Origin of the sequence: Janthinobacterium sp. AD80 (assembly GCF_002878455.1) — a bacterium.
Classification (GTDB): domain Bacteria; phylum Pseudomonadota; class Gammaproteobacteria; order Burkholderiales; family Burkholderiaceae_D; genus Janthinobacterium.
The window spans coordinates 57,115-102,660 of record NZ_NRDQ01000002.1 but is presented as its reverse complement, the minus strand read 5'-3'; the positions used below and the strand labels follow the sequence as shown (position 1 = coordinate 102,660).

The following is a 45,546-nucleotide window of genomic DNA, read 5'->3' as shown; positions in this document are numbered from 1 at the left end:
GAAGAGGTGGCCGAGAAGCGCAACCGTACTAAAGTACGGTGAGCATCGCACACCTATACCGACGCGCAGCAGGCTGGGGCAGGTGTCCGCTAACAACAACCACCACGCTTGCCGGCGCCGCCATAGCGGGCTTCCTGCCGTTCGCGGAAGAACTCTTCATACGTCATCATCGGCTCGCCGGGATGGGTCACTTCCCGGTGCGCCACGTAGGTGTCGTACTCGGGCAAGCCGCACATCAGCCGCATGCTTTGCCCCAGATACCGTCCCGCCTTGATGATTTCGTCGATCATCATTGCACCGTGGGCAAGGCCTGGAACGGCGTTTCCTTGGTGCTTGGCTTGCTGTCGGCGCGCGCCTTCAAGATGGTGCGGATGCCGAAGAACAGCACGCTGACGACGACGATCACGAAGAAGCCTGCCAGGCCGGCGTCCAGGTAATCGTTGAAGATGATCTGCTGCATCTGCGCCACGGACTTGGCCGGTGCCAGCAAGGTGCCTTCATCGAGTGCCGCCGAGTATTTCTTGGCGTGCGCCAGGAAGCCGACGCGCGGGTTGGCGTCGAAAATCTTTTGCCAGCCGGCCGTCAGGGTGCACAGCAGCAGCCAGATCGTTGGCAGGATCGTCACCCACGCATACTGGCCGCGCTTCATCTTGAACAGCACGCAGGTGCCGAGGATCAGCGCGATGGCCGCCAGCATCTGGTTGGCGATGCCGAACAGCGGCCACAGGGTATTGATGCCGCCCAGCGGATCGACCACGCCCTGGTACAGGAAGTAGCCCCAGGCCGCCACGCACAGGCCCGTGGCCAGCAGGTTGGCGATGACGTTTTCCGTCTGTTTCAGCGCTGGCACGAAGCTGCCCAGCAAGTCTTGCAGCATGAAGCGGCCCGCACGCGTGCCCGCATCGACGGCCGTCAGGATGAACAGCGCTTCGAACAGGATGGCGAAGTGGTACCAGAAGGCCATCATGGCCTTGCCGCCGATGGCGCCGGAGAGGATCTGCGCCATGCCGACGGCCAGGGTCGGTGCGCCGCCGGCGCGCGAGATGATGCTGTGCTCGCCAACGTCCTTGGCCGTCTGCGTCAGCATTTCCGGCGTGACATAGAAGCCCCACTGCGAGATGGCTTGCGCAGCCGATTCCGCCGTCGTGCCGATCAGGGCGGCCGGGCTGTTCATGGCGAAATAGATGCCAGGTTCGATGGTCGAGGCGGCCACCAGGGCCATGATGGCGACGAACGATTCCATCAGCATGGCGCCGTAGCCGATGAAGCGGGCATGGCTTTCGTTTTCAATCATCTTCGGCGTGGTGCCCGAGGAAATCAGCGCGTGGAAGCCGGAGACGGCGCCGCAAGCGATGGTGATGAACAGGAAGGGGAACAGATTGCCCGACCAGACGGGGCCCGTGCCATCGATGAACTTGGTCATGGCCGGCATTTTCAGGTAGGGCGCGACGACGATGATGCCGATGGCCAGGCCGAGAATCGTGCCGATTTTCAGGAACGTCGACAGGTAGTCGCGCGGCGCCAGCAGCAGCCACACGGGCAGCACGGACGCGATGAAGCCGTAGCCGATCAGCATCCACGTCAGTTCCGTGCCCGTAAATGTGAACATCGGGCCGAGCACCGCGTGTTCCTGCACGTACTGGCCGCCGATGATGGCCAGCATCAGCAGGACAAAGCCGATGATGGAAATTTCGCCGATACGCCCGACGCGGATGAAGCGCGAATACACGCCCATGAACAGGGCGATGGGGATCGTCGCCATCACTGTAAAGCTGCCCCATGGGGAGCCGGTCAGCGCCTTGACGACGATCAATGCCAGCACGGCCAGGATGATGACCATGATCATGAAGCAGCCGAGCAAGGCAATCATGCCGGGAATTTCGCCCAGCTCAGCCTTGATCAGGTCGCCCAGCGAGCGGCCATCGCGGCGCATGGAAATGAACAGCACGATAAAGTCCTGCACGGCGCCGGCAAATACCACGCCCGCCAAAATCCACAGCATGCCGGGCAGATAGCCCATCTGTGCAGCCAGCACGGGGCCGACCAGGGGACCGGCACCGGCAATCGCCGCGAAATGGTGGCCGAACAGCACGTATTTATTCGTCGGCACGTGGTCCAGGCCATCGTTGTGCTTGAAGGCCGGCGTCATGCGGCGCGGGTCCAGGCTCAGCACCTTGTCGGCGATGAACAGGCTGTAGAAGCGGTAAGCGATCAGGTAGACGCAGATGGCGGCGATGACGATCCAGATCGCGCTGATCGGTTCGCCACGTTGCAGGGCGACAACGCCCAGGGACCCGGCGCCAGCCAGCGCAAGCGCTGCCCAGCCGAGCTGTTTGAAAATGCGGTTCATGCTTCCTCCAGAGATTTGACGGGCGCTGTGCCGTGCGATGATGTGTGCCGCGGAGCCTGGTCGTCGCCAGTTTGGGTGCCACTCTTGGGGGTGTCCGCAGCTTATGGCTAGTATTCAGGAACCGTATAATCGTGGCAAGCGCAGCACTACGCAGTAACGCTCAGTATTACTACGCAGATCAAACAATGCGCCGCGACGTAAAATCACGCATTTCCACCATATCGACGCTGCCGGAGCGCCAGGCCATGAAACTCAGACAGAAAGTCATCTTCCTGGCCCTCACGCCGCTGATCCTGGCCCTGTGCGCCATCGCCTTTGCCGTGCGGCACCAGGCGAATACCCTGGCCGAGCAGCAGCGCGCCACCATCCAGCAAGCGTACCTGGCCAGCAAGGAAGCCGAACTCAAGCATTACGTGACCCTGGCCAGCCATTCCATCGCGTCCCTGTACCAGTCGGGGCGCAAGGATGCCGCCACGCAAGAAGAAGCCAAGCGCATCCTCGCCTCGCTCAGTTATGGCGACGATGGCTATTTCTTCATCTACGATTTGCAGGGCCGGTCGCTGATGCATCCGCGCCAGCCTGAGCTGGTGGGGCAGAACCTGTGGGAATTGCGCGATGCCGAAGGCAATCTGACCATCCAGCGCCTGATGCAGCGGGCGCGGAGCGGCGGCGGCTTCGAGCGCTACAACTGGATCAAGCCGTCGACGAATAAATCCGCACCGAAACTTGGCTATGTGATCCTGATGCAGGAGTGGGGCTGGATGATGGGCACCGGCATCTATATGGATGACGTCGATCAGGCGCTGGCGCAGGTCGATGCGCAGCAGTCGCGCAACATCCGCTCGACCATGGAATTGATCGCCGGCATCGCCATCCTCGGCTCGCTGCTGGTGGCCGCCTGCGGCCTGGTGCTGAACCTGCGCGAATTGAAGGTGGCCGATGCCAAGCTGAAAGTGCTGGCGCAGCGCGTGGTGGAGTCGCAGGAGGAAGAGCGGGCGCGGCTGTCGCGCGATTTGCATGACGGCATCAGCCAGTGGCTGGTATCGATCAAATTGCAGATCGAGGCGGGCATCGCGCGCCTGGGCGGCAACGCCGAGCAGAAAGAGAAAGCCCCGGCCACCTTCGAGCGCGCCGCCGAGCAGCTCAACAAGGTGCTGGGCGAAGTGCGGCGCATCTCGCACAACTTGCGCCCGGCCATCCTCGACGACCTGGGCCTGGCCGCCGCGCTCGACCATCTGGTGCATGAATTTAACGACAGCAGCAGCGCGCAAGCCAGTTTCACGGCCAGTCCGGCCACGGCGGGCGAAGGCTTGCCCGACATGGTGAATACCGTGCTGTTCCGCATCGCCCAGGAAGCGCTGACCAACAGCGAACGCCATGCGCACGCCAGCGCCGTCGAGGTCAGCCTGCACGAGGCGGGCAAGGCGGTGGAATTGCGCATCCAGGATAACGGCGGCGGCTTTGACTTCGACGGCATCGCCCTGCATCCGCAGCGCGGCATCGGCCTGCGCAACATGACGGAACGCATGGAAGCCATCGGCGGCAGCCTGCACATCACGTCTTCGCCGGCCGGCACCTTGGTGCTGGCACGGCTCGGCCTTCCTTCCACACATTAATGCACAGACAGAGAAGCACACAGAACCATGAGTGACATGATCAGAATTTTGCTGGTGGACGACCACCCCCTCGTGCGCGACGGCTTGCGCGCGCGCCTGGAAGCGGTGGCGCATTTCGACGTCGTGGCCGAGGCGGGCGGTGCCGATGAAGCGCTGGCCGCGGCGCGCGACCACCAGGTGGACCTGGTGCTGATGGACATCAACATGCGCGGCACCAACGGCATCGAAGCGACCGCGCTGTTCAAGCAGGCGTTTCCGCAAATCGCCGTGCTGATCCTGTCCATGCATGACAAGCTCGAATATGTTTCGCAAGCCATCGCGGCCGGTGCGCGCGGCTATGTGCTCAAGGATGCGCCGGGCAAAGATATCGTCTTTGCCATCGACACCGTGATGTCGGGCGGCATCTATTACAGCGCGGCGCTGGCGCGGCAACTGTCGCGCCCGCAGGTCCACGATTCCTTCCTCACCACGCGCGAGCAGCAAGTGCTGCAGCACATCGCGGCGGGCCAGTCGAACAAGCAGATCGCCCGCGACCTGGACCTGAGCGTGCGCACCGTGGAGACGCACCGTCTGAACATCAAGCGCAAGCTGGGCATCGAAGGGCAGGCCGAATTGATCAAGTACGCGGTCGAGCACGCCCATGGCGGCGGCACCTGAACGGTGCTGGCAGGACACGGTATTTTCCGCAAACCCGCATGGCAGGCGGGTCTCACGGGGGAATGTTTTTTTTGAACATTTATTGCCAAAATTAAACTGTTTCGTGGGTGAGATTCAGATAGAATGATTCTTCGCTGTCGAAATGGCATCCCTGCCGGGCCAGGGTTGCCAATGCTGGTCAGTTTATTTACTATGGCGCCCTACCCACACTGAGATACCGATGTCAGCGTCTGAATCAAACCTGTTTCCTTTGGTGGGATTACAAGCAGTTGCCAATGCTCATAACGAGTGGGTGGCTGTCACCTTGCATGTAGCACAGCCATCGACGGCACCGTTGCTGACGGCGCTGGCCGCTGCAGATGCGTATGCCTTCCTGGCGCCGCTCGACTGCATCATTCCCCTGGCCGACCCGCATGGCGTGGACGAGGCCGTACTGGCGCAACTGGCGCCGCGACGCACCATCTTCCGTTTGCCGGCGCATTTTGCCAGCGACAAGCAGATCCAGAAAAAATCCCAGCAATGGCGCGACGCCGGCTACCGCATCCTCCTCGACGGGCCAGGCGCCGGTCCCGTGGCGGCGGCGCAGGTCGAGGCGCGCGCACTGGCCATCGACGCGGCGGGAGAACTGCCGGGCCTGCATCAATTGCTGCCCTTGCCCGGTCCCCACCTGGCCTACAACATCGGCGACGCCCAGCGTCTGGCTTCGCTGCAGGAGCTGGGCGTGAGCTGGTTTGCCGGCGACTACGCGCTGCAGCATGCGCGCCAGCAAAGCGAGCCGGAAGACGCCACCTCGCGCAAGCGCCTGCTGGCGCTGCTGGGCTTGCTGGCCCGCGATGCCGACGCGCATGAACTGGAAGTGCCGCTCAAGCAAGACCCGGCCCTCAGTTACCACCTCTTGAAATTGGTCAACTCGGCCGCCTTTGGCTTCACGGCGCCGATTACCGGCTTCAGCCAGGCCATCACCCTGCTGGGCCGCCGCCAGTTGCAGCGCTGGCTGCAACTGCTGCTGTACGCGCGCCAGCAAGACGACGGCAAGATCCACGCGCTGCTGCCGCTGGCGGCCGTGCGCGCGGCACAGATGGAAGCGCTGTGCCAGCTGCGCGGCGGCGACCGCGACGCGCAGGACCTGGCTTTCATGGCCGGCGTGTTTTCCCTGCTGGACCTCCTGCTGGGCATGCCGATGGAAGAGATCATCGCCACCCTGAACCTGGCGCCCGCCGTCAGCGCTGCCTTGCTGGAGCGCAGCGGCGAGCTGGGCACCCTGCTGGCGCTGGTCGAAAGCGCGGCGCCGCCGCCCGACAGCTTGCGCCACGCCGGCATCGATGGAGAAACCTATTGGCGCAGCCTGCTACAGGCGTACCAGTGGGCCATCCAGGTCAGCCGGAATCTGTAGCATGGCCGTGCTGCCGGTGTCGGATTTCCTCAGTGATAGCGCCGCCCTGTGCGACGCCGTCGTGCGCTTGCGCGGTCCCGCGCTGATGGCCGAGCTGGGCCGCATCGCCAGCGCCGTCATGGCCAGCCCGTATTGCCAGTTCCTGCCGTCCGGCAACGCCGACGCCATCACGCCGCCCACGCCGTTTCCGAACGACACGCCCGCCTTGCTGCAGGAAGTCAGTTTCGATGGGCATTGCTACGGCCATTATGCCGTGGCCGGCCGCATTGCCTACAACGACGCCGACCGCCGCCACCTGGCCAGCCTGGCATCGCTGACGGCGGGCGTGCTGCAAGTGCATGCGCTGGCGCAGCGCTCGACCCATGCTTACGCGCAAGTCGAAGCCTTGCTGGCGCAGCAGACGCAAATTCTCGACCAGCTGCACGAATCCGTGCTGACGATGGACTTGACCGGTTACATCACCAGCTGGAACAAGGGCGCCGAACGGCTGTTCGGCTACACCTCGGTGGAAGCCGTGGGCCGCAACATTTTGTTCCTCTACGACGACGAGGACACGGGTTTCCACGATGCCTTCCTGGAGCAGGGCGGGCGTTTGATGGAGGTGCGGCGCCGCAAGAAGTCAGGCGAGATCTTCTGGGCCAGCCTGTCCCTCTCGCCGCTGCAGGACATGGACGACAAGCCTATCGGACTGATCGCCTATCTGACGGACATTACCGAGCGCAAGCTGGCCGAAGAGCGTTTGCACCACCTGGCCTATTATGACCCGCTGACCAGCCTGCCCAACCGCACCCTGCTGGCCAAGCTGGTGGACCAGGCCCTCTCCGTGGCGCAGCGCAGCAAGATGCTCGGCTGCGTGCTGTTCATCGACCTGAACCGTTTTAAACTGATCAACGATACCCTGGGCCGGCGCATCGGCGACGAGCTGCTGCGGCAGGTCTCCTTGCGTTTCCGCCAGGTACTGCGCGACCAGGACCTGGTGGCGCGCCTGGGTGGCGACGAGTTCGCCGTCGGCCTGTTCGACATCGGCCAGCATTTTGAGGCGAGCATGGTTTCGCAGAAACTGCTCGCCTCCCTGGTGGAACCGTTCCTGATCGAAGGCCACGACCTGCGCGTGGGCGCCAGCATTGGCATCAGTGTGTATCCGCAAGACGGGCAGGACGCGGAAACCCTGCTGCGCCTGGCCGACATCGCCATGTACCGTGCCAAGCAGGACAGTGGTGGCGAAGCGGAAAGCGTGGCTTTCTACAGCCAGGACATGAATCTGGGCATGCAGGCGCGCATGCGTCTGGAAACGGGCTTGCGCCAGGCCCTGTCCGAGCAGCAGCTGATGCTGCACTACCAGCCGAAATACGCGCTGGCAAGCGGACGCATCATCGGCGCCGAAGCGCTGGTGCGCTGGCACCATCCGCAGCACGGCATGATCCCGCCCGCCGAATTCATTCCCCTGGCCGAATCGACGGGTCTGGTGGTGCAAGTGGGCGAATGGGTGCTGGAAGCGGCCTGTGCCCAAGCGCAAGCGTGGAAACAGGCCGGCCTGCCGCCGATCCGCCTGGCCGTGAACGTCTCTGCACGCGAATTCACCTCGGCCTTGCCCGCCAGGGTGGCGGCAACCCTGGCCCGCTACGGCCTGGAAGCGGACTGGCTGGAACTGGAAATCACGGAAAGCACCCTGATGCACAACATCGAGCGCGTGATCGGCATCATGGACCGCATCACGGCCCTGGGCGTGGCCCTGTCGCTCGACGACTTCGGCACCGGCTATTCCAGCCTGTCTTACCTGAAACGCTTCCCCATCGATACATTAAAGATCGACCGATCATTTACCACCGGCATCCCCACCGACGCCAGCGACTGCGCCATCGCCAGCACCATCATCAGCATCGCCCAGCAACTGCACCACAAAGTGATCGCCGAAGGCGTGGAAACGGCCGAGCAGCTGGCCTTCCTGAAAAGCTCGGGCTGCGACGAAGTGCAAGGCTACCTGTTCTCGCGCCCGCTGCCGGCGGGAGAGTTCGAACGGGCCTTGCGGGCGAATTGGGGCGTGTAACGTTGGCATGCCAGCGCGTGTGCAGAACTCGCAGGCGAATCGCCGGAGGGGGCGTACCGGGCGCGTACGCCCCCAGAGCTTGCTTTTCGGACTTTAATGTGCGGCACCGACCACTCGCCATTGGTAAGCCCCCGACCTTTATGTATAATGCTGCCATCTGGAAGCGTGGCCGAGTGGTTGAAGGCACTAGTCTTGAAAACTAGCGACGGGTTAAACTGTTCGTGAGTTCGAATCTCACCGCTTCCGCCAAGTACATAAAAAATTCGTGAGTATACTCAACCTATATTCCACCGAATTTCATTGAAAATCAACGACTTAGCTTGATTTTTGTCCCGCCGAGTCACAGATTCGGTGATATCCAAAAACGCTCTCGCAGAATGATGCGTAGGCTAAATTGTAGGTATGATGCGGTTTTTCTCAAAACCGTACCTACAGGATATCGCATGGCCATCAATACCCTTACCGACGCAGACTGCCGGCGCGCAACGCCGAATGACGGCAAGCTGCGCAAGCTCTTCGATGGCCACGGCCTGATGCTGGCAGTCCTGCCAAGCGGCAACAAGGTTTGGCGCATGGCCTATCGCAACGACCAGGGCAAGCAACAAACTGCCGTCATCGGCCCGTATCCCCTGATCGGCCTCAAGGAAGCGCGCGAGCGCCGGGACGTTTTGCGGTTGAAACTGATCGACGGGGAAGACCTCAAGCCCAAGCGCAAGACAAGTAACCCATCGATTACCCTTGATGCCGCCATCGATACCTACTGGGCCGGGCGCACGGACATCAGCGCCGGCTACAAGGCAAATGCACTGCGCGCGCTGGCCATGTACGTCTCGCCGACGCTGGGCGCGAAAACGGTTCGTGAAATTACCAAGGAAGACTTGATGGCCGCGCTGCGCCCGATGGATGCCGCCGGCCTGTCCGTGTACGTCCGGCGCGTGCGCATGTGGGTGGGACAGGTTCTTGACTGGGCCATCCAGCACGGCCACTGCGAAGAGAACCCTGCATCGAACATCAATTCGAAGGTCGCCTTTTCCCGCAAGCCGCGCGAAGGGTTCGCCGCCCTGACATTGGCCGAGGTGCATCCGTTCATGGAGCGCCTGGGCCTGGAAGATGAAATTCAGTCTGTGCTGGCCTGCAGGCTGCTGGCGTTGACGTGGACGCGCACGGACGAGCTGCGGCGCATGACCTGGGCGGAAGTGGAGGGCGATGTCTGGAGGATACCGGGCAAGCGCATGAAGAAGGGCCGCGAGCACCTTGTGCCGCTGTCTTCCCAGGCGCTGGAACTGCTGGCTGAAATGAAGCTGCGTTCGCGGGGCAGCATCTACGTGTTCCCGAATGACCGGGGCGGCATCCGCCCCATGAGTGAAAACGCGATTCTCTACCTCATTCACCGTATCGGCTTCAAAGGCAAGATGACGGGCCACGGCTGGCGCAAGGTCGGTTCCACCTGGGCCAACGAGCACGAGTACAACTCGGACCACGTCGAGGTGCAGCTCGCGCACAAGGACGGCGGCGTGCGCGGGGTCTACAACTCAGCGGAGTACCTGAAGCAGCGGCGCGTTATGCTTCAGGCCTTCGCTGACTGGCTGTTAAAGCAGCCTGATTCCAGCGGCTTGGAGCGTTGACAGGCGCCATCCTAGAGTGCGCTGGGTGATGGAAACGTCCGCTGGCGGCAGCTTGTTTTCCTTGACCCATCTGCGCAGCGTCTCCGAAGTGACGCCCAGCATTTTGTATAAGTCCTGGCGGTAAATAATTCGGTCTTCGTTCATTATTTGATTCCTTTCGTGGTGGGGTTTTTCTTGCGCTGGGCTGGTTCTGTATGGCCGGTTTTGCTTTGCACCGCCAAGGCGAATGCTTCGGCCTCGGTGTGGTGCGGTACTTCGACGCCAGGCTTGCGGTAGTCGCGCAGCCGGCAGAATTCTCTGTATTGATCCGGTGTTGTCATGTGCACTGTCAGCTTTCTTTTAATCCATGCATGCGCATTGAATTGCTTCGTCATTTTCGTGACCAAAAACATCGACCTGGCTCTTTGCGAATTCGGCCATGCGTCCATAGCTGGGCCGATCATTTCTAAAGCGACTGCCGTTACCGCTTGTGATGGTTTCGGCTCTTAACTCGCACTGCGCCCACCAGACTGCCCTGGACGGTCGGGCCGAGATGAGGCTCAATACACGCCGTGCTTTCTTTAAAAAACACAGATCGCAATTTCCTTCTGGCGTCTCGCCGTTGACGCTTATCAGACGCAGGTCAAACTCGCTGGCGCGCCAGAAGTCGCCCACGATTGCCCGTGTCACGCCTGCGGCGGCGCTGGGCATACAAACCACTTCGTCAGGCGTCTCCGGTGATGGGCGTTGTCTAAACTTTGCAACGCGTGCCGGTTCGTCTGCACGGATACCAATGAAGGTATCCCACTCGGTCCAGCCCAGCGAACGCAAGTATCTATGCATGGTGCGCGTCTTCATTTCTGAGCTGCAGTATCTGGCCACCCGGTTTGGCAAAACACCGTCACGGTCCGCGATAACGGCCGTGAATGGCTCACCATTTCGGCTGGCCGTTTCATAGTCGACTACAGCGAATGTTTGACCAGGGCGGTATTCCAGCCAAATAACGGTAACGCCCCAGTACAGGCCGATTTCGCGTACAAACCGAAGGGTCAATTCCTCTTCCTTACCGGTATTGCAGAACAGAACCACGGCGCATGCCGGAATTCCGCCGTTTTCGTTGAGTATCATTTTCAGCATATGGGCCGATGTTCGGCCTCCGCTCAAATTGATGCATGTGGGCGCTTCGATCAGGTATGGGCTTTTCATTGTGCTTCGTCCGGATCATTGATTGCAGATGCTATTGCGCCCAGCGGCACGGCGCGGAACATGCCTGGCCACTGGTGGTCCAGCTCCACCCAGGCGTGCAGCTCGCCATTGCCCACGTCACGGCGCAGGTCGTTGACGGTGCCGGCCTGGTAGCCTTCGTCGGTATCGAATGTCACACGGTCGCCCAGGGCGATTTGCCGCGGTGAATCGGTCAGGGTGGTTAGCATTGCGGTGCTCCTTTCAGTTTGGCGGTAACGCCGCACACGCCGTAGCGGTCGATGGCGGCGTCGATCACGTCGCCGCTGGATGCGGCAACCTCAAAAAATTCAAAGCGTTCGGTTTGCGTGCGAACGATCACGGCATAGGTGCTCATGTGCCATTTCCTTCATGGGGTGGGTTGTCGTGGACGATCAGCCGGGGATACGGGCAGGCGTTGACGGCCGCCCAGGCGGCAATGACCGCTGTTTTTGCCTCGTCGGGCAGATCGGGCACGGGCGCCGCCGGCGGCGTGGCCGGGGCAGGGCGGTCGGGGTGCGTACAGTTATTTACACGAGTCCGAGGAACGGCAACCCCAACAGCCACCCCGCGCCCGCCTGTGGCCTGTACCGGCGTCCACGTATGGCGCACGGACTTGAAGACCACGCCAATGAGGTCGCTGCAGCGCACGCCGTAGGGCGTGGTGCGCAGCGTTTCGCCGTAGCGGCCGATGACGGTCTTTTCGTCCGTGGCCAGGGTGACGACCAGTTCCTTGCGCGGCACCAGGGCACCGCCTTGGGCGCGCAGGTACTCGGCCCAGCAAGCGCGCTTCTCGCCGTCGATCTTTTGCACGGCGTCCCAGGCGCGGCGCATGGCGGCCGGCGCCTCGTTGAGCATGCTTTCCTCGATGCGGCGCAGTTCGCGCCAGACGGTGACGGGTGCGCCGCCCCATTGCTGGAATTGACGGATGCCCCAGCATGCAGCCCAGGACTCCACGCGCGCCGATGGTGTCAGCTCGACATCGCCTTCGGTGTCGGCCGTGACGAGATAGCCTTCTTTCGTCTTGTGCTCGGCCACGCCGTCGATGTTCTTGGCCACATATTTGGCGATGTAGCCGGCGGCGCTGCCCTTGGCCCAGTCGATGCGTTTCACGTCCAGGCGGCGCGTGAAGGCGCCCGGTTCGCCACGGTCCACGCGCCAGGCGTAGCGCTTCATGATGCGGATGGCGCGGCCTGCCACGTCCCGCAGGTGGGCCGTCTTGTATTTCGCGGTCGGGCGCACGAACAGCAGCAGATGCCAATGCGGGCAGCCGTCGTGATGCGGTTCGGCGATGCGGAAGCCGTACAGGCCGATACCCCGGCGCGCCAGCGCGGAGCGGCACAGCGATGTCATCTTGCCCAAGTAGGCATTCGCTTCGCGTGGCGTCGAGCCGTCGAACTTGTCGTTCGGTTTTCCGCTGTGCTGCATGGCGTGAAAGCGCGATGGGCACGTCCAGGTGATGAAAATACCCTGGTCGCCGCACTCGCGGGCGATCTGCTCAAAGCCGTTGATGCGCAACATCAGCTCGCCGCGCCGGATGGCTTTATTCGCGGTGGTTTTCTCGGCCAGTTCGGCGATGCTGAATTGCTGGCCATTCTCGTTCTGCACCAGCGTGGCGGCCAGCGCTGCCGCGTTGCGCCGGTTCTGCGCTAGACGCGACAGCACGGCGTCGTTGCTGGCGTAGGGTTCGGCGCGATAGTTGACATAGCCCAGGCGGATATTGCCGGCTTCAAAGGCGCGCTTGACGCGCTTGCGCAGTTGGCGGCGCCACCAGCGGGCGTCCACCAGACGGGCGATGGTGTCGGCCAGTGCGTCGAACTCGGGCAGCTCGATGCCATACGAGGCGCATTCGTCTTCCATGATCTGCAGGGCGTGCGTGTCGGACACGGCCATCCATAGCATTTTGGTCACGCCGGCCGCTGCGCGCTCGGCGGTGGCCACGATGTCGGCGTCGCTTTGCGACAGGTCGACGCCGGCCGGCACGTACAGGTCGGCGAACTCGCGCACAAAGCTGGTGGCGATGGACTCATAGATTTTGTACCAGGACGACCAGGCCATCTTGGCCATGGCGGCCGTGATGACGCGGTTGCGCCACTTGTAGGGAATGCGGGCCAGCTCGGGCGCGAACTGCGCGGATCGCAAAAAAGCTTCGTGGCGTTGCGGGGCAGGCAGCAGGATTTGTTTAGATTGCATTCAACAGTCTTTCGTACACACGGATAGCGGCAGAGGTAGCGGCGCGCAGTTCGATGCGCTCTTCCTCGGTAAATGAATGGATGGGCGATTCCCAGCGGTCGGCGTCCAGGCCGGCGGCGATCAGCACGGAGCGGCGCGCGCCGCGCGGCGACAATCCCCACGCTTGGGCCATGAAGGGCGCCAGGTTGCGCGGCTTGATGCTGCGCAGCTGGGCCTTGGCTTCAGCGATGGCGGCCAGCGCATGCCCGGCGCCTGGTGGCGTCGGCATGTCCTTGTCGCGCGCGGCCAGAATTTCGGCGGCAGGCTGGAAGGACAGGTGATTGTCGATAAGGGACGCCGGCATGGTTCAGTCCTTGATGAAGCCAATGGCCCGCAGCACGCCGGGTGCAATGACGATCAGGAGCGACAGCAGCCAGATGCCGCAGGTTTGGGCCAGGCGCCGCATTAGCGTGCCCCTGGCTTGAGAAAATGTTCTGCCCAGTACGGGAGCGTGTGCGATGCGCCGCAGCAGTGGCGGGAACCCGCTTCGTTGGCGAAAATGTAGTTCACCTCAATGGGCAGCTTGCCGACCAGGGCGCGTTGCTTGGCTGGCGCGAAAAAGCCATCACGCTCCAGTGCCTGCGCATCGCTGACGATGAAGGTCAGATTGGCAGCGCCGTAGGCGTGATAGGTCTTGGCAATCTCATGGATGCGGGCGGTTAGCGCCGCGATGCCGATGCCCGCGCTGGGTTGCAGCAGAAAACACGTTGGCGCCACGGGGACAATACAATTTTGCAAGGTCGGGCGGATCGTGCGTGATGCCATGGATTGGTCGGCATGACTGGCGGCGCGCAGCGTGTTTTCCATCGGTTTTCCTTATTTCAGGTTGAACGAATCCCGCACGCTCAAAAGGGAGCGCAGCAGGGCACAGCAAAAGAGGGGAGTTACTGCGGCCGGGTTACGGCGGCGCGCGGAGCGGGATAGTCATCAGCAGCCCGCAGTCAGGTCGAGGGCCAGCTGGCTGGTGGCCGCCGTGCGCGCATGCTGGGACATCGGGATGCGGATATCGGGCTTGGGCATGGCGGACAGCGATAGGGTGCGCAGCACTTCCAGGCCTGCCACGAAAGAGTGCCCGCAGTCCGGGTTCTGGCACATGTAGGTGATTTCCTTGAACATGGCGGACATCATGCGGCTCTTGACGGCGCGGACGGTGTATTCGCAATGCGGGCAGGGCAGGCCGATGACTCTCATTTCAGCTTTCTTTCCACTTGGTACAGGGCGCGACCGCGACCTGTCATGTTTTTCGACTGTATGCGTAAGCGCGACTTGACGAGCCATTCAGCCGCCTGATCGATACTTGCCAGCCCCTGGCGTTGTCGCACGAGTTCCAGCACCGCGCGCTCTTCGTCATTGAGGTTAATTTGATGATCTGGCATTTTCTGTAACTTTAGAGTTGCTCAAAAGTGACTCGGTTTAAACGCTGCGACGCTGTACGCTGTCAATCGTGGCGTCATCCAGGGCGATCACGGCCAAGGCTTCACGCATCACGATCTGGCGCACCAGCACCGCAAGCTCTTCGCCCTGGTAGTTGGCGATCGAGGAAACGAGCTGGTGCTCGTAATCGTCCAGGCGCAGCATGACGCGGTGGCTGCGGATACGTTTTGCATCGGGGTACATGACGTTGTCCTTAGTGAATGGATTTGGAAGCGAGTTCACGCTTGTAATCGGCGAGGCCGCGAAGGATCAGGAAACGGAGGAACCAGGCACGGGAGCGCTCAAGTTTCTCCGCGTAGCCTTCGACTTCGTCTACCTCGCCAGACGTGAGACGAACGCCAAGAGGCTTAGTCGTGACGCCCTTGGCAGTGCGCCTCGCTATGGATACGTTTTTCATAATGTTATGATCTGTAATCGGTATGGTATGGCATAACTATAGCTCTCAAATGAGAGCATTGTAAAGAAAAATTTGAGCGCAAATGAGATCAATTGGTGAAATACTAAAAGAAGAGCGTCAGCGGTTGGGCATGAATCAAGAAGATTTTGCTGCCGTCGGCGGGCTGAAGCGACGCGCACAAACTCTGTATGAACAAGACGAGCGTGCCCCGGATGCGCTTTACTTACGAGCGTTGGCTGGGATCGGGGTCGATGTCCACTACATACTTACGGGTGAGAGATTGCAATCAGCCGTTACCTCTGATGAGCGAGAATTGTTGGATGGCTATAGAAGTATGGACGTTCGAGGGAAAGCAGGCGTACTTGGGATGATTAGCGGCATGCGCTCGCCAACGCCCCCAGCATCCCAAGCAGGGAATGCCCCACACGTTGAAACTCACGGCAAGATTGGGCAAAATTTCGTGGGAAATATCATTGGGCCGCAGACTTTTAATGTGGCCGGCAGCGGACGAAAAAAGGAAAAATAGTCTGCTAATGATTCACCTTCTTATGCTTATTGTAATTGCTGCTTGTTTTGTCTGCATACTACGCATACCGATCTGATGCGTGAAGGTGTCGTAAAGTCAACGTCTGAGCAACTTCGGCTGGATTCGGCCAAAAGCAGTCATAACTTTTTTATGGGAATAGTCGGGTATGAATGATGCTGAAACGAAACTTATTGCCAATGCGCTGTACGAAATACGTTTGCTCTTAAGTTCATACTTGGGAAGCGAAAATGACGCTGCAACTCACTTGCGCGTTGCGGCTCATCTTGCGTATGCCTTGCACAACGAAGCCTTAGCGTTAGCAGCAGGGACTGGCTTCGACGTGAATGGTGCGCTGAGAAAAGTGGCGGCAATCGACCGTATCGTTGGTAGCGAAGATGGCCAGCGTCTCGCTCAATCGTGGGCTACGGGAACGAGGGACAATACATAGCTTCAGGGAGCACTACGTTGCAGGTTTTGAGTGACCGCTTCGGGGCGGAACCTGATAACGACGGCAACCGGCCAAGAGCGGACGGTGAACCAATCTTGTTAATCGAAAAGAAGGGAGATATGTTCTTAATCTCAATTAAGTTTAATTTCTTTGTGCTTGGGGTCGCGATTGTATGCGCCGCGTGCACTGGAAAGACTGGAACACCTGAGGATGCACTTTTCGCTAAGGAAGCGCTTATTCGCTATCAGATGACGCACAATTATGCTGCGACGAAAGATGATGTTGATATCTTCTGTGTTGAGATTTCAAACGTTTTCGACAGGAGGTCGTCAAGTAAAATGGATCCGCCGGCCATACTGATTGAGCGGCTTAACGATGGACGTCGAAAAGTCCGAAAGGGATCTGACTGTGCCTACGATGAAGATAGTGGTGTTTTTGAAAAAAGTTCGAACAGCCCTGCATTAATACTAGTGGTGGGTGAGCACTCATGGGACTCTGCGACAAGTATGACCATAACAGGTGGGTATTATGAAGGATCGTTAAGTGCGTCTGGCAGCACGTACCAGTTAGAAAAACGCGACGATAAATGGGAGGTTACCAAGGATGAATTGGGATGGATCTCGTAAGGCCATGCGGCACTTGGCCAGCAACTGCAGGTCCGTTTTAGGGAGAACCTGCCAACGACGGCAACCGGCTAAAACCAGCCGTTCGACTTGCTAAAGAAGTTGATGCGCCTTGTACTACGAGAAGTTAAAAGTAGGAAATTTTACGGGAATTATGAGATGGAAAGATATGAACTCCATTCGCCTTGGCGGCGCCGCTTTGAGTGGTTTAGGAAGTGGGTGACAATTGTTTCTTGTTTGGTTGTAGCGTTTCTTTTCTGGGGTTTACTAGCCGCTGGATTAGCCAGGTATTTTTCCAAGGTTTCTGAGGAAGGTGCTCTACTGTATGTTGGCCTTCCAACTGGGTTAGTGGTTCTCGCTATTCTGTGGGCTAAACTTCCAAAATTGACACGTGCACTGGGTTTCGATCACCATTTACAATAGCCTTGTGACGGCAGCAACCGGCCACAAGCGGACACTGAACAAAATAGGGTTTATAGACGTGGATACGGCCAATGATTAGTTTGGTAGTGCAGATAGAGCGCGTTGTTGACGACCACTTTCCGGTATGGGTAGGATGCGTGCTTACCGATGCTGACGGCCTGCGACATGAATTCGTCGAAAAAGCACCCGTCATAAGAACTGGGGAACGAATGTCCGGGAGCCATTACCCCCGCCCCGGGCACATCAGCTGCGTCATTGAAGAGGAATGGGTTAATGAACTGGGACGAAGCCTGGTGCGCGTGAACACTGAGAAGCCTTGGTCCATAGCGTCGGTAGCTGGAGAGACCAAGTTCACGGTGTTTAAAGAACAAATCTTTCCGGGTTAAGTTTGGGCCGCGAACGGCCAGAAGCAGACATTGCCACGACGTCATCTTTGCTAAAAGAGGGAGTATGATGGCCTTATCACATTGATCGTTTTGATAAGTTATGCCAGTGTATTTTAATCTCGGTCACGGCGCCAAGCCGCTAGACCATGCGGAAAATTATCCGTGGCCTTTTGACGTTGATATTTGTTTCGAGGCGGTTCGACATCCTATTGCGTTTAGCGAAGGAGTGGGGTTTGGCTCGGCCGGTTGCATGGTAGCCGCGACTGAGGCCTTGGAGCAAAAGTGGCGCGAACACTTTGAAATTACGAAGTCGATATGGCTGATTCCGTATATAGAGAATCTAGCGCAAGGCATACCTCTACCCCGTGATGAGATTTTGAGTCGCTTCAAAGAGTATAGCGGCAAGGAACCCGAGAGCTATGAGTCAAAATTCCCCTGACGGCCACAAGCGGTCACTCGCGCGAGCAAGAAAAAATGGAAAATAAAATAATGCTCTTGCGGAAGATTCAATCAGCTATTCAGCAGATTCAGCCTCTGGCAGCGAAAGGCTGGCCGCCTGGGCAATCTATCCTACGACAACTAGGCTGGTGCGAGGGATTTGCATCTGGATGTCCTACCGACCCATCGCTAGGGCCGCTGTCCATGGGATTGATTGCCACTCGCGAACTCGACATGTACGGCGACAAGCCCGATCTCGCCTTGTTAATCAACGATATCCAAGACGCTGTGAATTCACTTGATCCGTCTACTTCGGTAGTTCTATGACCGCTTTGGGTCGGAAGCAGTCGCACATGAAGTCAGCAACCGGCCAAGAGCGGACACTTTCCACAGGGTAGGGACCGCTACTTTGTCGCCCAACGAATAAAGACTCTTCGCCGAAACGCCAAATAAGAGGGGTGAATGAAGGAAATACGCAGACAGAATTTCGTTTATACCTTGGTGGAAGACGACCAAGGGCGATACTTCTTTGAGTTGGTCGTGCCTGCACCAATGTGCGCATGGGCAATCTATGTGCTTAAGGTTAGAGCGTCGTCGTTTCAAAAATGGATGATAAGAATCAAACCCGACTTGGCCGACCGTATAGCAGAGCGTTTGATTTGTCAGGAGAAAGTGCGTCAGATTGAACGTTTCTAAGCGTCTGCTTTGGGGCGAAAGCAGTCGTTGAGTGCGGATAAATGCGGCATATTTATACCGCATTTCCGCCGGCTGCAGCTTGCGTAGGCTTCCGAGGTTCCTCGCTGTTCTCCCTGATGATGTCGCGCACCTCCTCGATACGCTTCCACGCATGCAGTGCCGCCCGCTTGGCGGCCTGCTTGCTCTTGTAAAGATGCTCCAATGTCTTGAGCGTGCCCGTGGCCCCGGCCTGCTCCTGCCCCGTCTTTTTCTTCTTCGCCGCCACGTCCTGCCACTTGGCCACCACGCCCGTGATGCCTTCATCCGGGTCTTTCTCGTCCTCGCGCTCCGCCTCCACCGCTTCCGTTTTCGTTTCAAACTCCACGCGTGTGGTAAAGCCGCTGCCACCCAGACTGTGCGTGACCTTGACCGATAGCCATTCGGTGGCGTCGATCTCGGGCTTGAAGCCCTGCACGGTGACGGGCGATTGCGGGAACACGGCCGGGTTGCCCAGGGCCATGCTCATTTCGAAGGTGGCCAGGCCACGCAGGATGCGTTGCCATTCGGCCACGGCCGCTGCGCGCGCGTCGGTTTCGTTGGCAAAGGTGGTGCGCAGGCGCTTGCTGTTGCCGGGCACGCCGGCCACGACGCTGCGGCGGCGCGCGTAGCGCTCGTCGTGCCAGAAGGCGCGTACGCCCGTGTAGGCGTCGCTTTCGGCGCTGTGGTAGCGGTGGCCGTCGCCCAGCGCGCGTGTGATGGGAATCACGGGCAGCGCCTTGCCGCTGGCGGTGCGGCTCTGGTTGATGGGGATGAAAAGCAATGTGTCGTTCTTAACGGTGGCCACCGCGTCATATTTCCTGCCCAGCCGGCGCAGGAAGGCCGCATCGCTCTCGTGGGTCTGGTCGATGTGCTCGATGGCGGTGTCGCGTAGGCGCGCCGACACGCCCGACGCCAGCTCGTTGCGAAAGGCGATGGCCTCGATGATGGCGCCCAGGGTGGTCTTGTGGAAGCTGTGTTCCTGCTGCTGTTTGAAGGTGTCGATCAGGTTAGCCGACCTGGCGCGCAGGGTGATGGTGTCGGGCGCGCCGCTGTGCTCCACCTCGTCCACGGTGAACTTGCCCATGTCTACCAGGCCGGTGGCTTGCCAGCCCAGCGCCAGGGCGATCTGCGCGCCGCGCGGCGGCAGGGCCAGCTTGCCGTCGCTGTCGTCCAGGGAAATGTCGAGCTGGTCGCTCTCGTCGCCACGGCACAGGGTCAAGGTTAGATTGATTAGCCGCGGTGAGACGATGGCCGTCAAATCCTTGTCCTCGATGCTGACCTTGAAGGCGGGGATATGCTCGCTCATTTGAACTTGTCCGCCGCGCTGCCGATGGCGCCGCTGATGCTGCCGCCGATCTTGTCTTTCATCTCGCTGACCACGCCGCCGTATTTCGAGGTGATGCCGCCGACGACATTGCCGACCACGCTTCCCACGGCATTCTTGGCCGCGCCGGCAATGCTGCTGGTCATGCCGTCGATACTGAGCATGTTTTTCAGGTCGCCGATGTCGCCCAGGCCAAGCATGGCCAGCACGCCGTCGTCGTCGCGCTTGAGCGCAATCGAGAACTCGACACGCCGCGCGCCGCCGCTGCCGTCCAGGATGGTGCGCCCCTCGGTCATGCTGGTGATGCGGTACGAGCCGAGAATGCGGCCCGTGCCCTGGATCAGAATCCACGATTTACCGGTGTCGGCCATCATGCGCAGGGCGTCGAGCGAATACAGGGAGCCGGTCAGTTCCGGCGCCACCCAGCCCGACAGGGTAATCGTGTCGTCGCCCGGCCCCACGTACTGGTGCGCGTCGCGCAGGCCCACGCGGGCCGTGCTAGCGTGCTTCCATTCCGTTTGCCGCTGCAGCTCGTGATAGGCTAGCGTCGGCAGGCTGAACACGAACATTCCTAAAATCATCATCACGGTGGTTATTCCTTCTTAATCGTGGTCGCGCAAGGACGAGCGGATGCGTGCCGCCTTTTCCTGGTCGCGCTGTTCCATGGCGGCGTACACAGCGCGGGCGATGGCCTGCGGATCGGTGCCGGTTTGCGCCTGGATAGTGATTTCGATCTTGTCGCCCTGAATCGTCATGCCGGCGCCAATGCCGCCCTGGGCCAGCGGCGCGCGCGTGTCGAAGGCGCTGGCGGGCAGGGCGGTGGCCGTGCCGATGGCGATGCCGGCGCCCAATTGCGTCAGGCGCTGCGCCAGTCCGGATACCGTGGCAATCGGCGCGCCCTCGCTGCGGTCTAAGCCCACGGCCAGGCCCTGCATGGTGTAGTCGCCGAGCTGGGCAAACACGCGACTTGGGCTGTGGATGCCCAGCTTTTCCTTGAACCAGGCAATGGTGCTGGAACCGGCATTGCTGATGGCATCCTTGACGGCCCCCATGGAACCGGTGATGCCGTTGACCAGGCCGCGCAGGATGTTGGCGCCAAACTCGGTGAACTGCGCCGGCAGTTTGATGCCGAACCAGCTCATGACGCCGGCGAATGCCTGGTAGAACACTCCGACGGGCGACCAGTTGATAATCAGGGCGCTGACGCCGTTCAGGCCGCCGGCACACGTGGCCCTGATCTGTGCCCACACGCCGGTAAAGAAGGTCTTGACCGGCTCCCAGCATTGATAGATGACGTTCAAGGTGCTGGTGATGCCGCTGGCCATGCTGTGCAGCAGGCCGCTGCCGAAGTCGCTGAACCTGGCGGGCAAGGCAATGCCGAACCAGCCCAGCACGCCGGCGAAGGCACGATAGAACAGGCCCAGCGGCGACCAGTTGGCGATCAGCGTGCTGACGCCGCCGATGCCGCCGGTAAAGGCAGTCTTGACGTGCGACCAGATGCCGCTGAAAAACGCCTTGATCGGTTCCCAGTATTTATAGATCAGGTAGGCGGCGCCGGCGATGGCCGTCACGGCCAGACCAATCGGGTTGAGCATCAGGGCGCGGCCCAGCCACAGCACGGCGCGGCCTGCCCACAGGAAGGCGCCGCCCAGGCCGCGCAGGATGGGCGTAAGCACGCCGCCCGTCACGCCCATCTTGGCGAACATGACGTGCAGCATGGCATACGGGCCGATCATGGCGGCAATGCCCAGCATCAGCGGCCCCAGCACCAGCAGCAGGCCGGCCAGCACGGCAAAGGCCGTAATCATGATCTTGGCCACGGTCGGGTTGCGTTCCATGAAGCCATTCAGGCGCTGCACGGCGGTAATCGCCATCTCCAGCCCCTGTGCGTACAGCGGCAGGATTTTCTCGCCCATGGTGAGCTTGAGGTTGGCTAATTTTGACTGCGCTTCCAGTTCCTTGCCTGCGGCTGTGTCTCGGCCCAACTTGTCGAGCTGGCCGATATTCGCGGCGCCCCGGTTGAGCTTTTCGTTTTTGTGGATCTGCGCGCGCTGCAAGTACATCTGCGAATACAGGTTCGACGCCGTGCGATTGGAAAAAATGCTGCCGATGGCATCGAGCACCTGCTTCTTTTCCGTGATGCCCTTCTTGGCCAGTTGTGGCAACAGCACCTTTTCCAGCCATTCGAACTGGTTCTCACGGAACAGCTCGGCGCCCAGCAGCGCGCCAGGGTCGAGGAACGAGACTTGCCCCGCCTTGTCGTGCTTGACCTTGCTCTTGTCGCCGATCAGGCCGAACTCTTCCAGCTTCCGCGCCGAGCGCTTCGTCGTGCGGCCCTGGTACAAGTTCTGGTAGGCGCTCATGAGTGACGTGCCGACGCGGTTGCCGCTCATTTCCTGCACCAGCGGTTCCATCTGGTAGTAAAACGCATCGTCTTTCAGCCCCTTGGCCGCGATGCCGCCCGTCTTGATCATGTTCAGCCATTCGTTCGGGCCGACGCGCCCGCCCGTGGCGGTGATGACCTGCTGCACGATGTTGGCCTGGGCTTCAAACTTTTCCTTGCTCTCCAGGCCCCCGCGCAGCTCGATGACCTTGAGCATGTCCATGAACTTGCGTTCGTTGTCGGCGCCCTCGGCCTCGCCAAAGAAGGCGTGATTGGCAAACTTCATCTTGGCCAGGGTAGGGGCGACCATTTCCGCGTGATGCACATCGGCAAAGGCGCTCATGCCATCGCGCATGAGTTGCAGATTGTCTAGCTGGCTGGTACCGTAGGTTTTCATGTTGCGTGCGAAGGCGACGGCCTCGGCCGATACTTTATCGCCCAGGCCCAGGGCGTTGACGCGGCCCACTTCCGTTTGATAGTGCTTGGCCTCGTTCAGTCCCTTGACGACAGGCGCGCCGATGACGGCGCCCGTGGCGGTCGCGCCGGTGCCGGCCATGGCCAGATTGCCCGCCTTGCTGCGCAGCTTGTCGGCGTGCTGGGTGGCGTTGGTGACGCGCTGTTGCTTGGCGGCGGAGGCGGCCAGGCGTTTTTGTTGCGAAGCCAGCTCAACGTTCGTCAGCTGGATACTGTTTTTTAACCACTCCTGCGCCTTGCCCAGTTGGCGCGTATCGATGCCTGCGTCCTTGAGGCTGGTGCGCAGGACGCGGAATTGCTGGCTTTGTTCCCGGCCTTTTAGCGTCAAGGCCTGCGTGACTTTGACTGCCGCGTTAAATTCGCGCGTCAGGGCACGCGTGGGCGTCGTGGTCTGCTTCATTTTCGCAGCAAGATCATTCAGTTTGTCTTGCGCTTCCTTGAGCTTGGTGCGCGTCGCATTGATACCGCTATGCAGTTCGCGGAATTTCCCCAGGTTTCTCTGCTGGGTGTTCAGCTCGCGCAAGCGGTCGCTGGTCGCCTTCAGCGCCTTGGCCGTGTCGCTGGAACCGCCCATGATTTTTTTCAGCGGGCCGGTGATTTTGTCCAGCGCTGCAAACACTACCTGTAACTTCAAATCCCGACCAGCCATCTATTCCGCTCCGCTTCGCTGCCGGGCGCGTTCGCGCCAGGCCATCAGTTCATCTATCGTAAAACCGTCCATCGCTGCCGGCGTCCAGTGAAAGACGCCGGCAATGTCGGCCATGGCGTCTTCTACTTCGCCGGGGATACCGAAAGGCGATCGGCTTTGCTCGCCAAAAAACCGGCAACCTCGGCGCCCACGGCCAGCAGGTCGGCCGGGTCCATGTTGGCGATGTCGTGCGCCGTCAAGGTCGGCTCGGTGATGCGCGGCAACACGATCTGCAGGGCCGACACGTTCAGGTTGGCCAGCTCGATCAGGGAAATGCCGCGCAGGGCGCCCGCCTTGGGCTTGCGCACGGTCAGCGACGTGATGAAGCCGTCGCCGCGTTTGATTGGCTCGTCCAGCTCGATGACGGCTTGATTGTTGTTTTCGGTGTTCATGGTGTTGTCCTTGTGTGTGGGTAGTGAATAAAAAAGGGATTACAGACCGCTGGCCTTGCGGATGGCGGCATTCGTGTCGACGCCGCCGATGTTCTCGATGCCGCTCATGAAGTCCAGTTCGATGACCGTGGCGCCGTCGATCATCAGCTTGTAGTAGCTGCAGGCCATGGTGTATTTGTGCGTGGTGTCGTCGCCCATCTTGGCGCCGCCCATGTCGATTTCCTTGTAGCGGCCCCGCACGACAACCTCGACGGCAGCGACGTTGCCGTCTTCGTCGTTCTGGTAAGCGCCGGCAAAGCGCAGCATCACGGCACCGTGCGCATGCGCGCCGTATTGCTTCAAGGCTTCGGCAATCAGGCCGCCAGCGCTCCATTCCAGCGACAGCGCCTCATTGCCGAAGTCGACGGACACCGGGCCGCTCATGCCGCCGGCGCGGTACTCTTCCATCTTGCGGCTCAGCTTGGGCAAGGTGATTTCGGGCACCATACCCATGAACAGCACGCCGTTTTGAAATACGTTGAATTGTTTAAGCTTGTGGGGCATACCCATAGTTTTCTCCAGTAGTCAGGGGCGCCCGCGCGAGGCGGGCGGTAGCAAATCGTTTAGCCAGTGATGCGCGAGGCGAAGTCGGCCAGGTAGCGGTCGGTGATGCGTTGCTGGAAGCGCAGGTTTTCCAGCGGCGGCACGGGCGTGTAGTCGTAATCGATGGCCAGCTTGCCGTCTTTCAGCCCTGTTTTGTCGTTGTACTGTTCGTCGTACCAAGCCTGGCCATCGATGATGTAGCTCTGCAATTTCAAGTCGCGGAACTTGGCATTGATGCTTTCCAGCAGATCGCGCACCAGGGACGGATGCAAGGGCACATCGACATAGGCGAAGTGCGCCTCGGCGATGGTGTCGGCCAGTACCTGGGCCGTGCGCGTGTAGCTTTCGAAATAGAAGAAGCCGCCCGGCGCCTCGCAGGTGCGCGAACCCCAGAAGCGGTAACCGCCCATGTTGATCAGGGTGGTCACTTCCTTGGCGTTGAGCACGCCGGCGTCGGTGGCCGGGTCTTGCAGGTCGAAAAACACGTCCTTGCTGATGCCGGTGGGACCGTTGACGACCACGTTGGACAGGGTCTTGTGCCAGCCCGTTTCCTCGTCGATCTTGGCGCGCAGGCCCATGGCGTAAGCCACGGCGGAAATACTGGCTTCCTCGTCGATGGCGGTGTTCCAGTCGACAAAATCGGGCCAGATGATCATGACCTCGCGCTGGCCGAACTGGCCGCGATAGGTGGTGGCCGCCGTGACGGTGGCGCAGCCGTAGGCCGACGCATACACGAAGGCGCGCAGCCGCTGCGCCACGCTGGCCAGGGCATTGGTGACGGCCTGGGTGTCCAGCCCCGGCGCGCCCAGGATGCGCGGCTTCACGCCCAGCTTACTTTGCGCTGCCAGCAGCGCCTTGGCGCCCAGGTACTTGCCATCCGGCGACACGCCGCCCACCACATTGGTGGTGGTTTCCGCTTCCGTCTCGCCTTCGGCCACGCGCACCACGATGGTCAGGGGCTTGGTCTGCGCGGCGATGGCCTGCAGGCTGCGGTACAGGGTGCCCGTCTTGCCGGCCTTGCCCATGACGGCCAGCACATTGGTGACGAGCACGGGCGTGTCGAGCGGGAAGGCTGCCGGGTCGGCGTCGTCGGCCGTGGCGATCAGGCCCAGCACGGCGGTGGATACGGTGCGGATGGGGCGCGAACCCTCGTTGATTTCAATGACGCGCACGCCATGGTGGTAGTCGGTGGCCATGTGGCTCTCCTGGTGAGTGGTGAATGTCGGGGGTGTTATTGGATGCTGCCGGCATCATCGAAGGCGCGCCGCGCCTCGTCGGACAGGGTGGCGGCGATGCGCACGAATTCGGCGCTGACGGCCGCCTGCAGCGTTGCCATATCCTGCGCGGCGGCGACCGTCGGGCAGATGGTGATGTCGAGCAGACAGGCGCGCGCCGCCGTGATGGCGCGCACCGTGTCCGCGTCGCCATTGGCCATGGCGGCAAAGCCGATGCCGGCCAGCCGGTTGAGGATGGCGTCACGGCGCGCGCGAACGGTATCGAGATAGAGGGCACACACTTGGCTATAGGGAATGGCTGGCGGCGGCGTGGTGCGCAGCGTGCCTTTCACAAACTTGAACGATCCGCCCGACGCGCGGACGGTATGGGCAGCCAGGTGGTCCGCCTCGGATACCTCAAACACATCGGACGGGATGTCCTGGTACTCGATGTTAACGGGGTAAAAAAAACCTGTGCTCGGTGAATATCTGACGGGCATGATTAGTTTCCAATCGCAAAATAGGATGGGGTGATGGCGCCGGAAAGCGCATTCCCGCTGTAGGTGTACAGGCGGCAACCCGTTCTGGTCTTCATGCCGACGTTGATGTTGATGGGTGCGCCGGACCCGCTTCCGTCTTGTCCTTCATATGCCGGGTAGACGTGAAAGCACATGGTCGGAAACGGAATCGGAAAGATCACGTCGACATAGCCGGATGCCGGTGTCTGCGCTCCGCCGCCCAGCTGCAAAATCATGCCGCCGGGTAGTTGCTGGTAGCCGCTCGACGACAGCATTGCCGCAAAGTCGGCATTGCGCCCCAGCTCGGCGGTCGATTCGATGACTTGCCAAGCTTTTGGCCCGGTCGCCATGAGGGTCAGGAATTGCCCAGGCTTGATGGTGATGCTCGGCACGCTGCCGACATCAAATCCAATGTTCACGCCTGGCGCGGCAAGAATGGTGCCGTTATGGAGAAGACCGAGGAACTTGACGCACTTGCCGGAATTATTGGGAATGCCAAGCAATACAGGGTCGGGGATAGTGATGGCCTTGCCCGCAGAAGGAAAGTACAGGGCGCAGCCAATATCCTCGGCGGTGAGCGTGCGGCTTTCAGTGACCTCGGTATAGCGCACCATGTTTCCTTGCGCCTGCTGCACAAAATCGGCATTGACCAGTTTTTTCGACGCGTCAAACTTGGCCAGCGTCTTCACCTCCTTTAGGCTGTATTGCGGGTGCGGGTCCAGGTCGGCCAGGTGCTGGGCCATCAGCGTGTCGCTGTAGGCGCGGACAACGATGTCCTGGTCATCGACATACTTGCGCGTGGCCAGGATGATGGCCGGATCGATTTTCAGCTCGATGGCGGCCGTGCTGGCGACGATCAGCACCACGCGCACCACTTGCGTGCGCGCGCTGCCCTCGGCCATCACAGGCTTGTAGCTGGGCGGGCAGTTGGCCACCGCGCACAGGTCGCCCGCCTCGTCGTAGATGCCGATTTCGCGTATCCACCAGCCGCCCACGTTCTCGGGCAAGACTTGCTCGACGATGATCTGGCTGGCGTTGGCCGGATCGATGGCCAGTTGGTTCAGGTCGGCCCGGCGCGTCTCGCGCACCAGCGCCTTTTGCGTGCGGTCGGGAGTTGGAAGGGCGCCGTTACCGTCGCCCACGCCCATTTTTTTCAGTTTCAGGGTTTGGCCCAGGGCGATGGCGTTCGCTAGCTTGGCTTCGCCTACCTGCGTCAGAATGGCAAAATATGTGCTCATGGATAGATGGTCATCGTGTCAATGGTATGGGATGCGCCGCTTTGTAACAGCGTGCCGCGCACTTCGATTTCTTCGGCGATCCACGGATAGACCGTCATCGCATCGCCGTGATATGCGGCCAGGCCGATCTGCACCTGGTCACGGGTTTCCAGATACAGCGCCAGGCCAGTCAAATGCCGGCTGACGGGCTTGGCGTCGGCAATCAGGCGTTCCATTTCCTGGAACATGGCGTCCGTGATGCCCGTGTCGAGCACGCCTACATCAAGGCGGAAAGTGCCCGGCACGCCCGGCGGCGTGGTCTGCCACCATTCGGTGATGCGGATCAGATAGCCCAGGGACTCGACCACGCGGCGCACGGCGGCAATCGTGCCCTTGTGCTTGTGGATGAAATAGGACGCCTTGATGGTGCCGCGCTTGATCGATTCGGGCCAGGCGTCGTCCCAGCGGTCGACGGAACAGGCCCAGGCCAGAAACGGCAGCAGATTGACGGGGCAGCGGTCGGCGTTCCACAGGTCGCGCAGCGGCACGGGCACGTTGACCAGCTCGGCGCAGGCCACGGCAATGGCGCGCTCCAGCGCCGAGGTGTTTGGCGGCAGGGTCGGCACGATGCTATTCATCGAGCACCACCACATTCAAGTTGATGGCGGTGCAGCGCGCGGCCTGGGTGGCGTCCAGCTCGATGTCCGCCGCCGGACTGGTCAAGACGACCTTGCGCACGCCCTCGACGTGGACGGCAGCGCTGCAGGCGGAACGGTAAATGCTGTGGCCCAGCGGGCGGCGCGGCTGCGACACGCGCGCGGCGTTGGCGCGCGCGGCGTCCAGCAAGATCGGCACTTCCGGGCCGACGCCAATAAACAGGGTGGCCTCGATCTGGTAGTCGATGACCTGGGCGGCCTGCACCGTCAGGCGGTCGCCAAGGGGGCGCACTTCCTCGGCGTTGAGCGCACGCGCCACGGTGCCCAAGAGCGCGGCATCGGCAATGCCGGTGGCGTTGTTGGCCAGCACCGTGACGATGACGTGCGCCGGCGCCGGGCTGGTGGCGCTCGCGTCCTTGACCTGGCCATCGCTACTCCGTGCATGGAATTCATACGACGCTTTCGGGCCGGCCACGGACAGGCCGTCCGGCGCTTCCTGGATGCGCAGGCGATAGGCGTCGTTGTCTTCCATGACAGCGGCCACGGGCGGCATGGCGTTGGGATTGGCGGGCGTGATGACCAGGCGCGCCACGGTAACGTTGGCGCCCAACTGGTCCAGGTCGCCGTCGAGGGCGAACGCCAGCATGACGGCCTTGCCCGCCTCGTTGACGCGGTTGCGCAGGATGGTTTCCTGATACGCGTTTTCTTCCAGCAGCTTGGTGGCTGGTTCCGATTCCAGGGCCAACAGGGCCGTGACGGCTTCGCGCTCGGCTTCCGGCAGCAGGCTGACCAGGTGGGCTTTGCGGGTGGCCAGGATGGCTTCGAAGTCCAGCACCTCGACCACGCTGGGTGCCGGTAACTGGGTCAGGTCGATGGGCGTGCTCATACGACGCCGCCTTGCTTGACGGGCACGGACAGGGTGATGCCCTGGCCATTCGCCGTACCATCGAGCAGCAGCGCGATGGCGCCGTCCGTGTCGCGCGTGAGCTGCACGCTGGCAAGCTGCAAACGCGGCTCCCAGCGGCGCAGGGCAAAGGCGGTAGCGGCGTAGATGCGCAACTGCGTGGCGCTGTTTAAGGGCTGGTCGATCAGCTCGGGCACTTCGGAGCCATAGCGGCGGCGCCGGATGCGTGAACCCATGGGCGTGGTGAGAATGTCGGCCACGGACTGGCGCAGGTGCCCCAGGCCCGTCAAGCTGCGCCCGGTGACGGCGTGCATGCCCATCATGCTTGCGGCCCGCCCGACTGGTCGCCGCCGGCCTTGACGCCGCCGTGCGGGTGCTTGGCCAGGCTGATGGCGCCGGCCAGCACGTCCTCGCTGGCTTGGATTGTCCCTTGCACGGCCATGGCCACGCCGCCAGCGGCGCCGGCCTTGGCGTTCACGCCGCCATTTAAAGTGGTAGCGCCCTCCACGGTAGTGGACTGCTTGACGATCAAGTTTTTCATGACGGTCAGGTCGCCCGTGCAGATGGTGCTGGGCGCGTTCGACGTCACCTTGTCGGCCGTGATGGTGGCGGTGCCGCCGGGGAGCACTGCCGTCAGGGCGTGGGCCGCGTGGTCGTATTGCACCACGGCGCCATCGGGGTAGTGCGTGGTGTGGATGCTGTCGCTATCTTCGGGCGCGTCAAACGCCTGCGAGTACAGCGCCGGCAGGATGATGCCGCGTGTCAGGTCGCCGCCCGGGGAAAAGACAATGACCTGTTCGCCGACTGTGGGCGTTGACCAAGTGCGCGTGCTGCCGGCGCGCCGTGTAGCCCATTTCAGCCATTCGGTGGTGAGTGTCGGCCCGAGCCGTACACGCGCCCTGGCCCCTTTGACCTCGGCGATGGTGCCCAGGCGGATCAGATTTTGCAGCAAGCGGAGGAGGTCGGACAGGTCGGCGTTCATGCAATGCATGTTGCCGAAGTCCGCGTGCGGATGCACGCGGGGGCGGGTTGATATGCGGCTTACTGACTATCATTTTCTCAAGTTGTGTATATTTATGTCTGCATTCTATTCAGAGTGCGAAACATCAATAAAATAACACTTCATGAATTTTTCTATGCTGTGTTAAATTTTTGAAATTTTACCAATGGTTACATTTGGTTTTTTCGGATTATCGCTCTTGCATTTTCAAGTGATCCAGTATTAGTCTCAAAAGCTTGGGAGGCTAAATCATTTAGCTCTAAATAGTCCTGATAGTTTAATGGTGGACTTGCAGAATTGCTGAAAAATTCGAATGTTGGCCAGACTTGATTCATACCCAATTCATCTAGGAGATTATGTAGTGGCCAAGAAGATAGTTCATTAAAATAGTAGGAGTCTTGGCTGTTGTGTGGCCATTCAAAGGTTGGATTTGGAGTGATTTTCCTGCTCTCGCTAGATTCTGCAAGTTGGTTATGTAAATGAATCGCGTTAATGTCGGATATCGTGTATTGTCGCCCCGAAAATCTATCTGCACAGTAATATGTGAAAAATATTAATGAGCCAAATACCATTGTCGTGATGCAAATATTTGGTTTTTCTTGATCTGTAGAAAATGAGGATGCAAAACGAAATGTTCTTAATTTAGACTCGTAACTATTTTTCCCGTCGTATCTCGCCACCCATACTGACAAACCCCTGGGAGGGATTGTCGTTCTACGAAATTCGTGTCGCTCTTGTTCATCAAAACATAAAAGTTCTGGATGGAGATATTGTCTCACTATAATAAATGATGCTATCCATATTGCTATTTTTTCACGTTGCGAATCTGACATTCCCCAAGTATCAGACGCGAGAAAAGGCTTTAATACCATGCTGGCCTGCTCTTGAATTTTACCACCCCAAACACTATTGCAGTTTTCGCATAAAACATTCAATTTTGTGTTTGCATGTCCTATATCTCGTTCGTTTGTAAACTTTGTCGTGTTAAATTCTTTAATTTCTATCTTGCCATTAAATTTTAAAGTTGTTTTGAATCCGCTACGATTTCCCTCATCAATAGCTTTGCTTATCCAATGCGCAAAAAGGTGTTCCCCCGTCATTTTTTCGACACTTCCGCAAAAAATACACGCCCCTATTTCTGCTGGTTGCCCCGGTAAGGCTATGTGGACTGTCATTTTTTTCCTTGTTGATGTTGGAATGTGCTAAGAATGTGCGTAATGAATAAGTATTTATTTTATATATTTGTTGAGGTGCTCCGCCGATAGTGTTCTATATGAATTATTGCGGAATATTGGTGATGTTTTTTTTGATTCTTATTTTTCATCATTTTTAATGTAATTATTTTTGTATTTATGTTGCTGTGTGAATATTAACCTATCTAATAATTAGTGTCATTTTTTTGAAGTGTTTCGGTGTCACTTGTTGGTGGCTATATGGTTCAGCAGGGACTCGAGTATCAAAGTTCGGTCCGGTTCACTCAAGCCAAGGAGGGGCCGTTCCGGGTACTTGTAGACGGGCCCTTTTTTGGTAACGCGGTCTTGCTGGCCAAACTGATGCACATGCGCCACACGCGCCACCCACCCAAAGAACCCAACCTCGATCTGGTCGCCGGTCGCCTTTACTTTCAGGTGTTTTGCGGTGCGAATCTTCGCAAACATGGCCACCTTCTGCCGCTTGATGCGCCCATTCTTTCCCTTGAATTCCTTGCGCCGCTTGCGCGCAGGGTAAGCCGTGCCATCCGGCCCCTGCTGCGCCTTGATGCGCTGCGCCTGACTGCGGCGCAGGTCGATGGCCACCTTGTGATTGATGGCGCGGCGCTGGGCCGGCTGCAGCTTTGCCAGCAGCGCGCCGGCCCAGGCTTCCAGCGCGTGCAGGTCGTCGCTCATGGCGTGGCCTCGGGCGTGCGCCATTCGGCCAGCAGCGTCTCGCCGGCGTACAGTTTCCAGAACTCGTCGGCGTAGGCGGGTGTGTGCTGTATCTCAGCCAGGTGTTTGATGTCCAGGCGGCCCGCCTCGCCGGTCTTGACGGCCACGCGCTCGGTCAGGTCCAGCTTGATGGAAATGTCGACCGTTTCATGGTTGTTGAAATCGACCTCGAAAGCGATGCCGTGCTTGCGGGTTTCCTCGTTGGCCATCAGGTCGAGCTGGTGAACTTTGAGCCAGGCGATCAGGGCCACCATGATGGCGTCGGCGTCGCCCGAGTAATCGGTCACGATCAGGTTGAGCTTGAAGCGGTATTCGAAGGAGAGGGAGGCGGTGGCGGTGGCCACCACGTTGCCCTCGTCGGCGAAGACCAGCAGGCGGTCGGGGTCGCGCTGCAGGTCGGGGATGGCGGCGGCCAGGTGCTGGCGCAGGCTATTCGGTTTGTACATGGTAGGTGTCTCGTACTAGGTTGTAGGCGTCGATGCAGGCGTTGAGCTGGCGGGCGGCGTCGTCGCCATCGCCGGCAATGGCGTCAAGAGCTGCCGCAGTCGCCGGGTCAAGTTCGGCGCGCGCTTGGTGCTGATCGCCTGCGGCAGTGGCGGTATCTGCGCTTGCGGCGCACTGGCCGCCGGCAACGGGGATTGACAGGCGCATAGCGCCGCTGCGCACGTCATGGTTAAAATAGTCACGTTCAGTTTTCGCATGGGTTTGTTCCTGGGTGAGGTGGTCGGCGCGTTGCGCCAGGGCGGTGCCGGCGGCGCGTTCCAAGGTAAGCACGCGGGCGGTGGTCCGGGCCAGTGCGGTGGCGGCGGTGCTCTGGCTGATGGCCGCCTGCCGCTGCAGTGCGGCGATGGCGGCATCCTTGCGCCAGCCCTGCGTCGTCCAGCCTGCGATGGCGCCGCACAGGAGAACGGCGGCCAGCGGGCGCCAGGTGGTCGTGTTCACATGGCCACCCGTTCCTTGATCCAGCCGAACAGAAAACGGCGCTGGCTCTTGTTGGCCTCGGTGATTTCCAGATAGCGCGCCGCCTGCAGGCCGTTCAGGGCGCGCAGCAGCACGGCGGCGCCATCCTGGCCGCGCCATGTCAGGAAGGATGCAAGGGCGCCCAGAGACTGCGCGCCCAGGCGGCCGTCGACGAACAGGGCCGGATAGCGCGCGCCCGTGTCGTTAAACCCGTTCAGCCAGCGCTGCAGGAACTCGGCCGCGCGGTGCGGTCCCATGTTCACGCCCGTGTCGATCAGCTCGGCGCCGATGCCGGCATGCAGGGCCAGCACCTGGTCGAACTTGGGTTCCGTGATGTAGCGGGCCGTGTAGATGGCGCGCGCCACTTCCACGGGCATGTTGCGCATCGGCCCCGTGTAGCCGTTGGCGCGCGCCACCGCCACGGTGATGCCGAAGTTCGTTTCGCCGCCCGCATCAAGAGGATCGTTCACATAGCCGCCTTCGGCGCGCAGGATGGCGTCGATGGTGCGCGCGATCAGGGGATTTTCCGGGGTGGCCATCAGTGTTCCTTTGCGTCTTTGACCAGCTCGGCGATGTCCTTGTCGCTGCGGCGCTGGAACCACAGGGCCACGGCGCGCGATACCCACCAGCCGGGCGCGCCGACGATCAGGTCGATGGCGGAGGCGTTGACCATGGCCCCGATGGCCGGGAGCTGGGCGCACAGCAGCTGGTACACGGTGCCGCCCAGCAGGCACGAGAACACGCCAGCGCAGGCCAGGCGGGCGACGAATTCGCCCTTGTTGAAGGTGCCATCGCTGTTCAAGGGCGGCAGCACGATGTACAGCATGGCCGCACCGACCATGCCCAGCGCCGCCTTGAAGCCGTACAGTTTGACCAGGGTGGCGAAACCACCAAACGATTCTGCGGACATTGCTTGATTCTCCGGGGTGAGGATAGATAGATTTTTCATGAGGGTAAAAATGGTGGATTGCTGCGTTAATCCCATAGCTGCACGATATCCGCGGCTTGGCCCGTGCTGGGCGCCGGTTCGGGCAGGGTGACGACCAGGCCAGCCGGCAGCACGGCGCCGTGGCGCGCCAGCGCGGGATTGATTTCCAGGGTGTGCTCGACGTATCCCGCGCCGTCGCCCAGATAGCGCCAGACCAGGGCGTCTACCGTGTCGTGCTGCTGCGTACGCACCTGCATCAGATCAATTCCACGGTGAGGTGCGTGCGCCCGACCATATCGGCGATGGCCCATTGCGCGTTGCGCCGCTGCGCGCCGGGCGTCTCGTCCAGCCACTCCATGCTTTTCTTGTCGCTGACGGAGGTGGCCGTGCTGTCGTAATCGCGGTAACGCTCGATCAGGTCGGCTTTCGCCGTGCTATAGACGGCGCGCCGGTACTGCGCCAGCAAGCGGGACTCGCGGTTGATGCGCGTGGCCGGCACGTCCACCAGGGCCGCAATACCGGCAGCCGCCTGCTTGCCCTGCCAGTCGGCCAGCTCGCGGTTGACCTGCAGGATGGCATCGACCACGGCTTGCACCAGGCGCGCGTCGGTGACGGTGCCGTCCAGGCGCATTGCGTCGCGCATATCTGCCAGGGCGATATCGGGAAACCAGCCGTCGTTCTCGATGATGCCGGCGGCAGGCGCTGACAGCGCGGGCGTGGTGCCGGGCGGGATGGACGGGGGCAGGGCCATGAAGGACATACGGGACGCTTTCAAAATGGGGCGGTGGACGGGGTTCATCAGGCAAATGGATTAGCCAGAATCCCCCCGTGCCGCCGTGCTGCGGGGGATGCTCTTTATGTGGTACCGGCCGCGCGCTTGAGGCGCCGTTCCAGCCGTTCCATATCTTTCTTGACGCCGCACGACTCCGACAGGGCGCGCGCGCGTTTCAGCTGGGCCATGGCCGTTTCCGCTTGCGCCACCAGCGCCGGGGCGATGTCCGTGTCATCGGCCTGACCCAGCACGGCGATCATGGCCAGGCCGATAGCCTTGTGCAGCTTGGCGCGCGCCTGGTCGGGTGCGTCGCTTGCGGCCGTCAGCTGCTCGACGGTGCCCAGCACCTGGGCCGCGTGCTGCGGATCGGCGGCCAGCTTGCCGTGCAAATAGCCTTCCGCAAACTCGTCCAGCATCAGGGTGGCAATGTCGCGACTGTAAGTCTCGGGCAGGGTGAATTTGTGCGCCAGCGCGTATTCGGCCATGACCAGGGCGCGCGCATACTCGCCCGTGTCGATGTGCCACACCAGCAAGGTGGCGAAGACGTCATCCTGCGCACCCTTGCCGCCGGCCAGCACGCCGTCGATCCACTGCGCATAGTCGGGCAGCAAGGTGGCCTTGACCTCGATCTTGCGCTCGACGGACTGAATAGACTTCAGGCGGCGGCGGTCATCGGCCAGCTTGTAAAGCATCATTTCGTAGGCCGTGCCGGTGGTCACGCCTTGCGGCGCGGCGGCGCCGGCCGTGCGCTCGGCCAGCATGCGCGCGCGGTGGCGCAGGGCGGGGGACTGGTTCGCCATCACTTGTCTTTCAGCTCGATGTTTTCCACCAGCGCGGCCAGGCCCAGGTCTTCGATCACGTAGGCGTCGTTTGACGACTCGTAGTTCTCAATGCGGTCGCGCTTGGGCACGTCCTCGACGCGGCGGCGGCGAGCGCCTTCCTGGAAGTAGATCGACAGGTTGTCGAAGCGCGTAATCAGGATCGCGTTATCCGGGAAGAAGGGCACGCGCGCCGCCGGCAAGCCGCCGATACGCTTCTGGCTGATGATGATGTCGGCGGCCAGGGTTTCCGTGGGCGCCTGCTTGGTGTTGACCAGCGGGAAGTATTTATCGTTCAGCAGCTTGCGCCCGACGATGGCCACGAGATTGGTGTCTTCCTGATACCACGGGTCCAGCAGGTTGACGGCATCGGTGACGGCCGCGTCCAGGTTGGCATAGTCAGCGCCGTCCACGTCGCCGATGATGACCTTGCCCGGCATGCCGTTGGCGACCAGGCCCAGCACGCGCTCGGGCGCCAGTTCGCGCAGGTGCTGCAGCCAGCCTTTATTGACGTCCTGCAGCAGCGGATTGGCGTCCAGATCGGTGTCGGCCATGGCTTTCACGCCATTGAAACCGATGACGATGCGATCTAACGCCTGGCGCGTCAGGATGGCATTGGCCACGCGCGATTGAAAATCGGGGAACTTGGCCCAGGCGTCCAGCTTGGCATAGTTCAGATGCGTGTCGAAGTTGGTTTGTTCGCAGCGGTACTTGGTGCCGTCCAGGGTGGACAGGTCGCGTGTCTTACGTTCCTTGTCCTTGGTGTTGGTGCGGCCGGCAATCGGGCCGGACACGCCCAGGCCCAGCTTTTCGCCTTCCTGCTCGGTCACGCCGATGATGTTCACTTTCGTCAGGAACTCGCTCGATTCCTGCATCTTCGTTTCCAGCTTTTGCTGCACGCTGGGCGTGACGCTGAAGGTCTTGGCCACGTTGTCCGTGTCGTTCAGCTGTCCCAGGCGGGTTTCGTATTGGCCAAAGACCTGGCGCGTTTGCTTTTTCATGGTGCGGTGCTCCGTTGTTGAATGGGGTGGTGGTGGATGGCGCGGGCGCTTAAAACTCGGTCTGCACGGCGCCGTCGTTGCCGGTGGCGGCCGGGCGGCGCGGGCCGTTGCCGGGCGCTTCGTCCATCTGCGCCTTGAAGGTGGCCAGCTCGTCCTGGGTGGCCTTCAATGCCGTTTCGGTTTTCTCCAGGCGGGCCAGGGCGCCCGTGTAGTTGTCATTGGCGGTGACGACGTGGCCGGCCAGCGCCTGCACGGCTTCGCTGATGTCGGCGAACTGCGCCGCGTCGGTGCCGGATTTATTCGAAAAGCGCGACAGCAGGTTTTTCACGGCGTCGGCCAGCTTGATGCCCTGCGGCTCGTCAAATTCCAGCGTCACCTCGACGGCCGAGGTAAACAGGTTGGCGCTTTGCTGCTTGCGGCTGGCGGAGAATTTCAGCGCTTCGGTGCCCAGGCTGGCAGGGCTGTCGGTGACGCCCAGGCCGACCAGGTAGGGCTGCGCCGAGTCGGCAAAGTCGGGCTGGATTTCCAGGCTGGTGTACAGCTTCTGTTTTGCCTTGTTGATTGCGACCAGTTCCGGCGTGGGTTCGATTTGCGCGAACAGGGCCAGTTTCTTGCCGCTGTCGGTGTCCACCTCTTCGGCTTTCACCGCGATCACGTCGCCGTAGGCCTTGAACTGGCTGTCGGGCAGGATGCCGCGAATGTGTTCCAGCCAGATGCGCGCGCCGTAGGTCTTCGGGTTGTAGGTAGCGGCGATCTGTTCGATGGTGGCGCGGTCGATGTTGCGGCCGTCCGTGGTGGCGCCTTCGGTGGCGACGCGGAAGAATTGGGATTTAGGCATGGTGGCGTGTCTCGGTTGATCGGATAACGCCATGGTCAACGTCTTGGCGCTGCGATTCAATGTGCTAAGGGTTGCTATGGGGCATAGCGACTTTTGCCTTTCCCCGCTCCGCGCGCGCGCGGCCTACGCTGGCGGCATGCTGACAATCGAGAAAACAAGCGAACAATCCGCCGACGAGAAAATCGCCGAACTGGCCTTGCCCGAATCCGAGCCGCGCCGCGCCGCGCGCGCCCTGTACTGGAAGGGCTGGCGCATTTCGTCCATCGCCCGCCACTTAGGGGTAAAGCGCAGCACCATCAATAGCTGGAAAGCGCGCGACGAATGGGACAAGGCGCAGGCCATCGAGCACGTCGAGGCGTCGGCCGAGCTGCGCCTGGTCAAGCTGATCGAAAAAGAGGTCAAGAGCGGCAGCGACTACAAGGAAATCGATCTGCTGGCGCGCACCATCGTGCAGATGGCGCGCGTGCGCCGCTATGAGCAGCCGGGCGGCAATGAGGTTGATCTCAACCCCAAGCTGGCGAACCGCAATGCCGCACCAAAAAAGAAGCCGACACGCAACGACTTCAGCGAAGAACAGAAAATCCAGCTACTCGACGCCTTCCAGGATTCGCTCTTCGACTATCAAAAGGTCTGGTATCGCAACGGCGATCAGCGCACGCGCGCCATTCTCAAAAGCCGGCAGATCGGCGCCACCTGGTACTTCGCCCGCGAGGCGCTGGCCGACGCGATGGCGACGGGCCGCAATCAAATCTTCCTGTCCGCCTCTAAAAGCCAGGCGCACGTCTTCAAGCAATACATCGTGCAATTCGCGCGCGAGGCGGCCGGCATCGAGCTGACGGGCGACCCCATCGTGCTGCCGAATGGCGCGCATCTGTACTTCCTGGGCACCAATGCGCGCACGGCGCAGGGCTACCACGGCAATTTCTACTTCGATGAATTCTTCTGGACGCAGAATTTCCAGGAACTCAACAAGGTGGCCTCGGGTATGGCCATTCACAAGAAATGGCGCAAGACGTATTTCTCGACGCCATCCTCGACCACGCACCAGGCTTTCCCGTTCTGGACGGGCGAGCTGTTCAACAAGCGCCGCGCCAAGGCGGACCAGGTGAATATCGATGTGAGCCACAGCCGCCTGTCGTCCGGTTTTACCGGCGAGGACAAGATCTGGCGCCAGATCGTCACCATCCTGGACGCGGAGCGCGGCGGCTGCAACCTGTTCGACATCGACGAGCTGCGCAACTTTGAATACAGCCCCGACCAGTTCGACAACCTGCTGATGTGCAATTTTATCGACGACTCGGCCTCGGTCTTCCCCTTGGCCGAGCTGCAACGTTGCATGGTCGATTCCTGGGTCGAGTGGGACGACTACAAGCCGTTGCTGGGCCTACGCCCGTTCGGCAACCGGCCCGTGTGGATCGGCTACGACCCGGCCTTGAACGGCGACAGCGCCGGCTGCGTGGTGCTGGCGCCGCCCATGACGGCCGGCGGCAAGTTTCGCATCCTGGAGCGTCACCAGTGGCGCGGGCAGAGCTTTGAAGACCACGCCGACGCCATCCGCCAGATGACGCAGCGCTACAACGTCGAATACATCGGCATCGACACCACCGGCATGGGCATCGGCGTGCTGCCGATCGTGCGCGGCTTCTTCCCGGCCGTCACGGCGCTGAACTACTCGCCCGAAGTCAAAACCCGCATGGTGCTAAAAGCCAAAAACATCATCAGCAAGGGCCGGCTGGAGTTTGACGCCGGCTGGACCGACATCGCGCAATCGTTCATGGCGATCCACAAGACCCTTACCCCTAGCGGGCGGCACGTGACCTATGTCGCCGGTCGCAGCGACGAAACCGGCCACGCCGATCTGGCATGGGCCTGCATGCACGCCCTCGATCACGAGCCATTCGAAGGCACCACCGACAACCACCACTCTTTCATGGAGATTTATTCTTGAGCAAAGCACGACACATGCGCGCGCGCGGCCGACAGGCCGAGAGCACGCCATCAACAGCGGCCATTGCCACGGCGCCGGCCGCCGCAGGCATCGAGGCGTTTTCCTTCGGCGACCCGACGCCCGTGCTCGAGCACGCCGACATTCTCGACTGCTTCGAATGCTGGAAGAACGGCCACTGGTATGAACCGCCCGTCAACCTGGCGGGCCTGGCCAAGTCCTTCAATGCCGGCGTGCACCACAGCAGCGCGATCCACTTCAAGGCCAATGTGCTGACGTCGACCTTGATGCCAACGAAGTACCTGTCGCGCGATGGCTTCAAGCGCATGGCCCTGGACTATCTGACCTTCGGCAATGCCTACCTGGAAGACCGTCCCAGCCGCAGCGGCAAGGCGCTGGCGTACCAGCACGCCCTGGCCAAGTACATGCGGCGCGGCGTCGATCTGGACACGTATTTTTTCGTCAACGGCTACCAGGCCGTGCACCAGTTCGACAAGGGGCGCGTGTTCCACCTGATGGAGCCGGACGTGAATCAAGAGCTGTACGGCGTGCCGCAGTACCTGAGCGCGCTGCAATCGGCCTGGCTCAACGAGGCGGCTACCTTGTTCCGCCGCAAGTACTACAAGAACGGTTCGCACGCCGGTTTTGTCTTCTACATGACGGACGCCGCAGCGAATACGCAGGACGTGGATAACCTGCGCCAGGCCATGCGCGACAGCAAGGGGCCGGGCAACTTCCGCAACCTGTTCATGTACGCGCCCAATGGCAAGAAGGACGGCATCCAGATTCTGCCGGTGTCGGACGTGGCCGCCAAGGACGAGTTTTTCAACATCAAGAGCGTCACGCGCGACGACCAGCTGGCCGCGCACCGCGTGCCGCCGCAACTGATGGGCATCCTGCCGAACAATGCCGGCGGCTTCGGCGCCGTCGAGCCGGCCGCGCGCGTCTTCGCCCGCAATGAGCTGGTGCCGCTGCAGGCGCAGTTCATGGCGATCAACGAGTGGGCCGGTGTGGAAGTGGTGCGCTTCGCCCCGTATGACCTGGCCACGGGCGGGGAGGGCGCGCAATGAGCGATCACGTGGACAATACCGACAAGATCATCTTCGCCGAAGTGGCGCGCGGCCTGGCCGCCGTGCGCGGCCGGCCCGCCTTGGCGGCGCATGGCTGCTGCCACTACTGCGACGAGGCGCTGGCGCCCGCGCTGCTGTTCTGCGATGTGGATTGTCGCGACGATTTCGACAAGGAGCTGGCGGCCAAAGCACGCACCGGCCGCACAGGATGACCGCCACGCCGCGCTAGCCAGCAGGGCAGGGCAGGGCCGCGACAGTCCAGCCGCGCCGGAGCGCCCCAGCCACCGCACAAGCCGCCCACGAGGCGGCTTTTTCACGTCCCGGCGAATGATATTGCTCTAGAGGCAAGAAAAAGCGCCGTTTCGGCCCGGCGCGCGCAGTTGTCCCCCCTCCACACCTGCCCGCTATATAGGGCTCTTTTGACTCAAATTTGCGCCATGGCCGAAGGCGCATGAGGACTGGCGCGGCAGGGCGATGAGGGGGCATGCGATTTGACGCATTTTGACGCAGTTTGCAATGTTCTTGAAGCGAAGATATTGGTAGGGGGAATCGATTGTGTTTTCGTGACGCTTGGGTTCCTGCCTGTTCAGACGCAACATCACAAATGAGGCAACTCCAGATTTACAAGTTTCTTTGAACTTTCAACCTGATGAGCCTCATATCTTTAAAAAACTGGCGATTCAGTCCGAGGCGGTAGCGGCGCCAGCTGAAGGGGTAGCGCGCAATGGAATAGACGGTGGCACAGCTGAATCCTTCTTTTTCCTCGTCTGCTTAGGGCGCACTGCACCACTGTTGAATTCCAGCAGCTTATCCCAGTTGATGGAGCCATCTTCGTTGGAGAAATCTATAAGAAATTCCTTGGCAAAACGATTCTTTGCCTGGTCAAAGGATTGCTGGAATTCAGGTCGATGCTTGATCGGTTTTTCGCCCATCAACCTGACAATTCGAAGATAAAAGTCATTTTCGCCTGTAATCAGTTCCCAAAAAGCCTGTCCAGCCAATTCCCTGAAATTGACTTTACTTCTGGACGATTGTTGCTTTCGTCCATAACAATATCCAACCACAGGATCGAAGTGCAGTGCAAGCTTTAGCAAGCGCTTGTTGAGAGCAGAGAAATTCTCACCTTGTTTTTTCTTGCTATCAGCATTGAAGACATTGACACCAGACTTCACAGCGATAGGCATTATTGAACTTGCTGTTGTTATCGTAATATCAACTCCTTCGCCATCTGAAGTTGCCACGGTATGCGTTTCAACGGGATTTGCCTGTTGAGCTACCCATTTTGCTAGAGGCTCGAAAAACTCGTTGCCAAACAAGGTTTCGTCCGAACTAGACACATGGGCCTTCAGGATCTCTTCCACGATCTCGCTGGCGTCTGCTACACCTGCGGCGCGGTAGAGATAAGGATTTTTCCTCTTGAGTGTATTTATTAGTTTAAGATCATCAAGTGCTGCCGACCGTTTTCCATAAAATATGTCTAGTAAATCACCAATCTTATTTTCCAAAAGCACCGCATTAATAGTCATAGGTATTCTTTTTAATTGAAAAAATAAAGTTTATCATCTTTATGATTGAAATTGTAAAGCTAACTATGTGTTGTTACTTTCCTGAGAGAGCTTGTGACATTTGTCTCATCGTGTCATGAACTGAGGTACCTCGCATCCGCTTCACTCTAACCTCAGAATTCCCAAGTGCTACTGAGATGAGCATCTGACCAATAGCACGCCCTAACGGGATAGGTACTGCGTTGCCAATTTGGCGATAGCAATCCGTGACTTTTCCTTCAAATATCCATGAGTCAGGAAACTGTTGAATGCGGGCGTATTCACGAACCGACAAGGGCCGGGTTTCGCGTGGATGACAAAGTAATGTCGCTTTCTGGTTTGGGCTCGTAACCAGAGTCGGTGACGGTTCCGTATAGGATAAGCGGCGATAGAAGCCTACTTTTCCACCGCCGGACTCGTAAGCCCCTCCCATTGCAAGTTTTGCCATGGCGGGAGGGAGTGAACGCCAGTTTCCACCCTCCGGCACCAATTTCAAATATTCGTTGACTGCAGGTGTGAACTTTCCTTGTGGGCCACTATCCGTAATATCGCCAATGGCGTCGAAGAGTGTTCTCCATCGCATCTCTGCTTTTTGATGCATATGAAAGTGAGTTGGAGATGGTAAAAATACAGCTTCGTTGTCTCGACTTCCGATTATGACCAGGCGCTCTCTGAACTGTGGTGTTCCATAATGCACAGCATCAAGAACTCCATGCACAGTGTGATATCCCATTGCCTTGAATTTAGCTAGGATATGGTTAATTAGTGGAGGTGAATCCTTATCTGTTGGATCCGAAGGCATAGAGGCCAACCCCTTCACATTCTCCATTACGAAGAAGCGCGGTGTGAGTTTTTCGATGACATGAATGAACTGGTTGTAAAGCAATCCTCGTTCGTCTTCTACACCCAAGCGCTTACCTGCCGTAGAGAACGACTGGCATGGTGGGCCGCCAACCACAGCAAAAACGGCCTCTTTTTTCAACTTCGCTGCGTTCAAAAGAAAATTACATTCTGGGTCGGCGTCAACTAATTTTCGGATATCGCCCTCTACAGCAACGTGGCCATTCTTACGAATCGTTTCGACACACCATTTATCGTAGTCTTGTGATACCGCTATGTGTAGTCCTGCGTCAATCAGGCCGAGATCGAGTCCCATGGCACCAGAAAACAGCGAGACAACAGGGAATAGAGGGGTTCCTTCAATGCTTACAACATTTTTCATTGCAACTCCAAAAATTAAAATACTGGCCAGTGTATGTTCATGGCGAGACTCTTATAAGTCTAAATTTACTTGTTTGTTCCCCCCGAACCTACCTGCTACAAGGGTGCGTGGTTTCTTCGGTGTCATGTCGACTCGGGATAGGATTGTTCGATAGTCAATGCCCTGTTCCACCATTTCGGCAATGAGAACAGCAATTATTGATAGGTGACGCGGAACGTCTCCCTTCTTCCTGTAATTGCTAATCGACACATGGCTCATGTTCATGAGCGAGGCGAACTCATGCAGCTTTAACCCTGCCTTACCTATGTGTCGTTGAAATTCGTCGTATGTCATAGCGGGCCATTATAGGCAATTTAGGACGAAATAAATACATGTATTTATGTAAAAAATTCACTATTTTATGTATTTTTATTGTTAATATGCTAATTATTTTGGGGTGAGAATTGTGAAGGGGGCACTTTCTCAGGCCTACGAATCCCTCGTCGGTATCTTCGCCAGTATCTCCGATTGGTGCATACTCTGTTGGTTTTCGTATCTTGTACTTCCATAGGCGCTCCACAAACGTAAAATCCATAGCGTAGATGGCCGCTTGTGCGGCTGCTATAATGTCACCTTTGCGGAGCAGAAACGGGCCGCAAGCCCGCATGGTTGTTGAGTTCCTTGTCGAGCTTCCCAAGCTTACGACGAGGGTTCGATTCCCTTCACCCGCTCCATTTTCCCAGGCGCCTGGCCTTGTGCGGCGCGGCTACTTAATTCTTCATTCCCATGTCTTCAGATACCCCAGCAAACGGCCCGGCGCGGCCGATGATGTACGATCCGACCGAACACCGCATCCGCAGTTTCGTGACCCGCGCGGGGCGCTTGTCCGTGGCGCAGGCGCGCGCGCTGGAGACTCTGGGGCCGCAGTTCCTGTTGCCTTTCGCTAAGGAGTCCACGGACTTCGAGCAGGTGTTCGGCCGCAAGGCGTCTGTCATCCTGGAAATCGGTTTTGGCATGGGCGCGACCACCGCGCATATCGCCAAGGCCATGCCGGAGAAGGATTTCATCGGCGTCGAGGTGCATACGCCGGGTGTCGGCAGCCTGTTGAAGCTGATTGGCGAAGAATCGCTGACGAATCTGCGTTTGCTGCAGCACGATGCCGTGGAAGTGCTCACGCACATGATTCCCGCCAATTCGCTGGCCGGCATCCACGTGTTTTTCCCCGACCCATGGCACAAGGCACGCCATAACAAGCGCCGGCTGATCCAGTCGCCATTCGTCAAGCAATTGACGGACCGCCTGGCGCCGGGCGGCTATCTGCATTGCGCCACGGACTGGGAAGATTACGCGGTGCAAATGCTCGAAGTGCTGGGCGCCGAGCCGCAGCTGCAAAACAGCGCCGAAGGCTATGCGCCGCAGCCGGCTTACCGTCCGCTGACCAAGTTTGAAAACCGCGGCTTGAAGCTGGGCCATGGCGTATGGGACCTGGTGTTCATCAAGAAATAGGCGTCGAGAAATAAATGCATAGCGCACCGGCGACTTGCCGGCCCGCGCATTGCAACAGCATCAGCCTGCCGCCACCCGCCGCAGGCTTTTTTTATGCCAAATGGCGATTCGTCTGGCGTGCCGGCTTGGCAGGCAGGGCGAATTCAGGTAGTCTTATCTTTTTTGCATTGATTGACATTATGACCAAAAAGATACTCGTGACAGGGGCGTCCGGTTTCATCGGCTCGCATACCTGCGTGGAACTGCTGGCCGCCGGCTTTGACGTGGTCGCAGTCGACAATCTGTGCAACAGCGCGCGCGAAGCGATGGCGCGCGTGGAGCGCATTGCCGGCACGAGCGTGCCGTTTTATGCGGCCGATGTGCGCGACCGCGCGGCCATGGCCGCGATCCTGCGCGAGCACGCCATCGATGCCGTGATCCATTTCGCGGGCTTGAAGTCGGTGGGCGAGTCCGTGGCCCAGCCATTGAGATACATGGACAACAATGTGACCGGCACGGTCGCGCTGCTGGAAGTGCTGGCGGCGGCGAATGTGAAGCGCTTTGTGTTCAGCTCGTCTGCGACCGTGTACGGCGATCCGGAAGCCTTGCCCATCGTGGAAACGTCGCGCCTGTCCGTGACCAACCCGTACGGCCGCTCGAAGCTGATGGTCGAGCAGATACTGGCCGATCTGGTGCACGCCGATGCGCAGTGGCAGGTGGGCGTGCTGCGCTATTTCAATCCCGTCGGCGCGCATGCCAGCGGCTTGATCGGCGAAGATCCGACCGGCATTCCGAACAATCTGATGCCTTTCATCGCGCAGGTGGCCGTCGGCCGGCGCGAACGCCTGGCCGTCTTTGGCAACGACTACCCCACGCCGGATGGCACGGGCGTGCGCGACTACATCCACGTGGTTGACCTGGCCCTGGGCCATGTGGCCGCGCTGCATCGCCTGTTCTCCACCGAGGGCGGCTTCACCGTCAACCTGGGCACGGGCCACGGCTACAGCGTGCTCGATACCGTGCGCGCCTTCGAGGCCGCCAGCGGCCGCAAGGTGCCGTATGAGATCGTGCCGCGCCGCCCCGGCGACATCGCCAGCTGCTACGCCTCGGCCGACAAGGCGAAGGAACTGCTGGGCTGGCAAGCGCAGAAAAACATCGACGACATGTGCCGCGACCACTGGCGCTGGCAGCACCAGAA

General features: G+C 60.1%; 52 protein-coding genes and 1 tRNA gene (1 of these 53 only partly in view). 14 read left to right on the top strand and 39 right to left on the bottom strand.

The window, feature by feature from the left end; genetic code table 11:
• Positions 1-89: 89 nt before the first annotated feature.
• Positions 90-290 carry a YbdD/YjiX family protein gene (locus JaAD80_RS00765; RefSeq protein ID WP_010396213.1) on the bottom strand — a complete coding sequence of 67 codons (201 nt, stop codon included), beginning with the start codon at positions 288-290 and terminating at the stop codon, positions 90-92.
• Complete coding sequence (locus JaAD80_RS00760; RefSeq protein ID WP_102292458.1) at positions 290-2,350, bottom strand: carbon starvation CstA family protein; 2,061 nt, start codon at positions 2,348-2,350, stop codon at positions 290-292. Before JaAD80_RS00760 ends, JaAD80_RS00765 begins: the two co-directional genes overlap by 1 nt.
• 245 nt (positions 2,351-2,595) lie before the next feature.
• On the opposite strand from JaAD80_RS00760, the gene JaAD80_RS00755 reads away from it, so the two are divergent.
• The 6 genes from JaAD80_RS00755 to JaAD80_RS00730 all read left to right on the top strand — a co-directional run bounded on the left by JaAD80_RS00755 (position 2,596) and on the right by JaAD80_RS00730 (position 9,688).
• Complete coding sequence (locus JaAD80_RS00755; RefSeq protein WP_102292466.1) at positions 2,596-3,966, top strand: cache domain-containing protein; 1,371 nt, start codon at positions 2,596-2,598, stop codon at positions 3,964-3,966.
• A 27-nt stretch (positions 3,967-3,993) separates the two neighbouring features.
• Positions 3,994-4,623 carry a response regulator transcription factor gene (locus JaAD80_RS00750; protein WP_102292457.1) on the top strand — a complete coding sequence of 210 codons (630 nt, stop codon included), beginning with the start codon at positions 3,994-3,996 and terminating at the stop codon, positions 4,621-4,623.
• Between the two features lie 304 nt (positions 4,624-4,927).
• On the top strand, positions 4,928-6,016 hold the full coding sequence (locus JaAD80_RS00745) for an HDOD domain-containing protein (protein ID WP_308410545.1): 1,089 nt from the start codon (positions 4,928-4,930) through the stop codon (positions 6,014-6,016).
• A 1-nt stretch (position 6,017) separates the two neighbouring features.
• Complete coding sequence (locus JaAD80_RS00740) at positions 6,018-8,063, top strand: bifunctional diguanylate cyclase/phosphodiesterase (RefSeq protein WP_102292455.1); 2,046 nt, start codon at positions 6,018-6,020, stop codon at positions 8,061-8,063.
• A 159-nt stretch (positions 8,064-8,222) separates the two neighbouring features.
• Positions 8,223-8,312: transfer RNA gene (locus tag JaAD80_RS00735), tRNA-Ser, on the top strand.
• Positions 8,313-8,506: 194 nt separating this feature from the next.
• Positions 8,507-9,688: an integrase arm-type DNA-binding domain-containing protein gene (locus JaAD80_RS00730; protein WP_180979243.1), complete on the top strand. Its 1,182-nt coding sequence runs from the start codon at positions 8,507-8,509 to the stop codon at positions 9,686-9,688.
• 143 nt (positions 9,689-9,831) lie between these two features.
• On the opposite strand, the gene JaAD80_RS30050 is transcribed toward JaAD80_RS00730, so the two are convergent.
• From JaAD80_RS30050 to JaAD80_RS30045, 11 genes are all read right to left on the bottom strand, one after another.
• Entirely contained in the window at positions 9,832-10,062 is a 231-nt protein-coding gene (locus tag JaAD80_RS30050; RefSeq protein WP_146012216.1) for a hypothetical protein, read from the bottom strand.
• The gene (locus JaAD80_RS00725; RefSeq protein WP_102292453.1) at positions 10,028-10,873 is read right to left on the bottom strand and encodes a phosphoadenosine phosphosulfate reductase family protein; all 846 of its coding nucleotides are present in this window, start codon (positions 10,871-10,873) and stop codon (positions 10,028-10,030) included. The genes JaAD80_RS30050 and JaAD80_RS00725 overlap by 35 nt, the downstream gene beginning before the upstream one ends.
• Complete coding sequence (locus tag JaAD80_RS00720; RefSeq protein ID WP_102292452.1) at positions 10,870-11,100, bottom strand: hypothetical protein; 231 nt, start codon at positions 11,098-11,100, stop codon at positions 10,870-10,872. Before JaAD80_RS00720 ends, JaAD80_RS00725 begins: the two co-directional genes overlap by 4 nt.
• On the bottom strand, positions 11,094-11,246 hold the full coding sequence (locus JaAD80_RS30505) for a hypothetical protein (RefSeq protein ID WP_175539401.1): 153 nt from the start codon (positions 11,244-11,246) through the stop codon (positions 11,094-11,096). Before JaAD80_RS30505 ends, JaAD80_RS00720 begins: the two co-directional genes overlap by 7 nt.
• The gene (locus JaAD80_RS00715; protein WP_102292451.1) at positions 11,243-13,081 is read right to left on the bottom strand and encodes a replication endonuclease; all 1,839 of its coding nucleotides are present in this window, start codon (positions 13,079-13,081) and stop codon (positions 11,243-11,245) included. The genes JaAD80_RS30505 and JaAD80_RS00715 overlap by 4 nt, the downstream gene beginning before the upstream one ends.
• Positions 13,071-13,424, bottom strand: a complete 354-nt coding sequence (locus JaAD80_RS31295; RefSeq protein WP_035820917.1) for a hypothetical protein — start codon at positions 13,422-13,424, stop codon at positions 13,071-13,073. Before JaAD80_RS31295 ends, JaAD80_RS00715 begins: the two co-directional genes overlap by 11 nt.
• Positions 13,425-13,525: 101 nt before the next feature.
• Entirely contained in the window at positions 13,526-13,927 is a 402-nt protein-coding gene (locus JaAD80_RS00705) for a hypothetical protein (RefSeq protein ID WP_102292450.1), read from the bottom strand.
• A 120-nt stretch (positions 13,928-14,047) separates the two neighbouring features.
• Positions 14,048-14,311 carry an ogr/Delta-like zinc finger family protein gene (locus JaAD80_RS00700; protein WP_102292449.1) on the bottom strand — a complete coding sequence of 88 codons (264 nt, stop codon included), beginning with the start codon at positions 14,309-14,311 and terminating at the stop codon, positions 14,048-14,050.
• Complete coding sequence (locus JaAD80_RS00695) at positions 14,308-14,496, bottom strand: hypothetical protein (RefSeq protein ID WP_046682347.1); 189 nt, start codon at positions 14,494-14,496, stop codon at positions 14,308-14,310. The genes JaAD80_RS00700 and JaAD80_RS00695 overlap by 4 nt, the downstream gene beginning before the upstream one ends.
• Before the next feature lie 37 nt (positions 14,497-14,533).
• Positions 14,534-14,737 (bottom strand): hypothetical protein, encoded by a 204-nt coding sequence (locus tag JaAD80_RS00690; RefSeq protein WP_035820909.1) that lies wholly within the window; start codon positions 14,735-14,737, stop codon positions 14,534-14,536.
• Positions 14,738-14,747: 10 nt separating this feature from the next.
• Positions 14,748-14,951: a hypothetical protein gene (locus tag JaAD80_RS30045; RefSeq protein ID WP_146012215.1), complete on the bottom strand. Its 204-nt coding sequence runs from the start codon at positions 14,949-14,951 to the stop codon at positions 14,748-14,750.
• Between the two features lie 82 nt (positions 14,952-15,033).
• On the opposite strand from JaAD80_RS30045, the gene JaAD80_RS00680 reads away from it, so the two are divergent.
• The 3 genes from JaAD80_RS00680 to JaAD80_RS00670 all read left to right on the top strand — a co-directional run bounded on the left by JaAD80_RS00680 (position 15,034) and on the right by JaAD80_RS00670 (position 16,551).
• Positions 15,034-15,477 (top strand): helix-turn-helix domain-containing protein, encoded by a 444-nt coding sequence (locus JaAD80_RS00680; protein WP_102292447.1) that lies wholly within the window; start codon positions 15,034-15,036, stop codon positions 15,475-15,477.
• 166 nt (positions 15,478-15,643) lie between these two features.
• On the top strand, positions 15,644-15,925 hold the full coding sequence (locus JaAD80_RS00675) for a hypothetical protein (protein ID WP_102292446.1): 282 nt from the start codon (positions 15,644-15,646) through the stop codon (positions 15,923-15,925).
• Between the two features lie 17 nt (positions 15,926-15,942).
• On the top strand, positions 15,943-16,551 hold the full coding sequence (locus tag JaAD80_RS00670; protein ID WP_102292445.1) for a hypothetical protein: 609 nt from the start codon (positions 15,943-15,945) through the stop codon (positions 16,549-16,551).
• Between the two features lie 1,992 nt (positions 16,552-18,543).
• Here the strand turns inward: JaAD80_RS00670 and JaAD80_RS00655 are convergent.
• The 24 genes from JaAD80_RS00655 to JaAD80_RS00545 form a co-directional block, all read right to left on the bottom strand.
• Complete coding sequence (locus JaAD80_RS00655; RefSeq protein ID WP_102292442.1) at positions 18,544-19,815, bottom strand: phage late control D family protein; 1,272 nt, start codon at positions 19,813-19,815, stop codon at positions 18,544-18,546.
• On the bottom strand, positions 19,812-20,417 hold the full coding sequence (locus JaAD80_RS00650) for a phage tail protein (protein WP_258002756.1): 606 nt from the start codon (positions 20,415-20,417) through the stop codon (positions 19,812-19,814). Before JaAD80_RS00650 ends, JaAD80_RS00655 begins: the two co-directional genes overlap by 4 nt.
• An 18-nt stretch (positions 20,418-20,435) precedes the next feature.
• Positions 20,436-23,339, bottom strand: a complete 2,904-nt coding sequence (locus tag JaAD80_RS00645; RefSeq protein ID WP_374755212.1) for a phage tail protein — start codon at positions 23,337-23,339, stop codon at positions 20,436-20,438.
• Positions 23,340-23,453: a GpE family phage tail protein gene (locus JaAD80_RS00640; protein WP_071650284.1), complete on the bottom strand. Its 114-nt coding sequence runs from the start codon at positions 23,451-23,453 to the stop codon at positions 23,340-23,342.
• A gap of 8 nt (positions 23,454-23,461) precedes the next feature.
• Positions 23,462-23,770, bottom strand: coding sequence for a phage tail assembly protein (locus JaAD80_RS00635; RefSeq protein ID WP_102292439.1), 309 nt, complete (start codon positions 23,768-23,770; stop codon positions 23,462-23,464).
• Between the two features lie 39 nt (positions 23,771-23,809).
• Positions 23,810-24,319 (bottom strand): phage major tail tube protein, encoded by a 510-nt coding sequence (locus tag JaAD80_RS00630; RefSeq protein WP_070289540.1) that lies wholly within the window; start codon positions 24,317-24,319, stop codon positions 23,810-23,812.
• A gap of 53 nt (positions 24,320-24,372) precedes the next feature.
• The gene (locus JaAD80_RS00625) at positions 24,373-25,548 is read right to left on the bottom strand and encodes a phage tail sheath protein (protein ID WP_102292438.1); all 1,176 of its coding nucleotides are present in this window, start codon (positions 25,546-25,548) and stop codon (positions 24,373-24,375) included.
• Positions 25,549-25,583: 35 nt separating this feature from the next.
• The gene (locus tag JaAD80_RS00620) at positions 25,584-26,066 is read right to left on the bottom strand and encodes a hypothetical protein (RefSeq protein ID WP_102292437.1); all 483 of its coding nucleotides are present in this window, start codon (positions 26,064-26,066) and stop codon (positions 25,584-25,586) included.
• Between the two features lie 2 nt (positions 26,067-26,068).
• The gene (locus JaAD80_RS00615; protein WP_102292436.1) at positions 26,069-27,322 is read right to left on the bottom strand and encodes a phage tail protein; all 1,254 of its coding nucleotides are present in this window, start codon (positions 27,320-27,322) and stop codon (positions 26,069-26,071) included.
• Positions 27,319-27,939 (bottom strand): phage tail protein I, encoded by a 621-nt coding sequence (locus JaAD80_RS00610; protein ID WP_180979242.1) that lies wholly within the window; start codon positions 27,937-27,939, stop codon positions 27,319-27,321. The genes JaAD80_RS00615 and JaAD80_RS00610 overlap by 4 nt, the downstream gene beginning before the upstream one ends.
• Positions 27,932-28,843: a baseplate J/gp47 family protein gene (locus JaAD80_RS00605; protein WP_102292435.1), complete on the bottom strand. Its 912-nt coding sequence runs from the start codon at positions 28,841-28,843 to the stop codon at positions 27,932-27,934. Before JaAD80_RS00605 ends, JaAD80_RS00610 begins: the two co-directional genes overlap by 8 nt.
• Positions 28,840-29,184 carry a GPW/gp25 family protein gene (locus tag JaAD80_RS00600; RefSeq protein ID WP_102292434.1) on the bottom strand — a complete coding sequence of 115 codons (345 nt, stop codon included), beginning with the start codon at positions 29,182-29,184 and terminating at the stop codon, positions 28,840-28,842. The genes JaAD80_RS00605 and JaAD80_RS00600 overlap by 4 nt, the downstream gene beginning before the upstream one ends.
• Entirely contained in the window at positions 29,181-29,879 is a 699-nt protein-coding gene (locus JaAD80_RS00595; RefSeq protein WP_258002752.1) for a phage baseplate assembly protein V, read from the bottom strand. The genes JaAD80_RS00600 and JaAD80_RS00595 overlap by 4 nt, the downstream gene beginning before the upstream one ends.
• A 152-nt stretch (positions 29,880-30,031) precedes the next feature.
• Positions 30,032-31,036 carry a hypothetical protein gene (locus JaAD80_RS30035; RefSeq protein ID WP_146012213.1) on the bottom strand — a complete coding sequence of 335 codons (1,005 nt, stop codon included), beginning with the start codon at positions 31,034-31,036 and terminating at the stop codon, positions 30,032-30,034.
• Positions 31,037-31,276: 240 nt separating this feature from the next.
• Positions 31,277-31,747, bottom strand: coding sequence for a phage virion morphogenesis protein (locus JaAD80_RS00590; protein ID WP_102292433.1), 471 nt, complete (start codon positions 31,745-31,747; stop codon positions 31,277-31,279).
• The gene (locus tag JaAD80_RS00585) at positions 31,744-32,232 is read right to left on the bottom strand and encodes a phage tail protein (RefSeq protein ID WP_102292432.1); all 489 of its coding nucleotides are present in this window, start codon (positions 32,230-32,232) and stop codon (positions 31,744-31,746) included. Before JaAD80_RS00585 ends, JaAD80_RS00590 begins: the two co-directional genes overlap by 4 nt.
• On the bottom strand, positions 32,216-32,728 hold the full coding sequence (locus JaAD80_RS00580; protein WP_102292431.1) for a lysis system i-spanin subunit Rz: 513 nt from the start codon (positions 32,726-32,728) through the stop codon (positions 32,216-32,218). Before JaAD80_RS00580 ends, JaAD80_RS00585 begins: the two co-directional genes overlap by 17 nt.
• Positions 32,725-33,285, bottom strand: coding sequence for a glycoside hydrolase family 108 protein (locus tag JaAD80_RS00575; protein ID WP_102292430.1), 561 nt, complete (start codon positions 33,283-33,285; stop codon positions 32,725-32,727). Before JaAD80_RS00575 ends, JaAD80_RS00580 begins: the two co-directional genes overlap by 4 nt.
• Positions 33,285-33,656 carry a hypothetical protein gene (locus tag JaAD80_RS00570; RefSeq protein ID WP_035820867.1) on the bottom strand — a complete coding sequence of 124 codons (372 nt, stop codon included), beginning with the start codon at positions 33,654-33,656 and terminating at the stop codon, positions 33,285-33,287. The genes JaAD80_RS00575 and JaAD80_RS00570 overlap by 1 nt, the downstream gene beginning before the upstream one ends.
• Positions 33,657-33,721: 65 nt before the next feature.
• Positions 33,722-33,931, bottom strand: a complete 210-nt coding sequence (locus tag JaAD80_RS00565) for a tail protein X (protein ID WP_102292429.1) — start codon at positions 33,929-33,931, stop codon at positions 33,722-33,724.
• Complete coding sequence (locus JaAD80_RS00560) at positions 33,931-34,434, bottom strand: head completion/stabilization protein (RefSeq protein WP_102292428.1); 504 nt, start codon at positions 34,432-34,434, stop codon at positions 33,931-33,933. The genes JaAD80_RS00565 and JaAD80_RS00560 overlap by 1 nt, the downstream gene beginning before the upstream one ends.
• Positions 34,435-34,529: 95 nt before the next feature.
• Entirely contained in the window at positions 34,530-35,246 is a 717-nt protein-coding gene (gene gpM, locus JaAD80_RS00555) for a phage terminase small subunit (protein ID WP_102292427.1), read from the bottom strand.
• Complete coding sequence (locus JaAD80_RS00550; protein WP_071078979.1) at positions 35,246-36,265, bottom strand: phage major capsid protein, P2 family; 1,020 nt, start codon at positions 36,263-36,265, stop codon at positions 35,246-35,248. Before JaAD80_RS00550 ends, gpM begins: the two co-directional genes overlap by 1 nt.
• 49 nt (positions 36,266-36,314) lie before the next feature.
• Positions 36,315-37,103, bottom strand: a complete 789-nt coding sequence (locus tag JaAD80_RS00545) for a GPO family capsid scaffolding protein (protein ID WP_102292426.1) — start codon at positions 37,101-37,103, stop codon at positions 36,315-36,317.
• A 136-nt stretch (positions 37,104-37,239) separates the two neighbouring features.
• Here JaAD80_RS00545 and JaAD80_RS00540 point away from each other — a divergent pair, with 136 nt between their 5' ends.
• Genes JaAD80_RS00540 through JaAD80_RS00530 form a run of 3 tightly spaced genes read left to right on the top strand, consistent with a single transcriptional unit; the run spans position 37,240 to position 40,330 of the window.
• A complete protein-coding gene (locus JaAD80_RS00540) occupies positions 37,240-39,051 on the top strand; it encodes a terminase ATPase subunit family protein (RefSeq protein WP_102292463.1) in 1,812 nt (603 codons plus the stop codon).
• Complete coding sequence (locus tag JaAD80_RS00535) at positions 39,048-40,118, top strand: phage portal protein (RefSeq protein ID WP_374755211.1); 1,071 nt, start codon at positions 39,048-39,050, stop codon at positions 40,116-40,118. The genes JaAD80_RS00540 and JaAD80_RS00535 overlap by 4 nt, the downstream gene beginning before the upstream one ends.
• Positions 40,115-40,330 (top strand): hypothetical protein, encoded by a 216-nt coding sequence (locus JaAD80_RS00530; protein WP_102292424.1) that lies wholly within the window; start codon positions 40,115-40,117, stop codon positions 40,328-40,330. Before JaAD80_RS00535 ends, JaAD80_RS00530 begins: the two co-directional genes overlap by 4 nt.
• Positions 40,331-40,798: 468 nt before the next feature.
• On the opposite strand, the gene JaAD80_RS00525 is transcribed toward JaAD80_RS00530, so the two are convergent.
• Together JaAD80_RS00525 and JaAD80_RS00520 are read right to left on the bottom strand one after the other, a co-directional pair.
• The gene (locus JaAD80_RS00525; RefSeq protein WP_102292423.1) at positions 40,799-41,644 is read right to left on the bottom strand and encodes a PmeII family type II restriction endonuclease; all 846 of its coding nucleotides are present in this window, start codon (positions 41,642-41,644) and stop codon (positions 40,799-40,801) included.
• Positions 41,645-41,717: 73 nt separating this feature from the next.
• Positions 41,718-42,884 carry a DNA cytosine methyltransferase gene (locus JaAD80_RS00520; RefSeq protein WP_102292422.1) on the bottom strand — a complete coding sequence of 389 codons (1,167 nt, stop codon included), beginning with the start codon at positions 42,882-42,884 and terminating at the stop codon, positions 41,718-41,720.
• Positions 42,885-43,688: 804 nt separating this feature from the next.
• On the opposite strand from JaAD80_RS00520, the gene trmB reads away from it, so the two are divergent.
• Positions 43,689-44,369: a tRNA (guanosine(46)-N7)-methyltransferase TrmB gene (gene trmB, locus JaAD80_RS00510; RefSeq protein ID WP_102292420.1), complete on the top strand. Its 681-nt coding sequence runs from the start codon at positions 43,689-43,691 to the stop codon at positions 44,367-44,369.
• 179 nt (positions 44,370-44,548) lie between these two features.
• Positions 44,549-45,546 carry the 5' portion of a UDP-glucose 4-epimerase GalE gene (gene galE / locus JaAD80_RS00505; RefSeq protein ID WP_102292419.1) on the top strand. The gene runs 22 nt beyond the window's last position, so the window shows 998 of its 1,020 coding nt (coding positions 1-998); it begins with the start codon at positions 44,549-44,551; its stop codon lies off the right edge, out of view.

Coding starts and splice junctions, on each gene's coding strand:
- JaAD80_RS00690 (WP_035820909.1), bottom strand. CDS start 14,737: ATGTACCCCGATGCAAAACGTATCCGCAGCCACCGCGTCATGCTGCGC.
- JaAD80_RS00570 (WP_035820867.1), bottom strand. CDS start 33,656: ATGTCCGCAGAATCGTTTGGTGGTTTCGCCACCCTGGTCAAACTGTAC.
- JaAD80_RS00550 (WP_071078979.1), bottom strand. CDS start 36,265: ATGAAAAAGCAAACGCGCCAGGTCTTTGGCCAATACGAAACCCGCCTG.
- gpM (WP_102292427.1), bottom strand. CDS start 35,246: ATGGCGAACCAGTCCCCCGCCCTGCGCCACCGCGCGCGCATGCTGGCC.
- JaAD80_RS00585 (WP_102292432.1), bottom strand. CDS start 32,232: ATGTACAAACCGAATAGCCTGCGCCAGCACCTGGCCGCCGCCATCCCC.
- JaAD80_RS00600 (WP_102292434.1), bottom strand. CDS start 29,184: ATGATGGGCATGCACGCCGTCACCGGGCGCAGCTTGACGGGCCTGGGG.
- JaAD80_RS00620 (WP_102292437.1), bottom strand. CDS start 26,066: ATGCCCGTCAGATATTCACCGAGCACAGGTTTTTTTTACCCCGTTAAC.
- JaAD80_RS00700 (WP_102292449.1), bottom strand. CDS start 14,311: ATGAGAGTCATCGGCCTGCCCTGCCCGCATTGCGAATACACCGTCCGC.
- JaAD80_RS00630 (WP_070289540.1), bottom strand. CDS start 24,319: ATGGGTATGCCCCACAAGCTTAAACAATTCAACGTATTTCAAAACGGC.
- JaAD80_RS00725 (WP_102292453.1), bottom strand. CDS start 10,873: ATGAAAAGCCCATACCTGATCGAAGCGCCCACATGCATCAATTTGAGC.
- JaAD80_RS00760 (WP_102292458.1), bottom strand. CDS start 2,350: ATGAACCGCATTTTCAAACAGCTCGGCTGGGCAGCGCTTGCGCTGGCT.
- JaAD80_RS00695 (WP_046682347.1), bottom strand. CDS start 14,496: ATGCCAGATCATCAAATTAACCTCAATGACGAAGAGCGCGCGGTGCTG.
- JaAD80_RS00655 (WP_102292442.1), bottom strand. CDS start 19,815: ATGAGCGAGCATATCCCCGCCTTCAAGGTCAGCATCGAGGACAAGGAT.
- trmB (WP_102292420.1), top strand. CDS start 43,689: ATGATGTACGATCCGACCGAACACCGCATCCGCAGTTTCGTGACCCGC.
- JaAD80_RS00675 (WP_102292446.1), top strand. CDS start 15,644: ATGAATGATGCTGAAACGAAACTTATTGCCAATGCGCTGTACGAAATA.
- JaAD80_RS00520 (WP_102292422.1), bottom strand. CDS start 42,884: ATGAAAAATGTTGTAAGCATTGAAGGAACCCCTCTATTCCCTGTTGTC.
- JaAD80_RS00590 (WP_102292433.1), bottom strand. CDS start 31,747: ATGAGCGACGACCTGCACGCGCTGGAAGCCTGGGCCGGCGCGCTGCTG.
- JaAD80_RS00645 (WP_374755212.1), bottom strand. CDS start 23,339: ATGGCTGGTCGGGATTTGAAGTTACAGGTAGTGTTTGCAGCGCTGGAC.
- JaAD80_RS31295 (WP_035820917.1), bottom strand. CDS start 13,424: ATGCCGGCGTCCCTTATCGACAATCACCTGTCCTTCCAGCCTGCCGCC.
- JaAD80_RS00715 (WP_102292451.1), bottom strand. CDS start 13,081: ATGCAATCTAAACAAATCCTGCTGCCTGCCCCGCAACGCCACGAAGCT.
- JaAD80_RS00625 (WP_102292438.1), bottom strand. CDS start 25,548: ATGGCCACCGACTACCACCATGGCGTGCGCGTCATTGAAATCAACGAG.
- JaAD80_RS00740 (WP_102292455.1), top strand. CDS start 6,018: ATGGCCGTGCTGCCGGTGTCGGATTTCCTCAGTGATAGCGCCGCCCTG.
- JaAD80_RS30035 (WP_146012213.1), bottom strand. CDS start 31,036: ATGACAGTCCACATAGCCTTACCGGGGCAACCAGCAGAAATAGGGGCG.
- JaAD80_RS00705 (WP_102292450.1), bottom strand. CDS start 13,927: ATGGAAAACACGCTGCGCGCCGCCAGTCATGCCGACCAATCCATGGCA.
- JaAD80_RS30050 (WP_146012216.1), bottom strand. CDS start 10,062: ATGACGAAGCAATTCAATGCGCATGCATGGATTAAAAGAAAGCTGACA.
- JaAD80_RS00545 (WP_102292426.1), bottom strand. CDS start 37,103: ATGCCTAAATCCCAATTCTTCCGCGTCGCCACCGAAGGCGCCACCACG.
- JaAD80_RS00610 (WP_180979242.1), bottom strand. CDS start 27,939: ATGAATAGCATCGTGCCGACCCTGCCGCCAAACACCTCGGCGCTGGAG.
- JaAD80_RS00755 (WP_102292466.1), top strand. CDS start 2,596: ATGAAACTCAGACAGAAAGTCATCTTCCTGGCCCTCACGCCGCTGATC.
- JaAD80_RS00530 (WP_102292424.1), top strand. CDS start 40,115: ATGAGCGATCACGTGGACAATACCGACAAGATCATCTTCGCCGAAGTG.
- JaAD80_RS00765 (WP_010396213.1), bottom strand. CDS start 290: ATGATCGACGAAATCATCAAGGCGGGACGGTATCTGGGGCAAAGCATG.
- JaAD80_RS00565 (WP_102292429.1), bottom strand. CDS start 33,931: ATGCAGGTGCGTACGCAGCAGCACGACACGGTAGACGCCCTGGTCTGG.
- JaAD80_RS00525 (WP_102292423.1), bottom strand. CDS start 41,644: ATGACTATTAATGCGGTGCTTTTGGAAAATAAGATTGGTGATTTACTA.
- JaAD80_RS00640 (WP_071650284.1), bottom strand. CDS start 23,453: ATGGCCGACATTGCCGGCGTCTTTCACTGGACGCCGGCAGCGATGGAC.
- JaAD80_RS00540 (WP_102292463.1), top strand. CDS start 37,240: ATGCTGACAATCGAGAAAACAAGCGAACAATCCGCCGACGAGAAAATC.
- JaAD80_RS00560 (WP_102292428.1), bottom strand. CDS start 34,434: ATGTCCTTCATGGCCCTGCCCCCGTCCATCCCGCCCGGCACCACGCCC.
- JaAD80_RS00615 (WP_102292436.1), bottom strand. CDS start 27,322: ATGAGCACATATTTTGCCATTCTGACGCAGGTAGGCGAAGCCAAGCTA.
- JaAD80_RS00680 (WP_102292447.1), top strand. CDS start 15,034: ATGAGATCAATTGGTGAAATACTAAAAGAAGAGCGTCAGCGGTTGGGC.
- JaAD80_RS00575 (WP_102292430.1), bottom strand. CDS start 33,285: ATGGCCACCCCGGAAAATCCCCTGATCGCGCGCACCATCGACGCCATC.
- JaAD80_RS00635 (WP_102292439.1), bottom strand. CDS start 23,770: ATGAACACCGAAAACAACAATCAAGCCGTCATCGAGCTGGACGAGCCA.
- JaAD80_RS00605 (WP_102292435.1), bottom strand. CDS start 28,843: ATGAGCACGCCCATCGACCTGACCCAGTTACCGGCACCCAGCGTGGTC.
- JaAD80_RS00750 (WP_102292457.1), top strand. CDS start 3,994: ATGAGTGACATGATCAGAATTTTGCTGGTGGACGACCACCCCCTCGTG.
- JaAD80_RS30505 (WP_175539401.1), bottom strand. CDS start 11,246: ATGAGCACCTATGCCGTGATCGTTCGCACGCAAACCGAACGCTTTGAA.
- JaAD80_RS00650 (WP_258002756.1), bottom strand. CDS start 20,417: ATGATGATTTTAGGAATGTTCGTGTTCAGCCTGCCGACGCTAGCCTAT.
- JaAD80_RS00730 (WP_180979243.1), top strand. CDS start 8,507: ATGGCCATCAATACCCTTACCGACGCAGACTGCCGGCGCGCAACGCCG.
- JaAD80_RS30045 (WP_146012215.1), bottom strand. CDS start 14,951: ATGAAAAACGTATCCATAGCGAGGCGCACTGCCAAGGGCGTCACGACT.
- JaAD80_RS00720 (WP_102292452.1), bottom strand. CDS start 11,100: ATGCTAACCACCCTGACCGATTCACCGCGGCAAATCGCCCTGGGCGAC.